Here is a 57,671-nt window from a genome sequence, read left to right on the forward strand (position 1 = left end):
CCAGGCTCCCCACCGACGAAGAGATGACCTTGCTCGGCGTCATCGACCCCAAGGGGTCGCGTAGCCGCGAGGTCAAGGGATGACCGGCCTTCGCACGCCGCTGACCGAACTGGTCGGCATCGAACACCCCGTCGTTCAGACCGGTATGGGCTGGGTTGCCGGGCCGCGCCTGGTCGCGGCCACCGCCAACGCGGGCGGCCTCGGCATCCTGGCGTCGGCGACGATGACCTATGCCGAGCTCGAAGCGGCAGTGGCGAAAACGAAGACGTTGACCGACAAGCCCTTCGGCGTCAACATCCGTGCAGATGCCACCGACGCTCGGCAACGCATCGATCTCCTGATTCGGGAGAACGTGCGTGTCGCATCCTTCGCGCTGGCACCCAAGGAAGAACTCATCGCGCTGCTCAAAAAGGCAGGCGTAGTAGTAATTCCATCGATCGGTGCAGCCAAGCACGCCAAGAAGGTTGCAGCCTGGGGCGCCGACGCAGTCATCGTCCAGGGCGGCGAGGGCGGCGGTCACACCGGACCGGTCGCGACGACGCTTCTGCTCCCGTCAGTGCTCGACGCCGTCGACATCCCCGTGGTGGCGGCAGGCGGCTTCTATGACGGCCGCGGCCTCGCTGCGGCATTGGCCTACGGCGCGGCGGGCGTTGCGATGGGTACCCGATTCCTGTTGACGCAGGAGAGCACGGTCCCTGATTCGGTCAAGCAGGAATACCTCAAACGGGGTCTGCAGGACACGACGGTCTCGCGACGCGTCGACGGCATGCCGCACCGGGTGCTCAACACCGAATTGGTGACGAGCCTCGAGCAGTCGAACCCCGCTCGTGGCCTGTTTGCCGCAGTCGGAAATGCTCGCAAGTTCAAGTCGATGACCGGTATGACGTGGTCGAATCTCGCCCGCGACGGAATTGCGATGCGCCGCAGCAGCGATCGCACGTGGCAGCAGATCATCATGGCTGCGAACACACCGATGCTGCTCAAAGCAGGGTTGGTCGACGGCGATACGCACGCTGGTGTGTTGGCTTCGGGTCAGGTTGTCGGAATGATCGAAGACCTGCCGACCTGTGCCGAGCTGATCTCCTCGATCGTCGAAGACGCAGTGCGTCGGATCGAGGACATCCAGAAGTTCACGACCGTCAGCTGATCGACCTTCTGTCACCGCCCTCCACCGATATCGCCCCCTGCCAGATCAGCCGAGAGCTAGGAAGCGGAAGCCTTTGCGGCAATCCGCGCCTGGACCTCGGGCCTGCGCAGGGGCGGGACGGTGGGGGGCGGTTGGCGTCTATCGGGCAGCGCGTCGAGCAGTCGGTGCGTGGTGGCAGTCACCTCCGCGACGGCCTGCTCGAACGCCTCCCGGGTGGCGTCGGACGTCTTCTGGACGCCACTGATCTTGCGAACGTACTGTCTTGCCGCAGCCTCGATCTCATCGTCCGTGGCGTGCGGTTCGAGCCCGCGCAGGGTCGTGATGTTTCGGCACATAGCCGCCACGATAGTCCTGGTCGTGCGATCCTTCTAGAGCCTGAGAAGTCCCTCGAGCGCACGTAGGCACAGTGCGCGCACATCTTCTTCGGAGATGGTCCGGCGGTCCATCCAGTCGAGGCATACAGCCCGCACGAACGACACCCATCCCCGTAGCGCCGTTCTGAGAACCTCGTCCTCTCGGATCTCTGGGGGAAGGGCGGCAAGGATGCGATCCTGCTGCACCCCGAGTTCGGCCGTCACCATCGCCTGAATCTCGGTGTCTCCGGACATCGCTCCTCGGTTGACCGCGCGGATTCCGTGTTCGTGGGCGAGCACGTAACCGATGTATGCATCGAGCCCCGCTGCAACCTGCTCGGTGATCGGGCGCGAGGTATCGGGGGCCGTCATCTCGAGAATCCGTGCCGACTCGACGCGAATGATCTCGGCGAAGAAGTCACGCTTCGAGGAAAAGTAGTGGTACATCAATCCGCGTGAGACGCCTGCGAGATCGGCGACCTCCTCGATCCACACGTCTTCGTACGGCCGCTCGGCGAACAGGCGGGACCCGATGTCGAGCAATTGTGCGCGTCGCAGATCAGGTGACAGGCGTTTACGTGGGCTGGACATCGTGTTCGCGATGTTACTAGGCAGCACTTCGAGACAAAGATGGACGTGGACTCCGCCGAATGCTCGGGGAGTCCACGTCCATTGTCGGGTCAGTGTGCGGCGTGCGCCGCAACATCCTTCGACGTCTTCTTGGGCCGGTGGGTGAAGACCAGCAGTGCCACGGTGAGGACGAGCCATCCGCCCAGGATGAACAGTCCCTTGTCGACGCCAGTACTACCGAAGTAAACGATGGAACGGGCCGCATCCATCGCCCCTGAGCCGATCCAGAAGTTGCTGACACCCGACCAGAATCCGGGGAGGAAGTCGACCGGGATAGCCGCACCTGCGCTGGGGAAGTTCAGGAAGATCATCAGGAGCATCACCACCATGATCGCGGCATGGCCGAATACCTTGTTGGCCAGAATGCTGACCAGTCCGACGGTGAAGGTATAGGTGAAGATCACCGCGAGCATCGCCAGGTTCTCCACGAACGAAGCTGCGTAGAACCCCACGAATATCGACGACACGAGGTACGACAACGCGATACCGATGACGGACATTGCAGTGAGAATTCCGAGCTTGGGTCGCATCTTCATGGCCGGGGCAACCTGCGCGAGGACGGTGATCGTCAGATAGCCGATGATCGTGGACACCACGAGCAGGTAGAACAACGCTTGGCCGGTGGGGTCATCGGGTGCGAGCGGCGCGTGATCGACGATGTTCGCCGGTTGTCCCTGGGCAGCGGCAAGTGGTTGGGTCAACCCCTCGACGGCTTGCACGAGCACCGGACCCTCGGCGGACGCGACGTGCACGGTCATAGGTGAACCCAGTTCGATGACGCCGGCAATCTCGCGGCCTTGCAGGCGTTCGATCGCTGCAGCGGTGTCTGTCGATGCCTGGAGGTCGAATTTGCCCTCGACTTTGCTCGCGAGTTGATCGACGAGTGCAGTGGTGGAGGACTCCGGACCGGTGACCACTATTTCCACATTCCGGGGTGTCGGATTGTGAAAGGCGCTCACATAGCAGAGCGCGAACATCACGGCGAAGAAGATCGGAAACACCATCGCTTCGACGACGGAGCGCCACGCGGTCCGACCGTCGGCAGGAGCGGACGCCGATGCTTGGGAATGCTCCAAAATATGAGCGGGTGCGATGGCTTCGGTGTCGGCCCCGAAGGCCTGATCCCAGTCGGGATGCCGGTGGTCACTGGAGTGTGGCATGCGCAACAGACCTTTCAGTTCAAGTGTCAACGATGATGACAAACAACAGTCAACAGTGTTGACAGTGGATTTGTCAACACTGTTGACTATGATTGGTGGCAAGTGGTTGATCAAACCGAACGAAGGATGCGAAGCATGCTGGTCGAGATCTCAGACGAGGGCGCCCGGTCGGGTACCGCTCACAACCGCCAAGCCGTACAGGCCGCCGCGGCGCAACTGTTCGCCGAACAAGGCTTCGCCGCCACCGGGGTCCGTGACATCGCCAGACACGCCGGCGTGGATCCAGCGCTGGTCATTCGATACTTCGGCTCCAAGGAAAAGCTCTTCGTTCGCACGATGACGATGTCCGACGCGTTCGTAGAGGTCATGCAAGGCCCACTCGATGAATTAGGCAGGGCGTTGGTCGATTTCGTGGTCCGAAGAACACGTCAGCGACAGGTGGGCACTTCGGCTGCCGTCTATGCAGCACTCGTTCGCGCATCGGATCGCCCAGTGGTCCGCGAACACCTGCAGGAAGCGATCGAGCAGATGATTATTGCGCCACTCGCTCCGCGGCTTTCCGGTGGCGACGCCGAGTTGCGTGCTCATCTGCTCGCAGCTCAGCTATCCGGACTTATGACCGCTCTGTACGTCGTCGAAAGCCCGTGGCTGCTCGCCGCATCTACCGATACCATCGTCGAAAGCTACGGCGACGCACTACAAACCGTCATCGATGGCGAGCCGCGCCACCGGGGGTAGACACGCAGGGGGAACCGATCGTGAAGGTCGACTTCAAGAAACAGATCCAGACGTACACCGCACCTCGAGGCAGATTCGAGGTCGTCACCGTGCCGGACATGACGTTCTTGATGATCGACGGCCACGGGGATCCCAACACCTCCGCCGCCTACCGGGATGCTCTGGCCACGATCTATCCCGTTGCATACAAATTGAAGTTCTTCAGCAAGAACGAGCTCGATCGCGACTACACCGTGATGCCACTCGAAGCGCTCTGGTGGTCCACCGATATGGATTCGTTCACTTCGGCTCGGGACAAGTCCCAATGGGACTGGACGGTGATGATCATGACTCCCGACTGGATCACCGATGAGCATTACGACGCAACGCGGCGCACGGTCGAACGAAACGGTGGCGCGCCTGCCCTCCACGCGCTTCGGCGCGAAACACTCAGCGAAGGGCTCGCTGTCCAGACCCTCCACATCGGCCCCTACGACGACGAGGGGCCCGTGCTCGACCGGATGCATTACGAGTTCATCCCATCGCAGTCGCTACGGATGGCAGGCAAGCACCACGAGGTCTACCTCAGCGACGTACGTCGCACCGCCCCGGACAAGCTGAAGACGATCCTGCGCCAGCCCGTCACCCAGGCCGACATTACTTCTCCGAGTGAGAAGTTGACACTGATTCAGTAGCGAGTAGGTTCACTGTTGTATTCGAGTTCAGTAGTGAATCGGGAGGGTCAGCATGGTCTCCGACGTCGACGTGGCGACGCACGCACTTCCGCACCCGAGTAAGCGCCTCCCGTTCCTCGGTGATGTCGTCGGAGTACACGCATCGACGCCCGTTCAGGATTCGATCGCCCTTGCCGGGGAGCTAGGCCCGATCTTCGAACGAGTGGTCATGGGGCGCCAATATGTGATGGTCTCCGGCGCCGACCTGGCCGGGGAGTTGTGCGACGAGCATCGGTTCGTCAAACACGTGTCCCCCGCTATCGTGGGCTTGCGCTCGATCGGAGGCGATGCTCTGTTCACTGCACATTCGGACGAGCCGAACTGGCAGAAGGCACACGATCTACTCCGCCCGGCCTTCACCCAGCCTGCAATGCGCAGCTACCACCACATCATGGTCGACGTCGCAGCCGATCTCACGGCGCACTGGCGCTCGCACACCAAGGTCGACGTGTCCGCCGACATGACCAAGCTGACCCTCGACACCATCGGCAGAACCGGATTCAGCTATGGGTTCGACTCGTTCAACCGCGACAAGCCGCACCCTTTCGTCGACGCGATGGTCGGGGTCCTCTCACACAATCAGCGACGCGAAATCGTGCCGATCCCATGGCTGGCCGACATCGTTTTTCGCAACGCTGACCGTAGGAACGAACGCGACAAGCACTACATCGCAACCCTTCTCGACGACATCGTGCGCACTCGCCGCGATGCGGGCACGTCGGGGCAAGGAGATCTTCTCGACATCATGCTCGATGCTGCGCGTGACGCCGACAATCCCAATGCACTGAGCGAGATCAACATTCGCCAGCAGATCGTGACGTTCCTGATCGCCGGCCACGAAACCACCTCGGGCGCGCTGTCTTTCGCTCTGTACTACCTCTCGCAGCACCCCGACATTCTCGAGGCCGCGCGCGCCGAAGTCGACGAGGTATGGGGTTCACAGACCCCGGAGTTCGAGCAGGTCCCCAAGCTCCGCCTGGTTCGACGCATCCTCGACGAGAGTTTGCGGCTCTGGCCGACTGCGCCTGCATTCGCCCGTGAAGCGCGCGAAGACACCTCGATCGGCGGCATCCATTCGATGAAGAAGGGCGATTGGGCGTTCGTTCTCATCCCTGGTCTGCACCGAGACCCGGTCTGGGGCGAAAACCCCGACGCCTTCGACCCCGATCGGTTCCTTTCCGCCAATGTTCGGTCACGGCCGGGGCACGTCTACAAGCCCTGGGGTACGGGTGAACGCGCATGCATCGGTCGGCAGTTCGCCATTCATGAGGCAGTGCTCGTTCTCGGAACCATACTGCAGCAGTTCGACATTCGGGCCGACCCCGACTACCGGTTGAAGATCGAGGAACGGCTGACGTTGATGCCGAAGAACTTCGAGCTGACGGTGTCAGTCCGGAAGTAGCGGAACCGAAGAACCGGAGTTGCGACCCAACAACACTCCCCTGGTCAAAGCGCCCTTACCGAATTTGGTGTGGACGCCGTCGAGCGCAACGTCGAGCGCAGAAGCGCTCGGCGCATTCTCGGGTCGATCGAACTGCAGCTCGAGTTGCTCGGTGCCCGTACGTTCGATATTGGACACCGTGATGCCCACCAAGGTGATCCCACGCTCGGCGATCAGAGATGCAGTTTCCTGAAGTAGCGACAGGGACGCGTCGAGAATGGCCTGGGTGTCGGCCGTTGCACGGCCCAGCGTGCGGGAACGCGTGATGCGGGTGAAGTCACCGAACCGTACGCTCAAAACCACTGTGCGACCGGTGCGTTCAGCGGCACGCATCCGCTGCGTCACTCGATCCACCAGGGCGATGAGGGAGACCTTCACCTCCGCCGACGACGTCGGGCCGCTCCCGAGTGCATGCTGCGCACCGATGGAACTGCGCCCCCGATACGTCTGAACCTGTCGGGGATCGCGATTGTTGGCGAGTGAATACAGATGATGCCCGGCGCCTTTACCGAGAATCGACACGATGGAGGCTTCGCTGTGGGCGGCGATGTCACCGATGGTCACGATGTCGAACGCATGGAGCTTGTCTGCGGTGACCTTACCGACGCCCCATAGCCGCTCGATCTTCAGCGGATGAAGGAACTCGAGCTCACTGCCGGGCGGAACCAACAGCAACCCGTCCGGCTTTCCGACCGCACTGGCCACTTTCGCCAGAAACTTGGTGCAGGCGATGCCGACAGTGATGGGCAGGCCGACCTGCTCCTTGACCTCACGCCGCAGCTTTTCGGCGATCTGGACCGGGGTGCCTCTGATCTTGCCCAACCCACCGACTTCGAGGAACGCCTCGTCGACGGAAATGCCCTCCACGAGCGGAGTGGTGTTACGAAAGATCTCGAATACGGCCCGGCTCGCCTCGGTGTACGCGTCCATACGAGGGGCAACGAAAATCGCGTGCGGACACAGTGCCCGGGCTCGAGCGCCGCTCATGGGGGTCCGCACCCCGAATGCTTTGGCCTCGTAACTGGCGGCGAGCACGACACCACCGCCGACCAACACCGGTTTGCCGCGAAGGCGTGGGTCGTCTCGCTGCTCTACCGACGCATAGAAAGAGTCCAGATCGGCGTGCATGATGCTGGCCTCAGCACTGCTCGCCGGGGCGTCGGGGGCGAACTCGGTCACGACCACAGGGTCGCACACAGGTCCGACATTCGCCCCGACGTCGGCGCTTACGCGAGAATCAGAGCCGTTCGATGATCGTGACGTTGGCGGTACCGCCGCCTTCACAGACGGTCTGCAGGCCGTAGCGGCCACCGGTACGTTCGAGTTCACACAGCATGGTGGCGAAGAGCTTTGCCCCCGTCGCGCCGAGTGGGTGCCCGAGAGCGATCGCACCACCGTTGATGTTGACCCGGGCCGGATCAGCGCCGGTCTCCTTCAGCCATGCCAGGACAACGGGAGCGAACGCCTCGTTGATTTCCACGACGTCGATGTCGTCGATCGACAGGCCTGCCTTCTCGAGTGCGTGCTTGGTGGCCGTGATCGGCGCACTCAGCATGAAGATCGGGTCGTCTCCGCGAGCACTGAGGTGATGGATCCGGGCGCGCGGGGTGAGTCCGTGTGCCTCGACTGCTGCTGCGGAGGCCACGAGAGTCGCGCTCGCTCCGTCACAGATCTGGCTGGCGAGGGCCGCGGTGAGCCGTCCACCCTCGACGAGGGTCTTGAGCGAAGCCATCTTCTCGAGAGTCGTCTCACGCGGGCATTCGTCGACCATGAAGTCGCCGACGCCGACGATCTCGCGATCGAATCGCCCTTCGGCTATAGCGTGCCGAGCGCGCTGATGGCTGGCCAGAGCGAACTGCTCCATGTCTTCACGCGTGACGTCCCACTTCTCGGCGATGAGCTCGGCGCCGCGGAACTGCGAGACTTCCTGCTTGCCGTAGCGGTGTTCCCACCCCTTCGACCCGCTGAACGGGGTCTCGAAGCCGTACTGCTGTCCCACGACCATCGCTGCCGCGATCGGGATCTGTGTCATGTTCTGTACGCCACCGGCGACAATCAGATCCGACGTCCCACTCATGACGGCCTGGGCGGCGAAGTGAATCGCCTGCTGGCTCGAACCGCACTGACGATCGACGGTGACCCCTGGTACTTCCTCCGGGAATCCGGCCGCCAACCACGCTGTGCGCGCGATGTTTCCGGCTTGCCCACCGATGGCGTCGACGCAGCCGAAAATGACATCGTCGATCTGGGACGGATCGATCGAGGACCGATCCATCAGGGAACGCAGGACGCTCGCACCGAGATCGGCGGGGTGCGTCTCGGCGAGGGAACCGCCGCGCTTACCGACCGGAGTTCGAACAGCGTCGATTATATAGGCCTCGGGCATGGGAAGACTCTCCTAGGTTGACGCCGTGCGGGATCGTGTGACGGACTTGGGAGTGCTCGACAATCCGTCGAGCACGATGGCGAGATATTGCTGCGCGACGGCTTCCGCGGTGAGCTTGCCACCCGGGCGATACCACCGGACTGCCACCCACACTGTGTCGCGCATGAATCGGTAGACGAGTTCGACGTCGACATCCGGCCGGAAGCTGCCATCTGCGATACCGCGCTCGACCACACCGTTCCAGAGTTCACGAAACTCACTATTACGCTCGGTGATGTACTCGAAGCGTTCGGTGCCGACGAGGTGCTTGGCCTCGTCCTGATAGATCGCGACGGCCGAATGCGAGCGGTCGATCGCGTCGAACGACGCCACTACGAGACCTTCCAGGGTTTCCCGCGGACCCAATCCCTCTGCCACAATTTTGTGGTAGCTGTCGAAGAGTTCGTCGAGGAACCCCCGCAGAATCTCGTCGACCATCGACTCCTTGGAGTCGAAGTGGTGATAGAGACTTCCGGAGAGGATCCCAGCTGCGTCGGCAATGTCACGGACCGTCGTTGCACGCATGCCACGTTCGGCAAAGAGCGTCGCGGCGAGCTCGAGCAGCTCTTCGCGTCGTCCTACGGCTTTGGGGGTTCGGGGCACGAGCACACCATACCAACCAAGCACTTGCTTTGCATACGTGCAGGGGTCAGGCCGTCAGGTGATGTACGAAGCACCATCGCCAGTTCTCCCCCGGCTCGGCGGATTCCATGACGGGGTGGCCTGTCTCCCGGAAGTGTGCGGTGGCGTGCTGGCGCGCCGAGGAGTCGCAACACCCGATGTGTCCACAATTCAGACAGGCACGCAGCGCGACCCATTCCGTCCCGTCGCGGACGCACTCATGACAAGTGCCGTCGGTGTGTGTTTGCTCTTCCGGGTATCGGTCGAGATCTTCGCATGAGACTCCGGGGTGGCCACGCAGTTCGTTCGACGCTCGAATATCTCGACGCGACTCACTCCCCGCGTCGATCATCGATTCCTCGACGTCGAGCATCCCCAGTACTTCGCCGACGACCTCGGAGGGCACCTTTCCGGAACTGCGGATCTCGAGAATTCGATCGCGTTCGGCCTTGATCATGGTCAATCGGACGCGGGCGTACAGCTCGCTGGGGGACTCCTGATCCGCGGTGGTCCCGAGTCGCTCCCATGCAGCGGAATTGCGTTGCTCCACGCGTTGACGCACGAGGGTGTCGATGTCGTGGGGGTCCTCGTATTCGAGCTTGTCGAGCTCGGCATATCCCGCTTTCGACGCTTGCTGCAGCAGGGTGGCGCGTGCCAAGGCGTCATCCATCGGATCAGGTGACGGGACCTTCAGCCGCCGGGCGAGCAGCGGAAGCGAAAGCCCTTGCAGGAACAGAGTCCCGGCGACGACCGTGAAAGCAATGAGAAGCAGGACTTCTCTGTCCTGGGTTCCCAACGGAATGATGAAGGCGGCGGCGAGTGTGACGACTCCGCGCATCCCGGCCCAGCCGATGAGCAGTGTGTAGCGCCACGACGGGACCGTGCCGGTCGTGAGATCGGCCCCCGGGCGTACCAGGGCGTAGCGGGAGACGAACACCCAGAAGATTCGGATCACGATCACACCTACGAGCGTGGCTGCGCACACCGAGACGATGGTCAGGAGCGAGAGCGAACTTTTGGCGACGTCGTGCACGATCCACGACGCCTGTAGGCCGATGAGCAGGAATACTGCATTCTCGAGAATGAAGGCGATGGTTCGCCAGTTGATGCGCTCCGCGATCCGGGATTGCGCCGACTGCAGGATCGGGGCTTCGTGTCCGAGCAACAGTCCGGCGACGACGACCGCCAGTACACCGGAGGCACTGATCTCCTCGGCCAAGAGATATGCAGCGAACGGGACGACGAACGAAATCGCGGTATCCAGCACGGGATTGGTCAGTCTGCGCCGTAAGTTGGCGACAACGTAGAACGTCACCAGGCCGACTGCAACGCCGCCGCCTGCCGCGATGACGAAGTCGAGTCCGATCCGGCCGGCATTCACCGAATTACTCAGCGCATAAATTGCCGTGCTCAGCGCGACGAGGGCCGTCGCGTCGTTGAGCAGCGATTCACCTTCGAGGATCGTGACTATCTGACGAGGTAGGCCGATTCGGCGTCCGATTGCAGAGGCCGCGACCGCATCCGGTGGTGCCACGACTGCACCGATCGCGAGCGATGCGGGCCAGGAGATCCCCGGCAGGATGGCGTGCACGATTGCGCCGACGCCGATTGCCGTGACGGCAACCAGCACGACCGACAGTAGAAGGATCGATCGGCGGTTGGCATTGATATCGACCAGAGAGGACTGGATCGCCGTCGCATAGAGCAGGGGCGGAAGCAGTCCGAGCAATACCACCTCGGGTTCGAGGTGGATCTCCGGCATTCCCGGCGCGTAGGACGCCGCGACCCCTACCACGATCAGCAGTAGGGGCGGCGGAACGCCCAGTCGCTCGGCCAGGCCCGCGACGGTGAGTACACCGACCGCGAGGGCCACGAGAAAGACAGCGATCTCCATAGCCAGTCATTGTCCCCGCATCCTCGCCGGACGGCGAAGTGAGGGACCCGTCTCAGGCCCGCTGGCTGGAGACGGACACCACCTCACCGGTCAGGTAGCTCGAGTAGTCGCTGGCCAGCATCGCGATGGTTGCTGCGATTTCCCACGGTTCCGCAGCGCGGCCGAAGGCCTCGTCCGCAGACAGTTGGTCGAGAAGATCCTCGGAGGTCACCTTGGCGAGGAACGCATGCTTTGCGATGCTCGGTGCGACGGCATTGATTCGCACTCCGAATTCGGCTGCTTCGACGGCGGAGCAGCGGGTCAGCGCCATGACGCCGGCTTTCGCGGCGGCGTAGTGCGCCTGTCCCTTCTGCGCGCGCCAGCCGAGGACGCTTGCATTGTTGACGATGACGCCACCGTGACCGGCAGTACGGAAGTACCGCAATGCCTCCCGGGTGCAGCGGAACGTGCCGTTCAGCGTGATGTCGAGGACTCGATCCCACTGCTCGTCGGTCATGTCCACGACGGGAACTTCGCCACCGAGACCTGCGTTGTTGACGAGGATGTCGATGCGGCCCATCCGCTCGGCGGCCGTGTCGATGAGGTTGCGTACCTGCTCGGTGCTCGATACATCGCACACCGCGGACTCGACTCGGGCGTCGGGGAACTGCTCAGCCAAGCTTTCGCGAGTGGCGTCGAGCCTGCGCTCGTGCCAGTCGGAGACGAGGACGTCCCCACCTTCGGCGAGTATCCGACGCGCCGTTGCCGAACCGATGCCGGTTCCGGCTGCGGCGGTCACGACGGCAACCCGGCCGACGAGTAGTCCGTGGCCGGATATCTCGGCCGGTGGGGTGGACAGTGGTCCGGTCATGGACGCGCCTCTCGGGGTAGGCCGAGCACTCGCTCGGAGATGATGTTGCGCTGCACTTCGTTCGATCCGCCGTAGATGGTGTCGGCGCGAGTGAAGAGGTACAGCCGTTGCAGGTTGGTCAGTTCTTCTTCGTAGGTCAGTGAATTCGCACCGAGCACGTCCATGGCGAGTTCACCGAGTCCTCGATGCCAATTGGCCCACAGGAGCTTCGAGACCGATGCCTCGCCGCCGCTCGTGCCGGCGTCGACGGTTGCCAGTGTGCGCAACGCGTGCGCTCGCATCACCGACAGTCCGATCCGCGCCCGTGCCAGCCGGTCGCTCAGAATCGGGTCCGCGGCCGAACCGTTGCGCTGGGCAATTTCCTCGATACCGTCGAGTTCGCGGGCGAATCCGACCTGCTGCCCGAGCGTGGATACCCCGCGCTCGAAGGTCAGCGTTCCCATGGCAATTCGCCACCCGTCTCCGGGTTCGCCGACTACGAGGTCCGCCTCGGTTCGAGCATCCTCGAAGAACACTTCGTTGAACTCGGACGTTCCGGTCAACTGGTTGATGGGTCGAACGGTTACACCGGGTTGATCCATCGGCACGAGGAGATACGACAGGCCGGCGTGCCGTTTGGATCCTGGTTCGGTCCGAGTGAGGACGAAACACCAGTCGGCGACGTGCGCCAGCGAAGTCCAGATCTTCTGGCCGTTGATTACCCAGCCTCGATCGTCGAGGCGTGCCGTCGTGGAGACATTCGCGAGGTCCGAGCCTGCACCGGGCTCCGAGTAGCCCTGGCACCAAAGTTCGGAGACCGTATTGATGCCGGGAAGAAAGCGCTTCTTCTGCTCCTCGGTGCCGAACGCGATGAGCGTCGGGCCCAGCAGTTCCTCGCCGACGTGGCTTACGCGCGCGGGCGCATCGGCCTTGGCGTACTCCTCGTGGAAGATCAACTGCTGATCGAGCGTCGCCGCCCGTCCGCCGTATTCCTCCGGCCAGCCGAGGCAAGTCCACCCGGAGGCGGCGAGGTGGCGATCCCACGCGAGCCGCTCTTCGAAGGCCTCATGCTCCCGCCCGGGTCCACCCAGCCCACGTAAGGCTGCGTACTCCCCGTTCAGATTCTCTGCCAACCATTGTCGAACCTCGGCGGCGAACTCCACATCGGACGCACCCGAGATACCTTGCCGAACCTGCCCCTGGCTTCCATCCACTTCAGTAGGATAACCTACCAAGCACTTGCTTGTTAACGAACCGCCCGAGGAGACCATGACTACGGAACCGAGCATCGGCCCGGACCCACTCCGACATGCGGCAGGCCCGACGCAGAGCAACACTCGTTACAAGTATTACGAGGCCCCCGGCAAGGCCTCCCGGATCGAACTAGGTAAGGAAATCCGATGAGCGAACCTGTGACATACGAAGTTGTCGACAAGATCGCAACGGTGACGTTGAACAGGCCCGAGTACCGCAATGCGCAGAACTCGGCAATGACCTACGCACTCGACGCCGCATTCACCCGCGCGACCGAGGATCCCGATGTCGCGGTGATCATTCTGGCGGGCAACGGCAAACACTTCAGCGCCGGACACGACATCGGTACCCCCGAACGCGACGTGGACGTCCACTTCGAGAACAAGGCCGTCATGTGGTGGGACCACATCGATCGGGTCGGTGGCGACCAACGTTTCGCTCGCGAGATGGAGGTCTATCTCGGGATGTGCCGCCGTTGGCGCGAAATCCCGAAGCCGATCATCGCTTCGGTACAGGGCGCCTGCATCGCCGGCGGACTGATGCTCGCTTGGGTATGCGATCTGATCGTGGCCTCCGACGATGCATTCTTCTCCGACCCCGTTGTGCGCATGGGCATCCCGGGAGTGGAGTACTTCGCGCATCCGTGGGTACTCGGCACCCGTGCCGCCAAGGAAATCCTCTACACCGGCGACCGCTTCTCTGCACAGCGCGCCTACGAGTGGGGCATGGTTTCGCGCGTCGTACCGCGAGATGATCTGGAGTCGGAGACCCGCGCTCTCGCCGGACGCATCTCGGCGATGCCGCAGTTCGGACTTGCGTTGACCAAGAAGGCCGTCAACCAGTGCGAGGACCAGATGGGAATGCGCGCAGGCATGGACTCGGTATTCGGTCTCCACCACTTTGCGCATGCACACAATGCCGAGGTCGACACCGACTCCCTCGGCGGCATGAACGCCAAGACGATGAAGGAGAAGGGCAAGTAAATGGATCTCGATCTCGATGACTCCACAATTGCGTTCCGCGACAGCGTGCGCGAGTTCCTCGCCGAAAACATCCCCTCGGAGCCGCTTGCCTCGATGGACACGGCAGAGGGCTTCGAGCAGCACCGGCAGTGGGAGAACACCCTCGCCGACGCCCGCCTCTCCGTCGTCTCATGGCCGAGCGCACTCGGTGGCCGTGACGCTTCGTTGCTGGAATGGGTAATTTTCGAGGAGGAGTACTACGCGGCCGGCGCACCGGGACGCGTCGCGCAGAACGGAATCTTCCTGCTCGCTCCAACGCTGTTCGAGTACGGAACCGACGAACAGCGCGAGCGTTTCCTTCCGCGCATGGGACGCGGCGACGACATTTGGGCACAGGCTTGGTCCGAGCCCGAGGCCGGCAGTGACCTTGCTGGTATCCGGTCGAGCGCCAAGCAGGTCGAGGGCGGCTGGGTCCTCAACGGTCAGAAGACCTGGAGTTCGCGCGCGAGCTTCGCAGACTGGGGCTTCGGTCTGTTCCGTAGCGATCCCGAAGCGCAGCGCCACCGCGGCCTGACGTACGTGATGTTCCCGCTGACCGCCGAAGGCGTCACGGTGCGTCCGATCCCGCAACTCGACGGTGAGGCCGGTTTCGCCGAGATCTTCTTCGAAGATGTCTTCGTTCCGGACGCCGACGTCATCGGGCAACCGAACGACGGATGGCGCGTTGCCATGAGCACCTCTAGCAACGAACGCGGACTCTCCCTGCGCAGCCCCGGAAGGTTCACTGCCGCAGCAGATCGCTTGATCGAGCACTGGAAAAAGAATTCCGATGCGGTGGCGAATTCGAACACGACCGATCGCGTCGTCGACGCATGGATCGGGGCGCGTGCCTACCGCCTGCACACTTTCGGCACGGTGACACGCCTGCAGGAAGGCGGAGCACTCGGTGCAGAGTCCTCGGTCAACAAGATCTTCTGGTCCGAACTGGACGTAGCACTGCACGAGACCGCACTCGACCTACTCGGCGACGACGGCGAGCTCGACGGCTCCTGGCAGGACGGCTACCTCTTCTCTCTCTCCGGCCCGATCTACGCGGGTACCAACGAGATTCAACGCAACATCGTTGCCGAGCGTCTGCTCGGCCTTCCTAAGGCGGACCGATGAGATTCGCACTGTCCACTGAACAACAAGACTTCGCATCCAGTCTGCGTGAACAGCTCGCCGGTTCGGCCGGGGCAGTTCGAGCCTGGAGCCGCGACGAACTCGAACCGGGCCGCAAGCTACTGCGCGGACTCGCCGACACCGGCGTCACCGGGTTGACCATCGAGGAGAACCACGGCGGTCTCGGCGCACATCCGGTCGACCTCGTCGTCGGATTCATCGAGATCGGACGCGCAGCAGCGCCCGGCCCTCTGATCGAATCCGTCGCGGTGGCGCCGACACTGCTCGCACCGTTCGGCGATCTCGCCGAGAAATGGCTTCCTGGGATTGCCGACGGATCTTCGCTTGCATCCGTGGCAAGTCCTCGCGCACTGGATGCAGACATCTGCGACCTCGTGCTGCGCGTGAACGGATCGCGAATCGAGCAGGTGCAGGCAGGGACTCGTCGCAATTCCGTCGACACTGCCCGCAGGCTGTTCGAGGTTACCGACGGCTCGACGTTGGTCGAGGACCCCGCCGTCGCACAGGCCTGGGATCGCGCGTTCGATCTGGCAGCGTTGGCCTGTTCGGCGCAGCTTCTCGGACTCGGCCGCCATCTGGTGGATACGACCACCGAGTACGCCAAGGGCCGTGTGCAGTTCGGCAAGCCCATCGGCTCCTTCCAGGCGATCAAGCACCAGTTGGCCGACGCACTCATCGGTCTGGAAATGGCGATGCCGCTCATCTATGGCGCCGCTATCTCCATCGCCGACGGCAGCGAGGACGCATCCCGTGACGTATCGGCCGCGAAGGTCGCCAGTTCCGAGGCTGCCTACCTCGCGTCGCGCGTCGCACTCCAGGTGCACGGCGCGATCGGCTACACCGCCGAGTACGACCTGTCGCTGTGGCTGACGAAGACACGTGCCCTGTACACCGCATGGGGAACCGTCGCTGCTCACCGCGCACGTATCGCACACGCTCTGGCCGCCGTATGAACGGGGTAGGAGTGTTCACCGAAGAGCAGAACGATCTGCGGGTCATGATCAGATCGCTGCTCGACAAGCGCTCGGACATGCGCGCCGCGATCGATACCGACCGCGGCTACCAGGAGTCGCTGTGGCAGCAATTGTGCGAGGTCGGCATTGCGTCACTGGCAATTCCGGAGGAGTTCGGCGGAGCCGGATTCGGGGCCATCGAATCGCACGTGGTGCTCGAGGAACTGGGTAGATCCCTGACGCCGTCGCCGATGCTCGGTTCGGTTGTACTCGCAGGCCAGGCACTACTCGTGTCCGGCGACCGCGAGGCCTGTGAGCGTTTGCTCCCCGGCATCGCGGAGGGCAGTTCCATTGCAGCGTTGTGCTGGGCCGGTTCGGTATGGAGTGACGACGACGTCCCGGTGACCGTCACCGACGGAACTCTCACCGGTGTGGCGGAGTACGTCCTCGACGGTCTGTACGCCGATGTCCTCGTCGTCGCTGCCTCGGACGACGGCACGGTATCGCTGTACGAGGTGGACCCGTCCGCCGCAGGCGTCACCCGTCGGAACACTCCGACGATGGACCCCACGCGTCGACTGAGCACCGTCGAGTTCGCCGGCGTCACCGGGCGCAAGATCGATACCGCGCCCGATACGCTCGCAAAAGTTCGCGATATCGCTTGTACCGCACTGTCTGCCGATCAAATTGGTGCTGCTGCGGCAAGCCTGGACATGACCGTGGAATACAGTCGCACCCGGGTACAGTTCGGTCGCCCGATCGGAAGTTTCCAGGCGCTAAAGCACCGTATGGCGGATATGTACGTTCTGCTCGAGAGCGCAAAATCGGTGTCGTACGCAGCCGCGCGGTCACTCGCCGAGCAGCTTCCGTCGGCCCACGACGATGCGGGTGTAGCGAAAGTGCACTGCTCCGAAGCACTCTCGCACATCGCCGCAGATTCGATACAAATTCACGGTGGCATCGCGATCACCTGGGAGCACGACGCACACCTGTACTTCAAACGGGCACACGGCTCTTCACAGCTGTTCGGGCGACCGAGCGAGTACGTGAGCCGATACGCTCCCGCGGCTGTGTAGTCGGACCCGTCGCCGGCCGAGCGAGCCGGCACGACGAGATATTCAGTGAACGAAAAATCGCCCCGGGTATGCCCGGGGCGATTTTTTGGTCGTGACTCGAATTACAACCAGGTGTCCGGAGACGACGCGGTAAGGAAAGCTTCGAGATCGTCCCGCCATGGTGCGGGAACGGTCTTGTCCGGTTCGATACCGGTGTACTGGCCGCGGTAGAAGAGCAACGGACGCTCACCGGTGATCTCGCCGAGTGAGTGGACCCGACCGATGGCGATGTAGTGGTCACCACCGTCGAGAACCCTCTCCACCGTGCAATCGATGTGCGCGAGCGAGCCTGCCAGAATGGGCGAGCCCAGTTCCGACGGGCTCCACTCGACACCGGCGAATTTGTCCGGCTCACGAGATCCGAAACGCGCACAGGTGTCCTGCTGCTCTTCACCCAGGACATTGACTGCAAATTTTCCGCTTCGTTCGATTGCAGCCCATGACCTGGAACCCTTTGTAGGGCAGAACAATACGAGTGGTGGATCGAGCGACAGCGCGGCGAACGACTGGCAGGCGAAGCCCACCGGGACGTCCTCGTCGACCGTAGTGATGATCGTGATTCCGGTGCAGAATTGCCCGAGAACAGTCCGGAACGTCCGGGGTTCGAAGTTCGCCACGTGTTCACTCACCTATCTGATTCCCACCGAGAAGTCGTGTCCCCACAGGCTCACGGCCGTACTTTCGCGGGCAACCCATTTCTCGTCTTCGACTTGTCTTCCTTCGCAACCGAATTCGATGTCGAAGCCGCCGGGAGTCTTCATGTAGAAGGACAGCATCAAGTCGTTGACGTGACGTCCCAGCGTTGCCGACATCGGAACCTTCTTACGCAATGCGCGGTCGAGTCCGAGTCCGACGTCGTCGGAGTTTTCGACCTCGATCATCAGATGCACGATTCCACTGGGGGTCGGCATCGGCAGGAACGCCAAGCTGTGGTGCCGAGGATTGCACCCGAAGAATCGCAACCATCCGGGATCTCCGTCGGCAGGCCGACCCATCATCTGCGGAGGCAGACGCATCGAATCGCGAAGCCGGAAGCCGAGGACATCGCGGTAGAACCGCAGTGACGCGTCATCGTCGTCGGTGGAGAGCACGACGTGACCCAGGCCCTGTTCGCCGGTGACGAACGTATGGCCGTACGGGCTGACCACGCGCCGATGTTCGAGAGCCGCCCCATGAAACGCCTCGAGGGTGTTGCCCGACGGGTCCTCGAACACGATCAACTCGTCTACTCGACGGTCCTGAATCTGCTCGGCAGTGCCCTCCTTGTAGGAAACACCGGCACTGTCCAGGGAACTTCTTATGCTCTGCAACTCGGCAGCATTCGCAGTTTCCCAACCGGATACGAGCAGTCGGTCCTTCTCACCCGGAACGATGACAAGCCGGGCCGGGAAGTCGTCCATACGTAGGTAGAGCGCGCCCGGAGTGACGCCTTTGCCCTCGACCATGCCGAGCACCTTGAGCCCGTACTCGCGCCACGCGTTCATGTCGGTGGCCTCGATACGCATGTATGCCAGAGATCGGATGCCCATCTCTCAGCTCCCCTCGGTAAGAAATGCAGCAGTCAAACGATTGAATTCCTCGGCCATTTCAACCTGAGCCCAGTGTCCACATCGACCGAACACATGCAACTGCGCACGCGGAATCGTCTTGAGTGCCACCAATGCGCCGTCGATCGGATTGACGCGGTCCTCGCGGCCCCAGATCAGCAGCACAGGCTGGCGTAACTTGTATGCCTCACGCCAGAGCATGCCCTTCTCGAAATCGGCGCCGGCGAACGACTTCCCCATGGCACGCATCGCGCCGATGGACTCCGGCGTCGATGCGGCGGCGTAGCGCTGTTCGAGTAGCTCTTCGGTGATCAGCGACTGGTCGAACACCATCACCTTGAGGAACGCCTCGAGCTTTTCCTTCGACGGCCCCGGCGGAGCACTGAAGTTGCCGAGATGCTTGACGCCCTCTGTCGGGTCTGGGGCAAACAGGTTGATGCTCAACCCTCCGGGTCCCATGAGCACCAACCTGCCTGCGCTGGAGGGGAAATCGAGCGCGAATCGCACCGCGGTGCCGCCCCCGAGAGAATTTCCGAGCAGGTGGGCTCTCGCGATTCCGAGATGATCCAGCAAATCCTTGAGCGCAGACGACGAGTGCACGAAGTACTGCGGATGGTCGATCGGCTTGTCGGACAACCCGAATCCAGGCTGGTCGACGCACAGGACGTGGAACTGTTCCGCGAGCACCGGAATGTTGGCCGCGAAGTTCGACCATCCCGACGCGCCCGGTCCACCGCCGTGCAGCAGCACGATCGTCGTATCGTTCCCGACGCCCGCCTCGTGGTAATGAAGTTTCATGTCCGGACGAATCTGCGCGAACTTCGACGTCGATTCGAAGGTGATCTCCTGCGTGGCCGCGGTCATACCATCGTGTCCTTGAGCGGGAGGCCGAACTCTCCTCCACCGAACATCTGGTACGCGCGTTCCGGATCGTTTGCAGCATGCACTCGGCCCGCGTGAGCGTCTCGCCAGAAGCGTTGCAGCGGAGCATCGTTCTGCAGCGCGGTCGCACCTGCACTCTCGAACAGAAGGTCGATCGAGGCGACGGATCGGCCAGTCGCACGCACCTGATCGCGGCGTGCTCGAAGCCGTAGCTCGATCGGCACTTCCTCGCCTGCCTTCAGCAGTGCGTACTCCTCGGCGACATTGCCCGACAACTGACGCCACGCGGCATCGATGTCACTGCTGGCCTCGGCGATACGCACCTTCGCGAAGGGATCGTCCTTACCGGTCTCACCGACAAATGCCTTGCGCACACGCTTACCCTGATGCTCGACGTGCGCAGCATAGGCACCTTCCGCCATTCCTACGATCGGGGCGGAAATGGTGGTCGGGTGAATCGTGCCCCACGGCATCTTGTACACCGGAGCGGTATTGCGCTCGAGCCCTTCAGCGGTGTGATCGTTCATCTTTCCGAAGCTCAGCACGCGGTGCGACGGAACGAACTGATCCTCGACCACCACGGTGTTGCTGCCGGTTCCACGCAGTCCGACGACATTCCAGACGTCGTCGATGCGGTAGTCCTCACGCGGGATGAGGAACGTCACGAAGTCGACGGGTCGACCATCCTTGATGACGGGCCCGCCGAGCATCGCCCATGTCGCGTGATCGCAGCCCGAAGACCACTGCCACGCACCGGATACCCGGTATCCGCCGTCCACGACGTTGCCCGCGCCCATCGGTGCGTACGAAGAGGAGATCCGAACATCGGTGTCCTGTCCCCACACATCTTCCTGCGCCTGTTGCGGGAACAGTGCAAGGTGCCAGTTGTGCACTCCGATGATGGAGGAGACCCAACCGGTGGATCCGCAGGCACTCGCGATCTTTTTCACTGCGGTATAGAACAACCCCGGGTCTGCTTCGTAGCCGCCCCATTGCGCCGGCTGCAGCAAACGGAAGAAGCCGGTCTCCTGGAGGGCTTTCACCGACTCGTCGGGTAGACGTCGCAGATCTTCGGTCTCCTGCGCGCGCTCGCGCAGGGTTGGCAGTAAGGCGTCGATTCGATCCAACACCTCGTGGCTGACGATCGGCTCCTGCGTCACGATTGACTCCTACCTTCTCAGTGGTTTCCTAGCAAGACTAGAACACGTTCTCTCATGTGTCGAGAACTCTTCCCCGCGCCTTCACTAGCCATTTCTACCGGAATTCTATAACGTGTTCTAGTAGTAACAGCTCGAGTAGACCGTGAGGGGTTCACATGGCAAAGATCCGAGAGATCGACGTCGGCAATACACCGACCCGCTACGCACGTGGTTGGCATTGCCTCGGCCTCACCACAACGTTCACCGACGGCAAACCGCACTCCGTCGAGGCTTTCGGCACCAAACTTGTCGTCTTCGCTGATTCGGCCGGGAAAATCGTCGTCCTCGACGGTTACTGCCGTCATATGGGCGGTGACCTGACCCAGGGAACCGTGAAAGGTGACGAGATCGCCTGCCCGTTTCACGACTGGCGATGGGGCGCGAGCGGCAAATGCACCCAGATTCCGTATGCGAGGCGTGTCCCACCGCTGGCGCGTACGAGAACCTGGACGACGCTGGATCAGAACGGCCAGCTGTTCGTTTGGAACGATGCCGAAGGTAATCCGCCTCCCGAGGAAGTCACGATCCCACGGATCGAGGGTGCCTACAGCGACGACTGGACCGACTGGACCTGGAACTCGATGGTCATCGAGGGTGCCAACTGCCGCGAGATCGTCGACAACGTCGTGGACATGGCGCACTTCTTCTACATTCACTACGCCTTCCCGACGTACTTCAAGAATGTGTTCGAGGGCCACATCGCCTCGCAGTACCTCAACACCAAGGGCCGTCCGGACATCGGAATGGCCTCGCAGTACGGCGGCGACACTCTGCTGAAGTCCGAAGCCGCCTACTACGGCCCCTCGTACATGATCAATCCGCTGATGAACAGTTACGGCGGGTTCGAGGTCGAGAGTGTACTGATCAACTGCCACTACCCGATCGATCAAAATTCGTTCGTGTTGCAGTGGGGCATCACCGTCAAGAAGCCAGCAGGCATGAATGACAAGACCTCGATCAAACTTGCGGAGAAGTTCACCGAGGGAATCAGCGCCGGATTCTTACAGGACGTCGAGATCTGGAAGAACAAGACCAAGATCGACAACCCGTTGCTCTGTGAGGAGGACGGCCCTGTCTATCAGTTGCGCCGATGGTACGACCAGTTCTACGTCGACGTCGCCGATGTCGACGACAAGATGACCGGCCGGTTCGAGTTCGAGGTCGATACCTCCAAGGCGAACGAAGCCTGGCAGGTGGAGGTCGACGAGAATCTCGCTCGCCAGAAGGCCGACAAGACCGAGAACGCCGAAGTGTCATGAGCCTGAGCTGGGCCAAGGCACCGGACTTCGCGCAGGATCCGGCGCGAATCGAGGAGATTCACGCGCAGACCGTGCGCGACAAGGAAAATTATCTCGATTCGTCTCTCGCACCGGTGGAATGTCGAGCATGTGGAACTAGCGTCCTGGTTCGCAAGAACAGTTCCAAGCAGACCTCGGTGCAGTGGACCACCAGACCTGCCGATACTTGCCCGGTGTTTCGTGATGCAGGGAACTCGGCAACGCAGGACTCGTGCCCCCGCATGCAGGACAGCATCGACCATGCAGTGATGGAAGGGATTCTGTCGGTCCCCTCCGACTAGGCAGTTCCGCCGTGTAGGGGCTCAGCGACGCTGGGCCCCTACACCTCTCTCACAACACTTCGAGCTCACATCGCTTGGAAGTCGATCCCGCGGTCATCGCTTGCCGAAACCAGCGCGTGTGCTCCTGCCCGACGGCCCGAGAAGACACAGTCCGCGAGTGAGAGTCCGCTGACGTACGAATTGGAACACAGTCCGACAGCAGTGCGGCCGGCAGCGAACAGTCCCGGAATGACTACTCCGTGCGTATCTTTCACGCCTCCGGTGTGCTCATCGACGATGAGTCCACCGAGGGTGATCATCGGGCACGGATTCATCATCTTCGCGATCGTCGAGCCACCAGGAATGCCCGCGTCGAAGAGTGTGAACGGCGCCGCGAGGACGGGTCGTCGGAAGTCGTCGTGCTTGCCCATCGGATCTGCGGTTCCCGAAGCGATGGCCTCGTTGTGTCGGTCCACTGTCTCCCGTAGTCCCGTGGGGTCGAGTCCAGCAGCGCGCGCCGCTTCTTCGATCGTATTTCCACGCCGGGCCGTGCGCATCAACCCGGCATTCTGGACTCGTTGGAACCACATCGCCTGCTTCGGAAGATGCGCCTTGGCGTCTCGCACCAGATCCGCATCGGCGAGTAACCAGCCGCGACCGCCGCCCTTTTCGACGATGGCGTGACCGAGAGCTGCGCCGTATCGAGATTCGTCGACCATCCGCTCACCAGCCCGATCTACGAGTAGTGAGCCGAGGAACGGTACGGCGGGAACGATGAACCGCCAGGCCGAGATGTTGGCCAGCTTTGCTGTCCCAGCGTCGATGTCGGTAGCCAAGCCGATACCACTACCGTCGTCGCCGGCCGTTCCCAATGCAATTCCACCGGTGTATTTCGGTGCGTGCGTCTTCATCATCGTGCGGTTCGCGGCGAATCCACCTGCGCTGAGGATGACCCCTCCACGCGCTTGGATGCGGACGAGACGGCCGTACTTTTTCTCGATCCGGTCGAGTCTGCGCTCGAGCAGGTACCGAAGCTGCGGGGCGTAGATGCCCGGCTTCGCGGAGAGTAGGCCGATCCTTTTGTGAGCCAGCCGGATTCGAGCGGGGGCATCCTTCAGCGTCCGACACTCGATGCCTACGACTCGGCCATCTTCGACGACGAGCGAGACCGCGCGAGTTTGCGGTATCAACTGCACACCCGCTTTCTGCGCAGACTTCGCCATCGGACCGTACAACATCTTCCCCGAGGTGCCCTTACCCTTGGCTCGATGTCCACGCGGTGCAGGCGTAGCCACCTCTCGGAACTCCCCCGCAGCCTCACTGCCCGAGTAGTACAGGTAGTGACGATTGGTGGGATACGAAGTCTTGTAAGGGCATAGCGACGCTTCGAACGGCACGCCGTGATGGGAAAGCCACTCGATCATCTCCGGGCTCTGATCGCAGAACTTTCGCAGGGTGGCCGGGCTGACGGCGTCGCCGACCTCCTTGGTCAGATACGCGAACATCTGCTCGGGACTGTCCTCGACTCCGGCTTGCCCCTGAATGGACGTACCACCGCCGGCGTAAACGACTCCCCCCGAAATCGTGCTGGCACCGCCCCCGGCGTACCGATCGAGTGCGATGACGGAACTGCCCGCGGCGACGGCCTCGAGCGCAGCCGCTGCCCCTGCCACACCGAACCCGACGACTACGACGTCGGCGCGTAGATCCCAGCTCACTTGAAACCTCCTGAACACAAACTGCAACGTGTTTTTGTTCTCGAATCGATTTTCGTCAATTCTTCCTGGCAGAAAGCATGGACTGACACCCACATCATTCTATAACGTGTTCTACATGAACAAGCAGGAATACGACATCGTCGTGGTCGGTAGCGGCGCGGGCGGAATGACGGCTGCGCTCACCGCAGCGCATCGGGGACTCAGCGTCGTCGTCATCGAGAAGGCAGCAAAGTTCGGCGGATCCACCGCCCGGTCGGGTGGCGGCGTGTGGGTCCCGAACAACGAAGTACTCGAACGCGACGGCGTCGACGACACCCCGGAGGCCGCGCGCGACTACCTGCACGCGATCATCGGGGACGTCGTGTCCAAGGAACGCATCGACACCTATCTCGAACGCGGGCCCGAGATGCTGAGCTTCGTGTTGAAGAACTCACCGCTGAAAATGCAGTGGGTCCCGGGATACTCGGACTACTACCCGGAGGCGCCGGGCGGACGGGTAGGCGGGCGATCGGTGGAACCGACCCCGTTCGACTCGACCTGTCTGGGTTCCGAGGTGAACAATCTCGAACCCGACTACGGCAAGGCACCGCTCAACGTGGTGATCACTCAGGCGGACTACCGGGCGATCAACCTTCTGCGACGCCACCCGAGCGGACTGGCTCGCGTGATGCGCGTCGGGATGCGCTGGATGGGGGCCAAGCTCACCGGCAAGCATCTACTCGGCCGCGGCCAAGCGCTGTCCGCCGGATTGCGCGCCGGCCTCCTCGACGCCAACGTGCCGGTGCTCCTCGAGACTCCCATGACGGATTTCCACGTCGAGGACGGCCGTGTGGTGGGTGTCGTCGTGGCCGGTTCCGGCTCGGTCATCAGGGCCAAGCTGGGCGTCGTGCTGGCGTCGGGCGGTTTCGAGCACAACGCGGAGATGCGTAAGAAGTACCAGCGTCAGCCGATCGGGACCGAATGGACGGTCGGCGCTACGGCAAACACCGGCGACGGCATCACGGCAGGCCAAAAGCTCGGCGCAGCAGTAGATCTCATGGACGACGCCTGGTGGGGGCCGTCAATTCCGTTGACCGGCGGCCCGTGGTTCTGTATCGCCGAGCGCACGCTGCCCGGCGGCATCATGGTCAACACCGCAGGAAAGCGGTTCCTCAACGAGGCGGCACCTTACGTCGAGGCCGTGCACATGATGTACGGCGGCGAGTACGGCATCGGTGAGGGTCCCGGCGACAACATCCCGACGTGGATGATCATCGACCAGCGCTACCGCGATCGCTACATCTTCGCTGGGCTGACCCCGAAGAAGCGGTTCCCCTCTCGTTGGTTGGAGTCCGGTGTGGTGGTCAAAGCCGACACCGTCGCCGAGCTGGCCGAGAAGACGGGTATGCCCGTCGACCAGCTCACCGCAACCGTGGAGCGTTTCAACGGATTTGCACGCAGTGGAGTCGACGAGGACTTCCGTCGTGGCGACAGCGGTTATGACAAGTACTACGGAGACAAGACCAACAAGCCGAACCCGAGTCTCGGCGTGATCGACAAGCCGCCCTACTACGCCGTGAAGATGGTGCCTGGCGATCTGGGCACCAAGGGCGGGCTCGTTACCGACGCCGACGCCCGAGTACTGCGCGAGGACGGAAGCGTCATCGACGGCTTGTATGCAATCGGAAACGCCAGCGCACCGGTGATGGGCCACACCTACGCGGGTCCTGGCGCAACCATCGGACCCGCGATGACGTTCGGCTACCTGGCCGTTCTCGACATGGCACGCAGGGCGTCGCAGTGAGCATCGATCCCGACCTCGCAATCGGTGCCGAGCTACCGGCGGAGGAGTTTTCATGGACTGCGAACGACGTGCAGACCTTCCACCTGGCGATCGGGGCCGGTGGGTCCCCCACCGACCCTCGCGAACTCCGCTACTTGGACGACGCGAAACCGAAGGTACTCCCGACCTTCGCGACAGTGGCAGCCACCTTCCACGAGGTCGAAGCACCCCGAGTGCAGTTCCCCGGTGTCGACATCGACCTCGCCAAGGTGGTGCACGGTAGCCAGGGCGTGACCGTCTCCGGTCCCATCCCTGCTGCCGGACAGGCCCGGACGATCACTCGCATCACCGATATCTGGGACAAGGGCAGCGCAGCGGTCATCGTGCAGGAGAAGATCACAACCTCGCTCGACGGCACCGAACTGTGGCGGGCGCGTTCGTCGATCTTCGCCCGCGGTGAAGGTGGCTTCGGTGGTGAGAGAGGACCGTCCAACAAGACCGTCCTACCCGAACGGGCACCGGACGCCGAAACTTCGATCGCGATTCTGCCGCAGCAGGCACTGATGTACCGCATGTGCGGCGATCGCAATCCACTGCACTCCGATCCCGAGTTCGCAGCTGCTGCAGGGTTTCCCAACCCGATTCTGCACGGCCTGTGCACATACTCGATGGTGTGCAAGGCCGTCACCGACACGGTCCTCGACGGCGATACGGACGCAATCGACAGTTTCGACGCCAGGTTCGCAGGCGTCGTTTACCCTGGCGAGACCTTGGCCTGCCGTATCTGGCTCGAAGGCGGTAGATATTTGATCAGCGTCACCGTTCCCGCACGAGAGAACGCTCCGGCCCTCGCCGATGTCGTATTGACAACCCGCTAGCACCCTTGTTCGTAGCTTCGAGACGACGGAGTACCCAGCACAATGTCCGATTTGAATCGCCGACAGTTCATCGCCGCAGGCGCTGGTGCACTCGCAGTGGCATCCGTGATGCGCGCCGCGCCTGCAGGAGCCGTGCCCTTCGGTAGCTCTGAGAGCACCATCCCTGCGCCACCGAATTTTCCGCCTGGAATTCCGCTCTACCAGCAGCGCTATCAGAACTGGTCGAAGGAGATCATTCTCGACGCCATCTGGACGTGCTCACCGGTCACGCCGGATGATGTAGTCCGACTGGCCAATTGGGCCCATGCAAACTCCTATCGCATCAGGCCGCGTGGCGCGATGCATGGGTGGACGCCGTTGACGATCGTCAACGGTGAGAACCTCGACCGGGTCGTACTGGTCGACACCATGGTTCATCTGAACGGGATTGCGGTCGACCCCGCAGATTCGGATCGTCCCGCAACTGTGACCGCCGGCGCCGGCGCGACCCTGGAAGCGATCCTGCAACAACTCGAAAACAACGGTCTCGGCTGGGTCAGCGTGCCTGCACCGGGAGTACTGACCATCGCAGGGTCGCTGGCCGTCGATGCGCACGGTGCTGCGATCCCGGCTGCCGGTGAAGTTCCGGTACCCGGAACCACGTACGGCTCCTTGAGCAATCTGGTGACCGCACTGACTGCCGTCGTCTGGGACGGAAATGCCTACGCTCTGCGCTCCTTCGATCGATCCGACCCGGAGATCACCCCACTACTGACGCATCTGGGTCGCGCTTTCCTGACCTCGGTCACGCTGATGGCGGGCGCCAATCCACGTATGCGCTGCCAGAGTTACACCGACATCGATTGGCGTGAGTTGTTCGGCGCAGCAGGGGCAAAGGGACGTACCTTCGAAAGCTTCCTGCAACAGACAGGCCGCGTCGAGGCCATCTGGTATCCGTTCACCGAAAAGCCGTGGCTCAAGGTGTGGTCGATCTGCCCCGAAAAGCCTCTGACGGCACGCGAGGTGACCGGACCGTACAACTACATCTTCTCCGACAACCTGCCCGAAGTGGTTTCCGACCTGATCGGCCAATTGACGGCTGGAAACACCTTCATCGCACCGGCTTTCGGTCAGGTCTTCTATGGGACGACGGTGGCAGGGTTGGCGGCAACTGCGTCGAACGACCTGTGGGGTTGGTCGAAGGACGTCCAGTTCTACATCAAGCCGAGCACTCTCCTGCTGACCGAGGGCGGCGGTGCGGTCATCACGAGCCGCGACAACGTCGCGCGAGTGATCCACGATTTCACCGTCTGGTTCGAACAACGGGTGTCGCACTACCAGTCGATCGGCCAGTTTCCGATCAACGGTCCAGTGGAGATCCGTTGCTGTGGCATGGACGCAGAGTCGGATCTCCTCGTCGATTCTGCTGGGCCGCCGACGATCTCGGCGATGCGGCCGCGACCCGATCATCCCGAGTGGGATACGGCGATATGGCTCAACGTGCTCGGCGTCCCCGGCACACCGGGCATGTTCGCCTTCTATCGTGAGATGGAACAGTGGATGCGCTCGCATTACACCGGCGGCTGGGCCACATTCCGTCCCGAGTGGTCCAAGGGTTGGGCGTTCAGCACCGAGCTTCCGTACAAGGATGCGGACGTTATCGAGAACATCCTGCCCGATACCTATCGTGAGGGGGTGCCCGTCAGCGAGAACTGGGACACCGCTCGGGCCACGTACAACGATCTCGATCCACACCGGATCTACTCGAATTCCTTCATCGATCAACTGCTTCCCTGAGTCGAACATCTCACTATCCCGGCTTCCCGCATTCTGCGTTCGAAGTGATTCGAGTTGCGAAGTGTGGGAAGTTGGGCAGTGATGAGAAACCGACGACATGACGCAGCGAAGGGATGCACCGGGTGAAATGGCGGTTGTATCCGATATTGGCAACGGCGGCATGCATCGGCTACACCTTCACCCCACCCGGCGACCTGGCCAATGCCTTGTACATCGGTATCGGCCTGTCTGCAGTGATCGCCGTACTGGTCGGCATTCGAGTGAACCGTCCAGTCGCCCGCGCAGCCTGGTGGGTGGTCGCACTTGCTACCACGATGTGGTTGGCAGGGGACGTCGCGTTCTTCTGGATCGACCACGTCGATGGCTACCTCCCTGTCCCCTCGGTGGCCGATGCCATTTACCTACTCGGCTACCCACTGTTCGTGTTCGGACTCTTTCTCCTGGTACATCAGGGCTGGCGCCGAGGCGAATTCGGACACGTCGCCAACAGTGTGATCGTCATGATCGCGTTCGGCCTCATCCTGTGGGTGTTCGTCATCCCGGTCGACGGCGTGAACGTATCGACTGTGTCGGGTATGGCTGCAATCGCTTATCCAGCGATGGACGTCCTCATGCTTGGGCTCTTGGTTCATTTCCTCGGCACAGTTCAATGGCAGAACACCTCCTTTCGACTTCTGGCCGCATCGGCGGCGGTAACACTGGTTACCGACACCACCATGCGCGTCGGTTCGGCCGAGGTGCCGACCATGGCCCCCAATATCACCGTCGCCGGGTACGTCTTCTGCTACGTCCTACTCGGAACAGCTGCCGTTCACCCGTCGATGAGGTACCTGACAGTTCCCCGTGCACAGCGCGGCTCACCAAGCACTCTCGAAGCTTCGTTCAGCACGCCCACCACGATCGTTCTCACACTGGCGGTGCTGACGCCGGGCGCAATCATGGCAACCTTCCTCGCCCGTGGGACGCCCGTCGCCGAGTGGGGATGGGGCATCCTGCTGTGCGCTTCGGTGCTTGTCACCCTGGCACTGGTCAGAGTCACCGAACTGCTCCGACTGCTGCGTAGACAAACGGCCACCCTAAGACTGGCCGCACAGACCGACCATCTGACCGGGACCCTCAATCGTCGAGGATTGGAAGAGTGGATCGACACCAACGACGGTCCACTCGCGCTGTTGTTACTCGATGTGGATCGTTTCAAGGAAGTCAACGACACCTTCGGGCACTCGATCGGTGACGACGTTCTTCGCGCTGTCGCCGACCGACTGGCCGACACCGTCCACGCCGGTGGAGTACTCGGCCGACTCGGAGCAGACGAGTTCGCGGTTGTGCTCTCCGTGGAAGACACACAGTTGGAGGCTGTGGCCGCAGCACACGGGATGCATGCATCTCTGTCCTGCCCTATCAGGGTTGGAGGTGCGACTCTTCTCGTGGAGGCCAGCATCGGTATCGCGCTCAGTGACCGAATCCCCCCAAGAAACGGTGCCGCGTCGAGCATCGAACAGTCTCGCTGCGACGACCTGGTCCATCGATCCAATCTGGCGATGCAATCGGCCAAAATACTCCAACCGCGCATTGCAAGCTACGACCCGTCGATGGCCCGCGACAGCAGCCGCCAATTGCATCTGCTCAGTGAGCTCACCACTGCGATCGACGCCCGCGAACTCGAGCTGTACTACCAACTTCAAGTAAATCTCGACTCGATGGAGGCGACCGGGGTCGAGGCGCTTCTCCGATGGAACCACCCTGTCGAAGGCATCATCGAACCCGATCAGTTCCTCCCGATGGCCGAGCACACCGGACTGATCAGACCGCTGGCCAACTTCGTGCTGAGTGAGGCATTGGCCCACCGCAAGGAATGGAGCGAAGCAGGGGTGGAGCTCAACGTCTCGGTCAACATCTCCACACGCAATCTTCTCGACAGCACTCTCGTCGAGCAGGTTCGACGCTCGCTCGCCGCCGCCGGCGCCGCGCCCGAGAAATTGACCATCGAGATCACGGAAACCTCGTCGATGGCTGATCCGCCCGTCGCCATCGAGTCGCTGTTGGGCCTGCGCAAGCTCGGAGTCACCCTTGCGATCGACGACTACGGCACCGGGTACAGCGCACTCGCCTACCTGCAGCGTCTTCCCGTGCAGCAATTGAAGATCGACAAGACCTTCGTCAGCGACATGGCACACCATCAGGCTCACGGCATCATCGTCAGATCCACGATCGATCTGGCCCGAACCCTCGGCCTGACCATCACGGCCGAGGGCGTGGAAGACGCCGCCACCCTGCTCGAATTACGTAAGCTCTCTTGTACAACCGCTCAGGGATACTTTGTGGGACGCCCAGTTCCTGCACATCGAATTCCGGATTCGGTCGCGGAGTCGAACGCCAAACTGAAGGAATACACGAAGACATATGAACGATGACGACAACCCGATGTCGGTGTACACGGCCATCGCAATGCGGCGCGACGTGCGTGCAGAGTTCGACGGCAACTCGGTCGACGACGAGGTACTGCAGCGAATCCTGAGCGCCGCACACAAGGCGCCGAGCGTCGGCAACACTCAACCGTGGGACTTCGTCGTCATCAAGAACCCCGACACGCTCGCCACCTTCGCCGCACACGTGGCGCAGAAGCGTCGGGCGTTCGCAGACTCGCTGCCACCCGACCGCCAAGCTACGTTCGATCCCATTCGAATCGAAGGAATCGAAACGAGCGGCACCGGCGTCGTGGTCACCTACGACCCGACCCGAGGAGGCCAACATATTCTCGGACGCGCGAGCGTCGAGGACACCGGCTTGTTCTCAGCCGTCCTTGCCATCCAGAACCTGTGGCTGGCTGCGATCTCCGAACGTATCGGAGTCGGATGGGTGTCCTTCTACGAAGAGGACTACCTGAAGGAGTTGCTGGGAATCCCGGACCCGATCCGGCCGATCGCCTGGTTGTGTGTCGGCCCGGTCACCGAGTTCGCCGAGACTCCCGACCTGGAACGATTCGGATGGCGCCATCGACGCCCACTCGTCGAGGCAGTGCACTACGAGAAGTTCGGCGGCGCGTGAAACAGCTTCTCGTTGCTGTTGCCGTACTCGCACTGGTGACGGGGTGTGCCGCGCAGGACAGCGACAAACCTGCAACGACGACGCCCGCCGCAGAGCCTGCCGAAGCGCCCTCGGCACAGACGCCGGTGGGAGTGGTGACGCCACTCGCGGGCGCGCCGGAGGGAATCGTCGTCACCACTTCGGGTATCGCCGCCGTCGGCGTTCGAGAGCCCGACGGCATTCGGCTGGTCGACGCGACCACCGGCGTCGAACGTTCGTTCGTACCGACAACCGGCGCACCCAGACACCTGTCCCTCGCCGGGCCGGATGGACCGGTCCTCGCACCGCTCGAAGCAAGCGACGAGCTACTCGTCGTCGATCCCGAGAACGGCAATGTCCTCACCACTGTGCAGGGAGTCGGAAGACAACCGCACGATGCCGTCACAACCTCCGACGGGACCACCGTCGTCACCAACGAGATGGGCGGCGGCGTCGTGTTCGTTCGCGACGGTACGGTGACGGCCTCGCTACCGGCAGGACCGGTTCAACCCGGTGGCCTTGCCGCCGTCGGCGAGTACGCTGCGGTCGCCGACGTCCAGGGCAACGGCGTGTGGATCTACAGTGGCCCCGATCAGGAGCTAGTCGCACAAGCACCACTCGGAACCAAATTGACCCACGCCACCGCACTCGGTCGAGACCTTGCCGCGTTCGCCGACACCGACGGTGGCGCAGTATTCATCGAACGAGTCGACCCGCAGGTCAGCGAAGTATCTCGCATCGAAGCACCCGGCAATCCCTACGGACTCGCGTACGACCCGCAGCGAAAGTTGCTGCTGATCACGCTGACCGAATCGAACATCCTGCGCGTCGTCGACGTCGCAGACCCGGCGGCTCCGCGTCCGATCGTCGACCTTCCAACCGTTCGGCAAGCCAATTCGGTTGCAGTCGATACGCGTTCGGGCGACGTGCTGGTGACGGGAAGCAATCCCGGTGACGAATCCAGCCTGCAGATCATCCCCGCCGACGCTCTCACACCCTGAAAATCACCAACCCCAGCTACCGGGGATCCCTTTGAACGGACCCACCACCTCACTCGTGATCCAGCCCTCGTAGAAGCCGCCCTCCTGAGGGGTGACGCGTTCGCCGTCGACCTCGCATTCCAACCGCGAAGGCGAGAACGCCAGATGCCCGGTGATCGGCAGAAACGACGCCGTCGGCTCCTCGTAACTCCACGCGGCGCCGTCGCTCACCGAGTTGGCACCGTGGACGGTCCAGTACGTCGCTGCACCTTTCCACTCACAATGCGTCGAGCGGGCTGCGGAGGGCGAGAGCGCCTCGGCAGCAACATCATCACGCGGGATATACCAGGTCGGTGGGTGCGAAGTCTCGAGCACTCGCCACGCATCACGCGTCTCGGCGATCAGCGTCCCACCGAAGCGCACCGTGATCAATCGATTCGAATGCTCCAACCGAGGTGGTCTCGGATAATCCCACACTGATTCTTGCCCTGGGCCGGGAACCTGCGGTGTCACCTTGCTCATCCCTCGATAGTGCCACTGCACCGCCGTGAGGTCACTTCTGTGCTGCAGAGCCGTACGGGATCAGCCGTTCGGGATCGAGAGCATCTCGGTCACGGGGCATCGACCGGATAGAGGTCCTCGATGCGATCCCCGTCGAGGATCCACCTGTCGACACTGTCCAAAGGCTCAGCGCTGCTCACATCTTCGATGCCGTCCAATAACTCGACGCGCTGCGGTTCCGCACTGCGCTGTGGTTCGGCACTGCGCTGTGGTTCGGCACTGCGCTGTGGTTCCGCACTGCGCTGTGGTTCGGCTATCGGGTCGGTATTTTCCGGAGTTGCGTGGGCGACGGGAACCAGTGGAGACTGCGGCGAGTCCGGACCGATCGATTCGACGTCTCGTGCCGCGGTTACTTCGGGTTGCACGGTCACTTCGGGTTGTACAGGCGCTTCGGTTTGTACGGTTTTTACGGTTTTTTCGGTTTGTACGGCGGCGACCGGTCCGGGTTGTGTCGACGGGATTCGCACGAGTATGCCCAGCCCGTGGGTGGCAGCGAGCAGGCTGACCGGTGCAACGGTGGCGATTGCAGCGGACAGCGCGGGATGCAGGGTTCCAGTGTTGGAAGTGAAGGCGTGCAGTGCATTTGCGCCGATACTGACCAACGCTGCGATGACGAGCACCCACCAGAAGAAGCGCCTGCCGCTACGCTGATCTGCGAATTGAGCAAGTGCGATGACAGAAATAGTCGCCTGCAGGATTGTGCCGTCGACGATGACCGGCCACAACCACGACAGATTTCGTGGGACTCCGGCCATGGTCGCCAAATCCCACAGTGCGGCGAAACTCAATACGAACGACGCGATGCCGATGACAGTGGTGATGACGACGGCGCTGACGAGTGTCGCACGCAGGACCTTGTTCATGAGTGCACATGATGCAGTACGCCTCCGACATAGTCGGAGCGATGCTGTGGGCGCGGTTGTTCGGAAGGCACAGCAGGAAGACGAAGACGGAGATGTGTCAGGAGGCGCGAGGAGATCGCCCGGTCGACGCTGCTTCTTTCAGTCGCCCTGGCGACGGTCGAGTTCGGCGATGATGCGAGCGGCGATCTCCTGCGGCGGTGGACCGACGTCGAAGAGAAGTGCGTTCTCGTCCGGTCCGATCGGCTCGAGAGTCGATAGCTGGGAGTCGAGGAGCCCACTCGGCATGAAGTGGTCCGTCCGAACGTTCAACCGGTCGCCGAGTTGCGTCTTGGTTCCGACGAGATGAACGAAGAGGACCTGCCCTTCGGATCCGTGCGTGAGCACGTCCCGGTAGCTCCGTTTCAGTGCAGAGCAGGTGACGATTCCAGGTTCGCCTCGGCGAGTATGCGATTTGATCCAGTCTGCGATCGTGTCCAGCCACGGCAGCCGGTCCTCGTCGGTCAGCGGGACTCCGGACGCCATCTTCGCGACATTCGACGCCGGATGCAGGTCGTCGCCTTCCTGGAAGTCCCAGGAGAGTGCTCGTGCAAGGACGCCGGCCACGGTGGACTTGCCCGACCCCGACACACCCATGATCACCAGAACCGGACGTGCGCCGCCGATGTAGTTCGTCAAAACAGATCACCACCCTCGCCACACGCATTGTGGGTTCGAGGGTGGCGATCTGTCACGCCGTCACGATCCATGCAGTCGAGTTTTCCACGACAGCGGTACCCGACTACTTGCGCATCGACTCCACGAACCGTTACTGAGTTCGGGAGAGGATGAGCCCCGAGGTGGGCACACCGGTGCCTGCAGTGACGAGTACGTTCTCCACATCCGGAACCGGGTTGACCGAAGTCCCGCGAATCTGCCTGACGCCCTCGGCAATTCCGTTCATCCCGTGGATGTACGCCTCACCGAGCTGACCACCGTGAGTGTTCAGGGGCAACCGTCCGCCGAGTTCGATGGCACCGTCGGCGATGAAGTCACGTGCCTCGCCGCGCCCACAGAACCCGAGTTCTTCGAGCTGCATCAATACGAACGGCGTGAAGTGGTCGTACAACACCGCCGTCTGCATGTCCTTCGGGGTGAGACCGGACTGCGCCCACAATTGATCTCCGACCAGACCCATCTCCGGCAGACCTGTCATCGCGTCGCGGTAGTAGCTGGTCATGATGTATTGGTCCGGGCCACTTCCCTGCGCTGCCGCGGTGATGACGGCGGCCGGATTGGGCAGATCCTTCGCCCGCTCCGGCGAAGTCACGACGATCGCAATTCCGCCATCGGACTCCTGGCAGCAATCGAGAAGGTGCAGCGGTTCGGCGATCCAGCGTGAATTCTGGTGGTCCTCCAACGTGATCGGCTTGCCGTAGAAGAACGCAGCCGGATTGTTCGCCGCATGTTTACGGTCGGCGACGGCAACTCGGCCGAAGTCCTCGCTCGTCGCGCCGTAGACATGCATGTACCGACGCGCGACCATCGCCACGAACGAGGCGGGTGTACCGAGCCCCTGCGGATACGCCCATCCAGCGTCGACGCCCGAGGACGTCGGCGCGGCAGCGAGATGTGGAGCAACCTGTCCGAACCGCGAGCCGGAGCGCTCGTTGAATGCCCGATACGCGACGACGACATCAGCGACTCCGGTGGCAACTGCCATCGCGGCCTGCTGAACCGTGGCACACGCTGCGCCACCGCCGTAGTGAATTCGACTGAAGAACTTCAGGTTCGGGATTCCGACGGCCCGTGCAACAGCGATCTCGGTGTTGGTGTCCATCGTGAACGACGTCAGGCCGTCGACGTCGGCGGGCGTCAGACCCGCATCCGTCAGCGCGGCCTGTACTGCCTCGGCGGCCAGTCGAAGTTCGCTTCGCCCTGAGTCCTTGGAGAAATCCGTGGCGCCGATTCCGACGATCGCCGCCTTGCCCGACAAACCGCTCATGCCGGCTTCCCCCCTGTCAGCTCTGACGATGCCAGTTTCACCTTCGCCACGATGTGATCACCGAGAGAGTCGGAGCCGGTCACCTCGACCGTCACTTCACCGTCGGTGACGGCAGATACCTTCCCGCGCAGCGTCAAAGTGTCGTAGGCGTACCAGGGAACCCCCAGCCGCAGACCGATCGAACGGAAGACCGCAGTCGGGCCCGCCCAGTCGGTCACGAAACGCTGCACCAGGCCGGTGTCGGTAAGGATATTGACGAAGATGTCTTTGGAACCGCGCTCGATCGCCTTGTCGCGGTCATGGTGGACATCTTGAAAGTCTCTGGTGGCCAACGCCGTCGAGACTACGAATGTCGGATCGGCGAAAATCTCGAGTTCGGGCAGTTCGTCACCTACCTGCGCTGTAATCATCGGATCGCCTTCCATGCGGGGAGTGTGAAGTTCTCGTCGATGCGAAGGAATTCGACCTCGACAGGCAATCCGACCTCGACCTCGGACGGTTCGATTCCGCGTAGCTCGCCGAGTACGCGGACTCCCTCGTCGAGTTCGACGAGAGCAACCACGAAAGGCAGTGTCCGCCCGGGCACTTTGGGTGCGTGGTGGACGACGAAGCTGAACACCGTGCCCTTACCGCTCGCGACCACGTAGTCGATCGGTGCGGCCTTGTCCTGCCAGATCGCCGGAATCGGGGGATGCCGCAGCGAGCCGTCCTCGACCCGCTGAATCCTCAGTTCGCCTACTCGTGCTCCCTCCCAGAAGAACTCGGTCTCCTGGGATACGACCGGACGAATCGCCTCCGACACGTCGTCGGCGGCCGGCTTGGCTTCCGGTGCGAACTTGAGTACCCGGAAGACCATCTCGGCGACGGCCTCATCACCCACGTACCAGATGTTGCGTGTGGTGACGAACCAGCCGAGACCGAGACCGGTCTTCTTCGGACCGACGACATTGTCGAGTTTCGTTGTGACCGTGACTTCTTCACCGAGCTCGAGATAACGGTGATAGGTCTGATCACAATTGGTCGCCACGACGGAGGTGAATCCGGCGTCGTCGAGTATGCCCATCATCAGCCCGAGCGGGTCGTCGGACGAGCGCGTGTAATGCAATCCGCCCATCGTCCACACCTGTGCCATTGCAGGAGGCGCGACGACGCCCTGGTGACCGGCCGCGCGAGCAGCGCCGGCATCGACGTAGATGGGGTTCGCGTCGCCGATCGCTTCGACCCAGTTGTTGATCATCGGTTGATTGATCGGGTCCCGCCCCGCGCGAGGCGCGCATTCCCCCGCTGCCGCAATACGATCCGCTGCTTCGCTGATCGATTCGCTCATCGCACGACCCTGGGCAGTCCGAGACCGGATGTTGCGATCAGTTCCCGCATCACTTCGTTCACTCCTCCACCGAACGTGATGACCACATTGCGCTTGACCTGCTTGTCCAGCCAGGCCATGAGCTTGGCAGTGTCGGGATCGAGAGGGTTTCCGTGTCGACCGATCAGCTCCTCGGCAAGCCGCCCGACGCGTTGAATCCGTTCGGTGGCAAAAACTTTGGTAGCCGAGGCATCGGCGACGTCGACCGCATCCGCAGTGGACGAAGCGATCTGCCAATTCAGCAGCTCGTTGATCCGGAACGTGGCATGGATCTCGCCGAGAGCGCGTCGCACGTCGGGCTCGTCGAGCACTCCGTGCTTCTGCGCCCACCCGCGCAAGTGGACGTACAGTCCGTCGATTTTACCGGCAGGTCCGAGCATGACGCGCTCGTGGTTGAGCTGGGTGGTGATCAGACGCCAGCCGGCGTTCTCCTCCCCCACCAGCATGTCGACGGGAACTCGCACATCGTTGTAGTACGTCGCGTTGACGTGGTGTGCACCGTCGAGAGTGATGATCGGCGTCCACGAGTATCCGGGGTCGGTGGTGTCGACGATGAGCATGGAGATTCCGCGGTGACGCGAATCCGCCGGCCCCGTGCGCACAGCGAGCCAGACGTAGTCCGCATCGTGCCCGCCCGTGGTGAAAATCTTCTGTCCGTTGACGATGTACTCGTCGCCGTCGCGCACAGCTGTGGTGCGCAGCGAGGCGAGGTCGGTTCCCGCCTCGGGCTCGGTGTAACCGATCGCGAAATGGACCTCACCGGCGAGGATCGACTTGAGGAACTTGTCCTTCTGGACCTCGGTTCCGTACTTCTGCAGTGTCGGACCGACAGTCTGCAAGGTCACGGCAGGGAGCGGAATGTCAGCGCGCGCAGCCTCGTTCACGAAGATCGACTGCTCGACGTCACCGAACCCGTGTCCGCCGAACTCCTTCGGCCAACCGACTCCGAGCCACCCGTCGGTGCCCATCCGTTCGATGATCGCGCGGTACGTCTTGCCGTGCCGCTCGGTCATCATGATCTCGGCGTCCTCGTCACTGACGAGATCGGCGAAATACGTTCGCAGGGTTTGCTGCAGCTTCTGCTGCTCTTCGGTCAATTCGACGAAGGGTGACTCGCCGGTTGCCTCGGAGGAGACCGCGACCGATTCGAGTACGTCCTCGCGCTGAATCGAGGCGCCCACCAGATCGAGCCGGTAGGAGGCACCACCGACGAGCCGCGCAAGATCCTTTGCAGCCGAATAGTATCGGTGCATCGGATACGTGACGTCCACTCCGATGCCGCCGTGCAGATGATGACAGGCCTGCATGGCGGCAGGCAGCTCGGCGGCGATCCAATACGCGAGTACATCGGCATCGCCCGGCCGGCTCGGCTTCTCCTGCGAGGCCTGCCACACCGCCGACACAGCAGCGACATGAATGGTCCGAGCCGTCACATATACATCGGCGATCTCGCCTGCAACGGCTTGAAACGTTGCCAGCGGCTTGCCGAACTGATGACGGCTTGCCAAGTGCGACGCGGTGAGCGCCGCTGCTCCCGCAGCCAGTCCGTCAGCGACTGCTCCGATGGCCGCGATCGCGATCCGATAGAGCTCGGCAATGTTCTCGGTAACGAATTGTCCCGGTGCCGAATCGAATTCGATCGCATACTCGGGATCGCCACTCGAAGACGGGGTCGGCACGAGCCGAACACCCTCCGCAGAGGGGTCGACCAATACGACACCTTCGGACGTCGGCACCAGGATGCGGTACGCCTGCTCGGCATACGGGACCGCGATCTTGGTCCCGCTCACACGCATGAGATCGCCGTCGGGAACGGCTTTCGTCTTCGGTTCCGCGGGGAACGGCGCCCCGGGTTCCATGAGCGCCGCCGTCAGAATGCGGCCCGAGCCGACGGTGTCACGGATCAGAGCCGGTTCCGCGAGTCGCGTGAGCGGGATGATGCCGAACCCGAGGGTCGCAAGTGCCGGTCCGACTGCCGCGGCCTTACCGAGCTCGGTCAGAACCGTCGCCGCTTCCGGCAATCCGAGTCCGTCGCCGCCGAGATCCTCGGGCAGCACCATCTGGAACAGCCCTGCCTCGGACAGCGCCGTCCACAATGCTTCGGGCTCGGAGTCGCGAGCGAGCAATCCGGAGATCATCTCCGCGACCGTCGATTGATCGGAGTTTCTGGTGAAGTCCACGCCTTGATCCTGCCTACGGAAGATGAACCGAAGAGTTCTTCGGTAGAACCTGTTCTATTTTTAACACCATCGGTACGGATATACCAGCAGTCAGCGAGGCAGACCGAGAATCCTCTCGGCAGCGACGGTCAGCAGGATCTGTGAGGTGCCGCCCGCAATCGACAAGCAGCGAGTCAGCAACATCTCTTTTGCCAAGGGTCCCTCGATGACCCCGGCCTGCCCCGAGACCTCCAACGCGAATTCCGCGAGGTCCTGCCGATGACGCACGCCGACGAGCTTGCGAACGGAGGATTCTGCCCCGGGATCCTGCCCACCGAGTCGCCGAAGCGTCGATCGGAACTCGAGCAGTGAACCCACCAGTCCGTTCGCGACGAGCCCGCCCAGCGCATCCGAGACACCGGGATCGGTGCTGGACGACGTCGCCTCGACAACGTCCTCGAGCGCGGAACCGAGCGTCGAGCCGCTGCTCATCGCAACCCGCTCGTTGGCCAGGGTGGTCCTGGCAAGCTTCCAGCCGCCGTTCAGATCTCCGACGAGGCAATCGTCCGGGACGAAGACATCGTCGAGGAACACCTCGTTGAACACTGCGTCACCGGTGATTTCCCGCAGCGGCTCGATACGAATACCAGGCGAGGTCATATCGAGAACGAAGTAGCTGATTCCCTTGTGCTTCGGGACGTCACGGTCGGTGCGGGCAAGGCAGATTCCCCAATCGGCCTGCTGAGCGAGCGAAGTCCAAATCTTGTGGCCCTTGAGCTTCCAGCCTCCATCGACCTTCGTCGCCGTGGTCCGCAATGCCGCCAGATCAGAGCCGGCCTCCGGCTCGCTGAACAGTTGGCACCAGCGAATGTCCCCATGCAGTGTCGGGCCCGCGAAACGCTCGATCTGCTCGGCGGTTCCGTGTTCGAGAATCGTCGGAACAGCCCACCAGCCGATGACCAGATCAGGAATCTCGAGACCGGCCGCAGCCATCTCCTCCGCGTAGAGAAGTTGCTCCGCTGCACTTGCGTCCCGGCCGTGAGGTTGCGGCCAATGCGCGGCAGCAAGCCCCGACTCTGCCAGTGTGCGACGAGGATCCTCCGCGTCTGCCACCGCGCGTACCTCCGCGCGAACATCCTCACGTCGATTCTCGGCCTCGCCGAGGTCGACGCTCAGGTGGCGTCGCACGCCGGCGCGGGTCAGGTCCGTCACGCGCATCCGCCAACGAGACGTACCGCCGAGCAACTGCCGGATGGACAGGGCGCGCCGCAGATAGAAATGCGCGTCATGCTCCCACGTGAATCCGATACCGCCGAGGATCTGGATCGCGTCCTTGGCGTTGTTCACTGCGGCATCGAGAGCGATCGCGGCAGCCACAGCGGCAGCCAGTGGGTGTTCCTCTGCCGCGGAGTCCACTGCCACCGCAGCGTCCCATGCGGCGGCGCGCGTCTTCTCCACCCGGCACAGCATTTCGGCGCACAGATGCTTGATCGCCTGGAAGCTGCCGATCGGTGCACCGAACTGCTCGCGCATCTTGGCGTGCTCGACAGCGGTACGCAGCGCCCACCCGGCGACGCCTGCGGCATCCGCAGCAGCGAGCGTGGCCGCCAGATCGAGAACGTACGACGTCGAGACGTCGGACAGGACCGAATCCGGATCGACCGCGACATCCTGGAGAGTCAGCCGGGCTACCGGGACACTGCGATCGACGCCGAGCAACGACTCGATCTTCAGACCCGGCGTATCGATTCCGAGCATGCACCAGACCGTCTCGCCGTCGACCGTTGCAGGCAACAGCACGCCGACGCCATCTGCCGCACCGAAGGCAATATCCGCAGTGCCGTCGAGGAGCAATGTGTCGCCGTCGCGGCGGGCTGCGACCGGCGCGTCGGACAGCACTACGGCGCAGGGAAGTGCGCCTTCGCAGAGATCGGCACCCCACCGCGCCGCCGCAGGTCCCGCGCTCCGGCCGACCACGAGAGCGGCCAGTGCCGTCGACAGCACGGGGCCGCCGACGAGGGCCGTCGACGTTTCCTCGAGCATCGCCGCGAGGTCCGCGACCGTGCCGCCGACGCCGCCCACCGACTCGGGAACGGCAACGGAGAACACGCCCAGTTCAGCGAGCCCGCGCCAGTGCGAGCGCCAACCCGACTGCTCGTCGGCGCGTAGCGTCCGCATGGGATCGGTAGTGGCAGCCCACGACCGAATCGACTGTTGGACGTCGCGCTGATCGTCGGTGGTGGCAATTGTCACAATGCTGTTCCCTACTCTTCATGATGACTTTTTTGTCTAGAACGTGTTCTAATACGGTAGCTGGTTCAGAGTCAAGGTGCGAAGGACAACGTCGATGACCACATCTTCTCGGTCGCGTTCGGCGACCAATGCCGACAAGAACAGAGGAACGGCCGTGAATGAAACCAACACGGCTACACCACTACGTTCGGTCGGCGTCCTCACCGACGACGACCTGAGTTCCAATGCGCAGCGCGAACGCCGCAAGCGAATTCTCGATTCGACCTTGGCTCTCGCCTCCAAAGGCGGTTACGAAGCCGTTCAGATGCGCGCCGTCGCCGAGCGTGCCGACGTCGCGGTCGGAACGCTGTACCGATACTTTCCCTCCAAAGTGCACCTGCTGGTTTCAGCCCTCTCCCGTGAATTCGAAAAGATCGACTCCCGTCGCAAACTCCCGCCCGGCCAAACGCCGCAGGAGAGGATGCACCTGATTCTGGGGCAGATCACACGCGCGATGCAACGTGATCCTTTACTCACTGAAGCAATGACTCGCGCTTTCATGTTCGCGGACGCGTCCGCTGCCGCCGAGGTGGACCAGGTCGGCCGATTGATGGACCGACTGTTCGCCAAAGCGATGAGCGACGGCGAGCCAACGGAACTGCAGCTCAGCATCGCTCGCGTCATCAGTGACGTCTGGCTGTCCAATCTCGTCGCGTGGTTGACCCGTCGTTCGTCGGCCACCGACGTCGCCGCTCGACTCGAACTGACCGTCGATTTGCTACTTGGTGACTCCAAGCCCCTCTACTGAGCGTGGGCGTCCGAGTGAGCCGGATCGGCTCGCATCGCCTAGATTCGTTCCGTGATTGCTTTGGATCTACCGGTTGAACTTCGCCGCGCCCTCATGGCCGTGGCCCGGACGCCTCGCCTGCTCGTCGCCTCCGACTACGACGGGACGATGGCGCCCATCGTCTCCGATCCGTCGAAGGCATTTCCACATGCGGAGTCCGTCACCGCTATGCGCGGATTGGCGAGTCTCGCCGCGACGAAGGCCGCCGTAATCTCCGGTCGCGCCCTCCGCGATCTGGCCACACTGTCCAGGCTCCCTGCCGAGGTTCAACTCGTCGGTAGCCACGGCAGCGAATTCGACGTCGGATTCATCAATGCAATCGACGACCAGGCCAAGCGACTTCTGCAGGATATCGCCGAGGAGATGACCTCGATCGCCGCCCGATTCCCCGGTGTGACCGTCGAGACCAAGCCCGCGAGTGCTGCACTACATGTCCGAAATGCAGACTCGGCCGACGCGGAAGCTGCTCTCGTTGCGGTGCGCGACGGCGTGGCGCTGCGCGAAGGTGTGCAGGTGACCGAAGGCAAGTCCGTCATCGAACTCGCTGTCATCGTCACCGACAAGGGTGACGCCCTCGACATCCTCCGGCATCAGGAGGGTGCGACGGCTGCGGTGTTCTTCGGCGACGATGTCACCGACGAGAAGGCCTTCACCCGCCTGCACGGCCCCGACGTCGGCGTCAAGATAGGCCCAGGCGACAGTCTCGCCGAGTACCACATCGACAGCACCGAGCAGGTCTCGCTCGCACTGGCATTCCTACTCGAAGAGCGTCGCCGGTGGCTCTCCGGCGCCGATGCTCCTCGCATCGAGCGGCTCACGATGCTCGCCAGCCCCAATGCCGTCGCGCTGGTGACTCCCGATGCGAACCTGACATGGCTCTGCCATCCCGAACCGGACTCGGCAGCGATTTTCGCGCACCTCCTCGGCGGCAACGAGGCCGGGCACTTCAGCATCGGTCCAAAGCGCACTGCCTTGCCGCTGAGCCAGCAATACGTCGATGGCACCATGACCGTCCAGACCAAATGGTCGAGCCTGCAGGTCACCGACTACCTCCCGCACGACGTCGCAATCGGGCAGACCTCGCTCACCCGCGTCGTCACCGGCAAGGCCACCGCGATCGTGACGTTCGCACCCCGACCCGAATTCGGCAAAGTATGGGTTCAGCTCGAACCCGAAGAGGACGGACTTCGGATCTCCGGCACAGCGGAGCCGATGGTCCTGCGCAGTCCCGGCGTAAAATGGAACGTCGTCTCCGATGGCGCGCAACAGACCGCGCACGCCGAGATCGACCCGATCGGTGGACCTGTCGTTCTCGAATTACGTTTGGGCTGCGAGGATCTCGGCCCGTCTGCGCTACCGGAACCGGAGCGCCGGGCACAGGCCGAGGCCTACTGGAAGGACTGGGTCGATGCCCTGAACCTGCCGCCACTCAAACCGGATTTGATGAAACGATCCGCCCTGACGCTCCGTGGACTCGTTCACGCCGACTCCGGCTCGATCATGGCAGCCGCAACCACGTCGCTACCCGAAGAGATCGGCGGCGTGCGCAACTGGGACTACCGCTACTGCTGGCTGCGCGACGCGGCACTCACCGCTTCCGCGCTGGTCAACCTCGGCTCGACGTCCGAAGCCGAGGGATACCTCGGATGGATCCACGAGGTCCTGGAGTCCGTGCCTGGCCCCGAACGACTACATCCGCTGTACACGATCCGTGGTCTCGGTCTGCCGTCCGAGGCCGTCATCGACGAGCTTCCCGGATACGCAGGCTCGCGCCCGGTCCGCGTCGGAAACGCAGCCAACCAGCAAGTACAGCTCGACGTGTTCGGGCCGATCGTCGACCTCGTCTCTTCCCTCGCGCATGCCCGCCAGTCTCAGGGCCTGGCCGGGAAAGAGGCCTTGTCCGACGACGATTGGAGTCTGGTCCGCTCGATGGTCGAAGCCGTCGAGCGCCGATGGGACGAACCCGACCACGGCATCTGGGAGATCCGCGGGACACCCCGCCACCACGTGTACTCCAAGGTCATGGGCTGGATGACCATCGATCGGGCGCTTACCCTCGCCGCCTCGTTCGGTCGGGAAGCCGAACCGAGCTGGGCCGGTCTGCGCGAGCAGATCCATGCCGAGGTCATCGACAAGGGTTGGAACGAAGAAGTCCGGTCCTTCACCGCAGCCTACGAAGGCACCGACCTCGACGCAGCGACCCTGCACATCGGTCTCTCCGGGCTGATCGATCCGACCGACTCACGGTTCGCGGCGACCGTGACGGCAACCGAAGCCGAACTGCGTAGCGGGTCGACCGTGTACCGCTACCACCACGACGACGGATTGCCCGGCGGCGAGGGTGGATTCCATCTGTGCGCGGCGTGGCTGGTCGAGGCATACCTACTCATCGGGCAGCGATCCGAAGCCGAGGCCCTGTTCGCCCAACTCGTCAGCGCGGCCGGTCCGACCGGCCTGCTCAGTGAGGAATACGACCCCGTCGCCGAACGCTCACTGGGCAACCATCCCCAGGCCTACAGCCACCTCGGTCTGCTCAGGTGTGCGAGTTTGCTCAGCGCCTGAGTGGGCTCGTAGTCGCTTTGCCCGCAATCGCTATGCCCACAATCGCTTGAATGGTCCACTCATACGATCTGTCAGCATGAGTGGACCATTCAAGCGGTCTAGCCGGGGTCAAGCGGCCGGGGTCTAGGCGGGCGGCGGAGCCGCCGTACGACCCTTGACCAGTTCGGTCGGCAAGAACTCGGCTGCCATGATGCCCGACTGCGAGGTGGAGAGCAGGAGCGCACCTGCGCGTCGCCCCTTCTCCTCGGCATCCTGACGAACGGTGGTGACGTTCTCGCGGATTGCGTCGTCCACGCCGTCGAAACCGGTAATGGTGAGCTGACCCGGAACGTCGATGCCGGCGACCTTGGCGAAATTGAGTGCGCCGAGAGCGAGAACATCGGTGGTGCAGAGCAGTGCGGTGGCCTCACGGTTGGCTTGTAGCGCCTGAGCTGCAGCGGAGTGGCCGGAGCGGGTGGTGTGTTCGAACCGTTCGACGACGGTGAGCGATTCCGGATCGAGGCCGCTGTCCTTCATAGCGTCCTTCACCCCTGCGATCCGCTCCCGTTGGACATGGAAGTGGCTGCCGGCGAGCCGGGCGGGCGGTACGACGCCGTCGCGACGGTCGCGTCCGAGTCTCATGCAGAGAACGGCGATGTGGCGGTGTCCAAGAGCAATGATCTGCTCGGCGATCATTTTCATCGCGGCTCGATCGTCGATGCCGACGAGTGCGGCCTCCGGCACCCCTCGTGGTTGGTCGCAGATGACAATCGGTAGGTGCCGCTCGCGGACGGCCATCAGGTAAGGGTCGTCGTCGGCGACGGAATAGACGACGAAGCCGTCGACCCCTGCTTGTTGCACGACGGCGGCGGCCGCAGTCTCATCTCGATCGGGCCCTGCTGGAATCAGCAGCAGGCCTTGACCTGCGGCTTCGCAGGATTCGGCGAGCCCGGCCAAGAACGCCATGGCGGCGGGGTCCCGGAAGGAGTAGCTGAGTGCCTCGGTAAGTACGAGGCCGACCGCGCCCGCCTTACGAGTGCGAAGCGAGCGAGCGAGCGGGTCCGGACCTGCGTATCCGCGCCGTTTGGCTGCCATGAGAACGCGCTCGCGAAGTTCGGGTGAGAGCTGGTCGGGCCGGTTGTAGGCGTTCGACACTGTGGTGCGCGACACCTTCAGGTCGGCAGCGATGGAGGCCAAAGTGGCGGGGCGGCGCGGCTCGCTCGACCTGGACATACGGGGACGTTAGCCGGAAAAGGTCGCTGCAGTGAAATTCGGCGCCCGGGTACCCGATTCGATCGAGAACCGCCTAATCGCTAGAGTACAACGGTAACCATTTCCAACTAGGCGAATATCTCGCTTCCGCAAGCTTCGACTCAAGGGGTCCCCAGTGCGACAACTCGCCCGCTCGACTACCGCTCTCGTAGGACTCACCTGCGCCGCCGCACTGGCCATGACCGCATGCAGTTCGGAGACGAGCACATCCAATTCTTCGGCGCCTGCCACCGCAATCGACGGCCCGATCACCATCGTGGCCTCGACCAACGTGTGGGGCAGCGTCGCGCAATCCGTCGCGGGAGACCTCGCGTCGGTGGAATCGATCATTGCCGACCCGTCGGCAGATCCGCACTCCTACGAGGCCAGCGCCGGCGATGCCGCGAAGGTGGCCGAGGCGTCACTCGTCGTATACAACGGTGGCGGATACGACGAGTTCATCGATGACATCCTCGGCTCGGAGGGGAAGAACGTGCCGTCGGTCAACGCGTACGACCTCGTCGATTCAGGCCATGCACACGACGGCGAAGAAGCGGCCACGAACGGCTCCACCGACTCCACCGACGGTCACGACCACAGCCATGGCGACGCCAACGAGCACGTCTGGTTCGACGCGGAGGTTGCCGCATCCACCGCGGAGTCGATCGCCGACAAGCTCGGCCAGCTCGACCCCGACAACGCCGCCCAGTACACCGCGAACGCCGAAACGTTCCACGATCAGGTCCATCGCATCACCGACGTGACGAACAAGATCGCCGTCGAGCATGCCAATGCACCTGTCGCACAGACGGAACCGATCGCGCACTACCTGATCGAAGAGTCCGGCCTCGACGATCGGACACCCGAGGACTTCAAGAACGCCCTCGAATCGGGCAACGATCCGTCGCCGGCGTCCATCGCGGCTACTCGCGATCTCTTGACGTCGAAGTCCGTTCGGGTCCTCGTCTACAACATTCAGACGCAGGACGCTGTCACCCAGGACATCCGCTCCACCGCCGAGGCCGCCGGAATCCCCGTCGTCGAGGTGACCGAGACGCTGCCCGAGGGCAAGACATACATCGAGTGGCAGACGCAGGCGGCTGAGGATCTCGAAGCTGCGCTGGCGTCGGCGTCCTGAGCATGACGACCCTGACAACCGGGAGTGGAACCCGCGGAACGACTGTCGGGTCAGGGCTGGAAAGCTGTAGTTCATGCCTGCTGTAGAACTGCGCGATGCCGGACTGGCGTTCGGGGAGCGCACGTTGTGGCGGAACCTCGATCTCGCGGTGGAGAGCGGTGAGTTCGTAGCTGTCCTCGGACCGAACGGTTCGGGTAAGACTTCGCTGCTGAAGGTGCTGCTCGGCCAGAACCATTTGACGACGGGGACTGCGGCAATTGCGGGAGAGCCTGTCCGCAAAGGTCAGTCCGGTGTCGGTTACATCCCCCAGCAGCGCAGCATCGACGACGGCCTGCCGCTGCGTGGGCGTGATCTCGTCGGTCTCGGCTGGGACGGTCATCGTTGGGGGCTCGGTCTTCGCGGAATGCGTGAGCGCACGCGTGTCGTGCAGCATGCGATCGACCAGGTCGACGCCAATGCTTTCGCTGGTGCGCCGGTCGGGACGATGTCGGGAGGCGAGCAGCAGCGTTTACGCATCGCCCAGGCGCTGGTCGGCAACCCGACGGTGTTGCTGTGCGACGAACCTCTGCTCAGCCTCGATTTGGCGAATCAAGGTCTCGTGTCCGGTCTCATCGATCGGCGACGGCGGGAGCACGACACGGCGGTGCTGTTCGTGACGCACGAGATCAATCCGATTCTGCCGCTGGTGGACCGCATCGTCTACATCGTCGACGGCAAGTTCCGTATCGGCGCACCTGCTGATGTCATGACGACCGAAGTGCTCTCGGAGTTGTACGGAACCGAGGTGGAAGTTCTGAAGGTGCGCGGACGGCTCGTCGTCGTCGGCACCGGAGATTCCATCGACGCTCTCGGCTCTGCGGGTGCGCACCATCCACCGACCGAGGATCTCTGAATGAACGAGAAAGTGGTCGACGCCCTCTCCAAAATTTTCGACTTCAGCACGACGGCGAACTTGTTGAGCTACGACTTCGTGCAGCAGGCACTCCTCGCGGCGGCCATTCTCGGTCTCCTCTCCGGTGCCCTCGGGCCGCTGATCGTCAGTAGGCAGTGGGCGTTCGCGGTGCACGGTTCGAGTGAATTGTCGTTGACCGGCGCGTCGGCAGCTTTGCTCGTCGGTATCACTGTCGGGCTCGGAGCAATCATCGGCTCGGTCGTCGCCGCGGTGATGTTCGCCCTGCTCGGCTCCAAGGCTCGGGATCGCGACTCGGTGATCGGTGTCATCATGTCGTTCGGGCTGGGATTGTCGGTGTTGTTCATCTGGCTGTATCCGGGTCGAACCGGCACGAGCTTCTCGCTCCTGATCGGTCAGATCGTCGGCGTGGGGCAGAGCGGGATTCAGCTTCTGCTCGTGTGCGCAGTGTTGGTCCTCATCGTGCTCGCGGTCGTCTACCGTCCCCTGTTGTTCGCCAGTACCGACCCGGAAGTTGCGCTGGCGCGCGGCGTCCCGGTCCGTGGGCTCTCCGTCGTGTTCGCAGTTCTGGTCGGAGTCGCGTGTGCGCTCGGCGTTCAGATCGTCGGTGCGCTGCTCGTGTTGTCGTTGCTCATCACGCCCGCGGCCGCTGCTGCGCGTGTGACTGCGAGCCCGCTCAAGGCGACGCTGTTGTCCATTCTGTTCGCCGAGATCGCAGCTGTGGGTGGCATTATGCTCTCGCTCGCACCCGGTGTTCCCGTCTCGACATTTGTCACGACCATCTCGTTCGTCATCTACCTCATCTGCCGCGTGGTGGGGTCTCGCCGGAAGGCCGACTCCGGTCGCGTCGTTCTCGCCTAGACTCGAAGCCGATGACATCCATCGATATCAACTCAGACCTCGGCGAGAGCTTCGGAACGTGGAAGCTCGGTAACGACGATGCAATGCTGGCGGTGGTGACCAGCGCCAATATTGCCTGCGGATTCCATGCAGGTGACCCACAGACGATTCTGGCGACCTGCCGAGCCGCTGCAGGCAAGACCGTCCGTATCGGTGCTCAGGTCGGCTACCACGACCTCGCCGGTTTCGGGCGAAGATTCATCGACATCGAAGCTGCTGATCTGACTGCCGACGTGCTGTATCAGATGGGGGCCCTCGACGGACTCAGTCAGGCAGCAGGTTCGGCCATCGCCTACGTGAAACCGCACGGCGCGCTCTACAACGCCGTAGTGACGAATCGGGACCAGGCGAAGGCTGTCGTCGACGCCGTCCGAATCTACGATTCGACGCTCCCCGTCCTCGGTCTGGCAGGGTCGGTGTTCCTCGAGGAAGCCGAGGCGGCCGGTTTGCGGACCGTGGCGGAGGCCTTCGCCGACCGTGCTTACACACCCGCGGGTGAGTTGGTGTCCCGACGTGAGGCCGGCGCCATCCTGTCCGATCCTGTCATGGTCGCAACGCGCATACTCCAGCTCGTCAGGGAAGGAACAGTCGAGTCGATCGACGGCACCACCGTCGCCGTCTCCGCGGAATCGGTGTGTGTACACGGAGACACACCGGGCGCGGTCGACATGGCTGTCGCAGTCCGGAAGATACTGTCCGACAACGGTATCGCGATCTCACCCTTTGTCTGATGATCGTCCGGGATGCAGGTGAACATGCCGTACTGATCGAGTACGGCGACCTGCGCGAGACGATGTCCTTCTTCCGTTCACTGCACGCGACGGCCCCCGTCGACGTCGAGGATCTGGTCCCGGCCGCCTGGACAGTTCTGGTGCGATTCCGGGGCGAGCGAGAACGGATCGTGACGTGGATTCGCTCGGTCGAACCAGTAACCGAGGACAGTGAAGCGAAGGCCGACGCGGTGACGATTGCAGTCAGCTACGACGGTCCGGATCTCGACGATGTTGCCAGACACACCGGTCTGTCGACGCCGGAAGTCGTGGCAGCGCACACGGGTCGGATCTGGACCGTCGCATTCGGCGGGTTCGCACCTGGGTTCGGCTATCTCGTCGGCCCCGACGACCGCCTGCATGTTCCTCGCCGCTCCGAACCTCGCACTTCGGTCCCTGCAGGCTCGGTCGGACTTGCCGGCGAGTTCTCGGGTATCTACCCACGCAGTTCCCCAGGTGGATGGCAGCTGATCGGGACCACCGATGCGGTCCTGTGGGACGAGAGCGGCTCACCACCCGCGCGGCTACAACCCGGCACGAAGGTCAGGTTCCAGCAGTCGTGAAAGCCGTCGAGATACTGCGTCCAGGGCCACTGTGCACCGTGCAGGATCGAGGCCGTCCCGGTCACGCGTCGATCGGCGTCGGAAGATCCGGCGCTGCAGACCTCCGCTCGCACGACGCCGCCAACAGGTTGGTGGGCAACACCGTCGACGCTGCAACGCTCGAGGCAACGATGGGCGGCGTGCTGATTCGCGTGCAGGGATCGGTCGCCGTAGCGGTCACCGGCGCTTCGGGCAGTATCACCGTCAACGGCATCGCGGGGGCGATGTACAACACGCTGCATCTGTCCGACGGGGACGAATTGTCAGTGGCGACACCAACTTCGGGACTCCGCAGCTATATCGCTGCGCGCGGTGGATTCGACGTCGCCACGGTTCTCGGGAGCAGGTCCACCGACACGATGTCGGGGCTCGGTCCGGCACCACTGACGGAAGGTGACGTCCTCGCGATCGGTGATGCGCAGTCACGTTGGCCTGCAACGGAATTGGCACCACCCCCGGACCGAACCGGGCACATCGAAGTGTCGGTGAACCTCGGTCCGCGCCAGGACTGGTTCACCTCCGAGGCACTCCATGTCCTGGCGAGCCAGGTATGGACGGCAACCATCGATTCGAATCGCGTCGGGGTCAAGCTCGACGGTCGGACGCCGCTGGAACGAGCGCGGACCGACGAGCTACTCAGCGAGGGCATGGTTCCCGGCGCCCTTCAGGTTCCACCGAACGGCAAGCCCGTCCTCTTCCTCGCCGATCACCCGGTGACGGGCGGGTATCCCGTCATCGCCGTCGTTCGAGACACCGATCTGCCATCGATCGGCCAACTGCGGCCCGGGGACTCGATACGGTTCCGAGTGCACTAGCCCCGACGGGGCGTCCCGTCCTACCGGCGACGCTGACGCGCGATATCGGCTAACACGACGCCCGCTGCCACCGAAGCGTTCAGCGATTCGACCGGACCTGCCATCGGGATGGACAGAATCGAATCACAGGTTTCGCGAACCAGACGCGAGAGACCCTTGCCTTCGGATCCGACAACGACAGCCAGTGGGCCGGTGCCGTCGAATTCGTCGAGCGTGGTGTCGCCCTCGGCGTCGAGACCGATGATGGTGACGCCCTTGGACTGCCAATCCTTCAACGTCCGGGTCAGGTTGGTGGCGCGGGCAACCTGGAGTCGCGCCGCGGCACCTGCGCTGGTGCGCCAGGCGACGGCCGAGACACTGGCGCTACGACGCTGCGGGATGACGACCCCGTGTCCACCGAACGCCGCCACCGAGCGCACGACAGCGCCGAGGTTACGAGGGTCGGTGATGTTGTCGAGAGCGACCAGAAGTGCCGGCTCCTGGTGCGAGCGAGCCGTGCTGATCAAGTCGTCCGGGTGGGCGTATCGATACGGCGGAACCTGCAGAGCGAGACCCTGGTGCAGACCGTTCGCGCTCAGCTTGTCGAGATCCGAACGCGGAACCTCGAGAATGGAGATACCGGCGTCGGCCGCACGCTGGACGCTTTCTTTCAGCCGCTCATCACTGTCGGTGCCAACGGCAACCCACAGGGCTGTCGCCGGGACTCCCGCGCGAAGGCACTCCACGACGGGGTTACGGCCCAGAACGACCTCGGGCCCGTCGTCGTTCTTCCGAGTCGGGACACGAGTGCCACGACCACGGCTGTCGCCTCGTGACTGGGCGGACTTCTCCGCCATCTTGGCGCGACGCGCAGCTGGATGCTTGGTGCGCTCCTCAGCGGGCGGAGTCGCGCCGCGACCTTCGAGGCCTCTGCGCCGATTCCCGCCGGAGCCCGCGACCTGCCCCTTCTTGGTACCGGTCTTGCGTATCGCGCCGCGCCTACTTGAATTGCCTGCCATCACTGCCCTGCTTCGTCGTTACTGCGTGTTGCCCCGACGGACCATTCCGGCCCGTTGGGAGTATCTGTCACGTCTATGCCTGCCTTGGCGAGGCGATCTCGAATCGCGTCCGCGGCCGGCCAGTCCTTGTCCACCTTGGCTTGTGCTCGACGCTGCAACTCTGCGTCGACCAGCACTCCCAAGGCTCCTTCGAGGGCGTCGGTGTCGCCGGAGCCGCCAGCCCAGTGCGGATCCAGCGGATCCACACCCAGAATCGACAGCATCGCACGCACCTGCCCGGCATGCTCGACGGCGGATTCGAGGTCTCCGCCTTCGAGCGCGCTGTTGCCCGCCCGCACCGTCGCGTGGAGCTCGGCGAGCGCCTTGGGAACTCCCAGGTCGTCGTCCAGCGCGGCGGCGAAGCCGTCGGTCCAGGTGCCGAGTGGTACCTCTCCCGCTCGCTCGACCGTCCGTTTGACGAATCCTTCGATTCCTCGATAGGTCACCGCTGCCGTCTGCAACGCGTTGTCCGAGTATTCGAGCATCGAACGGTAGTGCGCACCACCGAGGTAGTAGCGCAATTCCTGCGGTCGCACGTGCTGTAGAACATTGGGGACCGATAGAACGTTGCCGAGCGATTTCGACATCTTCTCGCCGCCCATCGTGACCCAGCCGTTGTGCAACCAGTATCGGCTGAATCCGTCACCGGCTGCCTGGCTCTGCGCGCGCTCGTTCTCGTGGTGCGGGAACACCAGATCGAGACCACCGCAGTGAATATCGAAGTCGGGCCCTAGGTAGGTCTCGGCCATGGCCGAGCACTCGAGGTGCCATCCGGGCCGTCCACGACCCCATGGTGTCGGCCACGACGGCTCGCCGGGCTTCGCTGCTTTCCACAGTGTGAAGTCCCGGGGATCACGCTTACCCTCGGCGGCGCTCTCGCCTTGATGTACGTCGTCGAGTTTGTGCCCGGACAGTGCCCCATAACTCGGGAAGCTCATCACGTCGAAGTACACGTCGCCGGCGGAGGCGTATGCATGCCCGGATGCGATCAATCTGTCGATCAACTCCACCATCTGGGTGATGTGTCCGGTTGCTCGCGGCTCGACCGACGGCGGTAGCACCCCGAGTTGGTCGTAGGCCCAGGCGAAGGATCGCTCGAACGTCGCGGCCCACTCCCACCACGGCCGTCCAGCCTCGCGCGCCTTGTTCAGAATCTTGTCGTCGATGTCGGTGACGTTGCGGACGAAAGCGACGTCGACCTCGTGGGCGAGGAGCCACCTGCGAAGGACGTCGAATGCGACACCGCTACGAACGTGGCCGATATGAGGCTCACCTTGGACCGTCGCCCCACACAGGTACACCGACGCATGGCCAGGGACCAAGGGGATGAATTCCCGCAAGGCCCTCGTCTCGGTGTCGTAAAGGTGAAGGGTCACGACTCGCCATGCTACCGGGGGTTTTACTCACTCATGACAAGTGCCGTCGCAACGGCGGCAATTCCTTCGCCTCGTCCCGTCAATCCCAATCCGTCGGTGGTGGTCGCAGACACCGAAACGGGTGCTCCGAGAATCGCCGACAACGTCTCCTGCGCCTCCACGCGTCGCGGCCCGATCTTCGGTCGATTTCCGATGATCTGGACTGCGGCGTTACCGATACCGAAACCGTGTTCGGCAAGAAGGCGGCGCACCTCGGTCAGCATTGCTGCACCGCTGACGCCGTCCCACTCGGGTCGCCCGGTCCCGAAAACCGAGCCGAGATCACCGAGACCTGCTGCGGACAGCAGCGCATCGCACAGTGCGTGGGCGGCGACGTCACCGTCCGAGTGGCCTTCGAGCCCGTCACCGTCCTCGAACAGCAGGCCCGCGAGCCAACACGGCCGCCCGACCTGGATCGGGTGCACGTCTGTTCCGATGCCGACTCTCATGCAGTCTCCTGTGCGGTGATCGCCTCTGCGAGCAAAAGGTCGTGTGGAGTGGTGATCTTGAATGCGAGTGATTCACCGGTGATCGTGTGCACCGTCTCACCGAGACGCTCCACCAGGCCTGCGTCGTCGGTCGCGGAGTCCGTGGATTCGGCGTAGGCGCGGATCAACAGATCGGCACGAAATCCCTGTGGGGTCTGAATTGCTCGGAGTGAGCTCCGATCGGGGGTCCCGACCACGGCGCCCATGAGATCGACCGACTTGACGGTGTCGGTTACCGGAACTGCGGGTACGACGGCACCGCGTCCAGCGCGCACCTCGGCGACCACCCGTGCAACCAGGGTAGGCGGAGTGAGCGCGCGCGCGGCATCGTGAACCAGCACGATGGCTGCGTCTCCCGCGACCGCGAGACCGCAACGCACCGAATCGGTGCGTTCATGAGCCCCTTCGACCACCGTGACGGTAGGTCCGAGGAGCTCACGCGTGTGCTCGACCAGATCAGCCGGCACGATCACAACAATTCGGTCGACGGCGCCTGACGCTGTCAGACCGTCGACCGAATGTTGCAGAAGGGTTCTCCCCTTCAAAGTCACATATGCCTTCGGCATTCCTTGTTGAAGCCGAAGGCCCTGGCCCGCCGCCGGTACGAGCGCGACGACCGGGCCAGCATGCACGCTGGTCACACCTAGGAGGCTGCGGCCAGAACTTCGTCGAGAATGATGTCGGCCTTGGCCTCATCCGTTCCCTCGGCGAGCGCAAGCTCTCCGACCAGAATCTGACGCGCCTTGGCCAGCATGCGCTTCTCGCCTGCAGACAGGCCGCGATCCTGCTCACGACGCCAGAGATCACGAACAACCTCGGCAACCTTGTTGACGTCACCGGAAGCAAGCTTCTCGAGATTCGCCTTGTAGCGTCGAGACCAGTTGGTGGGCTCTTCCGTGTGCGGTGCCCGAAGCACCTGGAAGACCTTGTCCAGACCTTCTTGACCTACGACGTCACGGACACCGACATACTCGGCATTGTCCGCAGGAACTCGAACAGTGAGATCACCTTGCGCAACTTTGAGAACCAGGTACTCTCTCGGTTCACCCTTGATGGTGCGGGTTTCTATCGCTTCGATTAACGCCGCTCCGTGATGGGGGTAAACGACGGTCTCTCCGACCTTGAAAATCATGTGTCCCGTGCCCCTTTCGATTTTGCCAGTTTACCACGCGCTCAGATCAACGGTGCAGGTCAGGGGCACAACGCAGACTTTCCAGGGGTTGACAGCCGCCGGTTAACGTGTATCCGCGGCCCCGCAGGCGGGTACCCCGGCACCCTCTTTCAAGGTGGTCCACGTAACAGCAATCGCCGGTCAACACGCCGGTCGGAGCCCGATACCGCACGTTCCGGACGCCCCAGAGGTCTACCCTCGAAAGCTGACTACTACTCTGCCTAGTGGACCTGGAGCTACCGGCCCAGGCTCGGCAAAGGCACTGGCCCGGAACCGCATCGGCACCCCCGACACACCGGCACAACTGGAGGACGACCCGTGACTGCGTTCAACGCTGCGACCACGCACCGAAAGACCCGCCTGTGGGCAACCGCTCTCGCGGCAGGCGCAGCACTGACTCTGACTGCCTGCGGCTCCGGCCAAATTTCTCAGACCGCCCAGCAGGTCTCGGCTGTCAACGGAAACTTTGCCGATGTCGGCGACATCTCACTGCGCAATGTGCATGTGGTGTACCCGCAGAGCGAGGAGTACTCGATCGAGCCGGGTGGCAAGGTCGAACTCGGCTTCATCGCCGTAAACAACAGCACCACGACCCCCGATCGCCTCACGCGGATCTCCACGACAGCGGCGTCCTCGGTGACGGTCGGCAAGGAGACTGGCGGAACCGAGATTGCGCCGTTGACCGCCCTCGGTGCCGGAGCCCCCGCGGGCACCGAGCTCGATGACGAGCTGATCCCCTTGCAGATGATCGTCGTCGAACTCAACAGCATCGGCGAGGAAGTTCGCCCAGGCCTCACGGTCCCTGTCACGTTCACATTCGAGGAGGCCGGTGACGTCGAGGTTCTCGTCCCCGTCGACGCAGGCCAGGTTCTCCCGCGCAATGTCTCGACCAAGTCGCCCATCGAAGCAGAGGCGCACGGCGCCGAGAACAGCGTCGTTGAGACTCAGGTCGAGGAAGGCGCCGACGGTAACAACTGACGTTCCTGTCGGTACCGTCGTTTAGCGTTTTCCACGTGGCCAAACTGAAGACGAACTACCGATGTTCGGCCTGCAGACACACCGTGGCCAAATGGGTAGGCCGATGCCCGGACTGCGGTAGCTGGGGATCGATGGACGAGGCGCCCGTGCTCACCCCGGTTGCAAGCAGACCGGGCGCTTCCGGTCTGGGCGCCGGCAACACCCGGTCGGCGACCACCGCAATGATTCCGACGTCGCCCGCCACTGCCCTCACCCAGGTCAGCAGCAGTACTGCACAGGCGAACTCGACCGGTATCCCGGAGTTCGACCGCGTACTCGGTGGTGGGCTCGTCCCCGGTTCCGTAGTACTCCTCGCCGGTGAGCCCGGGGTGGGCAAGTCGACGCTGCTCCTCGAGGTGGTGCACCGCTGGGCCCGTACCGGCGAAGACCGGCGTGCGCTCTACGTCACGGGCGAAGAATCCGCCGGTCAAGTTCGATTGCGAGCAGACCGGACGGGCGCGGTCCACGAACGCGTCTTCCTCGCCGCAGAATCCGATCTTGCGACGGTGTTCGGCCACGTGGAGCAGGTCGCACCGAGTCTGCTGATCGTCGATTCGGTCCAGACGATGCTTGCCGCGGACGTCGACGGAGTCATCGGCGGTGTCACCCAGGTCCGCGCGATCACCAGTGCGCTCACGTCCCTGGCGAAGACGACCGGCATAGCGGTCCTCCTGATCGGTCACGTCACCAAGGACGGTGCCGTCGCGGGTCCCCGTTCACTCGAGCACCTGGTCGACGTAGTTCTCCACTTCGAAGGCGACAAGCACTCCACTCTCCGCATGATCCGCGGGGTCAAGAATCGCTTCGGTGCTTCCGACGAAGTG

General features: G+C 63.0%; 56 protein-coding genes and 1 pseudogene (2 of these 57 only partly in view). 28 read left to right on the top strand and 29 right to left on the bottom strand.

What is annotated here, in order from left to right:
- Together H2510_RS17515 and H2510_RS17520 are read left to right on the top strand one after the other, a co-directional pair.
- Nucleotides 1-83, top strand: partial view of a CoA-transferase subunit beta gene (locus H2510_RS17515; RefSeq protein ID WP_186629586.1) — the end only. The gene continues 664 nt to the left of window position 1, outside the view; 83 of the gene's 747 nt are visible here — the last part of the coding sequence; its start codon lies off the left edge, out of view; it ends in the stop codon at nt 81-83.
- Entirely contained in the window at nt 80-1,147 is a 1,068-nt protein-coding gene (locus H2510_RS17520; RefSeq protein ID WP_084345453.1) for a nitronate monooxygenase family protein, read from the top strand. Before H2510_RS17515 ends, H2510_RS17520 begins: the two co-directional genes overlap by 4 nt.
- A gap of 56 nt (nt 1,148-1,203) precedes the next feature.
- Here H2510_RS17520 and H2510_RS17525 read toward each other — a convergent pair whose 3' ends face one another.
- From H2510_RS17525 to H2510_RS17535, 3 genes are all read right to left on the bottom strand, one after another.
- A complete protein-coding gene (locus H2510_RS17525) occupies nt 1,204-1,482 on the bottom strand; it encodes a DUF2277 domain-containing protein (RefSeq protein WP_136170959.1) in 279 nt (92 codons plus the stop codon).
- Between the two features lie 33 nt (nt 1,483-1,515).
- Nucleotides 1,516-2,091 (bottom strand): TetR/AcrR family transcriptional regulator, encoded by a 576-nt coding sequence (locus H2510_RS17530; RefSeq protein ID WP_186629587.1) that lies wholly within the window; start codon nt 2,089-2,091, stop codon nt 1,516-1,518.
- 89 nt (nt 2,092-2,180) lie between these two features.
- Nucleotides 2,181-3,290: an ABC transporter permease gene (locus H2510_RS17535; protein ID WP_222438868.1), complete on the bottom strand. Its 1,110-nt coding sequence runs from the start codon at nt 3,288-3,290 to the stop codon at nt 2,181-2,183.
- Nucleotides 3,291-3,425: 135 nt separating this feature from the next.
- Here H2510_RS17535 and H2510_RS17540 point away from each other — a divergent pair, with 135 nt between their 5' ends.
- The 3 genes from H2510_RS17540 to H2510_RS17550 are packed head-to-tail and all read left to right on the top strand — an operon-like array spanning nt 3,426 to nt 6,143.
- Nucleotides 3,426-4,028: a TetR family transcriptional regulator gene (locus H2510_RS17540; RefSeq protein WP_186629588.1), complete on the top strand. Its 603-nt coding sequence runs from the start codon at nt 3,426-3,428 to the stop codon at nt 4,026-4,028.
- 20 nt (nt 4,029-4,048) lie between these two features.
- Entirely contained in the window at nt 4,049-4,702 is a 654-nt protein-coding gene (locus tag H2510_RS17545) for a GyrI-like domain-containing protein (protein ID WP_186629589.1), read from the top strand.
- Nucleotides 4,703-4,754: 52 nt separating this feature from the next.
- The gene (locus tag H2510_RS17550; protein ID WP_186629590.1) at nt 4,755-6,143 is read left to right on the top strand and encodes a cytochrome P450; all 1,389 of its coding nucleotides are present in this window, start codon (nt 4,755-4,757) and stop codon (nt 6,141-6,143) included.
- On the opposite strand, the gene dinB is transcribed toward H2510_RS17550, so the two are convergent.
- The 6 genes from dinB to H2510_RS17580 form a co-directional block, all read right to left on the bottom strand.
- Entirely contained in the window at nt 6,129-7,310 is a 1,182-nt protein-coding gene (gene dinB, locus H2510_RS17555; RefSeq protein ID WP_222438889.1) for a DNA polymerase IV, read from the bottom strand. The genes H2510_RS17550 and dinB overlap by 15 nt on opposite strands.
- 109 nt (nt 7,311-7,419) lie before the next feature.
- Nucleotides 7,420-8,568 carry an acetyl-CoA C-acetyltransferase gene (locus tag H2510_RS17560; protein WP_186629592.1) on the bottom strand — a complete coding sequence of 383 codons (1,149 nt, stop codon included), beginning with the start codon at nt 8,566-8,568 and terminating at the stop codon, nt 7,420-7,422.
- A 12-nt stretch (nt 8,569-8,580) separates the two neighbouring features.
- Nucleotides 8,581-9,210 carry a TetR/AcrR family transcriptional regulator gene (locus H2510_RS17565; RefSeq protein ID WP_283472824.1) on the bottom strand — a complete coding sequence of 210 codons (630 nt, stop codon included), beginning with the start codon at nt 9,208-9,210 and terminating at the stop codon, nt 8,581-8,583.
- A gap of 46 nt (nt 9,211-9,256) precedes the next feature.
- Nucleotides 9,257-11,122 carry a Na+/H+ antiporter gene (locus tag H2510_RS17570; RefSeq protein WP_186629593.1) on the bottom strand — a complete coding sequence of 622 codons (1,866 nt, stop codon included), beginning with the start codon at nt 11,120-11,122 and terminating at the stop codon, nt 9,257-9,259.
- A 52-nt stretch (nt 11,123-11,174) separates the two neighbouring features.
- Nucleotides 11,175-11,972, bottom strand: a complete 798-nt coding sequence (locus tag H2510_RS17575; protein ID WP_186629594.1) for an SDR family oxidoreductase — start codon at nt 11,970-11,972, stop codon at nt 11,175-11,177.
- The gene (locus H2510_RS17580) at nt 11,969-13,165 is read right to left on the bottom strand and encodes an acyl-CoA dehydrogenase family protein (RefSeq protein WP_315901412.1); all 1,197 of its coding nucleotides are present in this window, start codon (nt 13,163-13,165) and stop codon (nt 11,969-11,971) included. Before H2510_RS17580 ends, H2510_RS17575 begins: the two co-directional genes overlap by 4 nt.
- 55 nt (nt 13,166-13,220) lie before the next feature.
- Between H2510_RS17580 and H2510_RS20900 the strand changes: the two genes are divergently transcribed.
- Genes H2510_RS20900 through H2510_RS17600 form a run of 5 tightly spaced genes read left to right on the top strand, consistent with a single transcriptional unit; the run spans nt 13,221 to nt 17,378 of the window.
- A complete protein-coding gene (locus H2510_RS20900; protein ID WP_261393007.1) occupies nt 13,221-13,355 on the top strand; it encodes a hypothetical protein in 135 nt (44 codons plus the stop codon).
- Nucleotides 13,352-14,188 (top strand): enoyl-CoA hydratase, encoded by an 837-nt coding sequence (locus tag H2510_RS17585; protein ID WP_084345462.1) that lies wholly within the window; start codon nt 13,352-13,354, stop codon nt 14,186-14,188. Before H2510_RS20900 ends, H2510_RS17585 begins: the two co-directional genes overlap by 4 nt.
- Complete coding sequence (locus H2510_RS17590; protein ID WP_186629595.1) at nt 14,189-15,331, top strand: acyl-CoA dehydrogenase family protein; 1,143 nt, start codon at nt 14,189-14,191, stop codon at nt 15,329-15,331.
- Nucleotides 15,328-16,302, top strand: a complete 975-nt coding sequence (locus H2510_RS17595) for an acyl-CoA dehydrogenase family protein (protein ID WP_186629596.1) — start codon at nt 15,328-15,330, stop codon at nt 16,300-16,302. The genes H2510_RS17590 and H2510_RS17595 overlap by 4 nt, the downstream gene beginning before the upstream one ends.
- Nucleotides 16,299-17,378 carry an acyl-CoA dehydrogenase family protein gene (locus tag H2510_RS17600; protein WP_186629597.1) on the top strand — a complete coding sequence of 360 codons (1,080 nt, stop codon included), beginning with the start codon at nt 16,299-16,301 and terminating at the stop codon, nt 17,376-17,378. Before H2510_RS17595 ends, H2510_RS17600 begins: the two co-directional genes overlap by 4 nt.
- Nucleotides 17,379-17,479: 101 nt before the next feature.
- Here the strand turns inward: H2510_RS17600 and hsaB are convergent, their stop codons facing one another.
- From hsaB to hsaA, 4 genes are read right to left on the bottom strand one after another with little or no spacing between them, the layout of a single operon-like run.
- Nucleotides 17,480-18,046 (bottom strand): 3-hydroxy-9,10-secoandrosta-1,3,5(10)-triene-9,17-dione monooxygenase reductase subunit, encoded by a 567-nt coding sequence (gene hsaB / locus H2510_RS17605; protein WP_088944212.1) that lies wholly within the window; start codon nt 18,044-18,046, stop codon nt 17,480-17,482.
- Nucleotides 18,047-18,946: an iron-dependent extradiol dioxygenase HsaC gene (gene hsaC / locus H2510_RS17610; RefSeq protein WP_186629598.1), complete on the bottom strand. Its 900-nt coding sequence runs from the start codon at nt 18,944-18,946 to the stop codon at nt 18,047-18,049.
- 3 nt (nt 18,947-18,949) lie between these two features.
- A complete protein-coding gene (hsaD, locus tag H2510_RS17615; RefSeq protein WP_088944214.1) occupies nt 18,950-19,828 on the bottom strand; it encodes a 4,5:9,10-diseco-3-hydroxy-5,9,17-trioxoandrosta-1(10),2-diene-4-oate hydrolase in 879 nt (292 codons plus the stop codon).
- Entirely contained in the window at nt 19,825-21,006 is a 1,182-nt protein-coding gene (gene hsaA, locus H2510_RS17620; RefSeq protein ID WP_254900591.1) for a 3-hydroxy-9,10-secoandrosta-1,3,5(10)-triene-9,17-dione monooxygenase oxygenase subunit, read from the bottom strand. The genes hsaD and hsaA overlap by 4 nt, the downstream gene beginning before the upstream one ends.
- 155 nt (nt 21,007-21,161) lie before the next feature.
- Between hsaA and H2510_RS17625 the strand changes: the two genes are divergently transcribed.
- The gene (locus H2510_RS17625; protein WP_186629599.1) at nt 21,162-22,304 is read left to right on the top strand and encodes a Rieske 2Fe-2S domain-containing protein; all 1,143 of its coding nucleotides are present in this window, start codon (nt 21,162-21,164) and stop codon (nt 22,302-22,304) included.
- Entirely contained in the window at nt 22,301-22,624 is a 324-nt protein-coding gene (locus H2510_RS17630; protein WP_186629600.1) for a hypothetical protein, read from the top strand. The genes H2510_RS17625 and H2510_RS17630 overlap by 4 nt, the downstream gene beginning before the upstream one ends.
- A 65-nt stretch (nt 22,625-22,689) precedes the next feature.
- Here H2510_RS17630 and H2510_RS17635 read toward each other — a convergent pair whose 3' ends face one another.
- On the bottom strand, nt 22,690-24,321 hold the full coding sequence (locus tag H2510_RS17635; RefSeq protein WP_186629601.1) for an FAD-binding protein: 1,632 nt from the start codon (nt 24,319-24,321) through the stop codon (nt 22,690-22,692).
- A gap of 115 nt (nt 24,322-24,436) precedes the next feature.
- Between H2510_RS17635 and kstD the strand changes: the two genes are divergently transcribed.
- From kstD to H2510_RS17665, 6 genes are all read left to right on the top strand, one after another.
- Complete coding sequence (kstD, locus tag H2510_RS17640; RefSeq protein WP_186629602.1) at nt 24,437-26,104, top strand: 3-oxosteroid 1-dehydrogenase; 1,668 nt, start codon at nt 24,437-24,439, stop codon at nt 26,102-26,104.
- Nucleotides 26,101-26,961 (top strand): MaoC/PaaZ C-terminal domain-containing protein, encoded by an 861-nt coding sequence (locus H2510_RS17645; protein WP_186629603.1) that lies wholly within the window; start codon nt 26,101-26,103, stop codon nt 26,959-26,961. The genes kstD and H2510_RS17645 overlap by 4 nt, the downstream gene beginning before the upstream one ends.
- A 42-nt stretch (nt 26,962-27,003) precedes the next feature.
- Nucleotides 27,004-28,737 carry a cholesterol oxidase substrate-binding domain-containing protein gene (locus H2510_RS17650; RefSeq protein ID WP_186629604.1) on the top strand — a complete coding sequence of 578 codons (1,734 nt, stop codon included), beginning with the start codon at nt 27,004-27,006 and terminating at the stop codon, nt 28,735-28,737.
- A 122-nt stretch (nt 28,738-28,859) separates the two neighbouring features.
- Nucleotides 28,860-31,151 (top strand): bifunctional diguanylate cyclase/phosphodiesterase, encoded by a 2,292-nt coding sequence (locus H2510_RS21110; RefSeq protein WP_222438870.1) that lies wholly within the window; start codon nt 28,860-28,862, stop codon nt 31,149-31,151.
- On the top strand, nt 31,141-31,785 hold the full coding sequence (bluB, locus tag H2510_RS17660) for a 5,6-dimethylbenzimidazole synthase (RefSeq protein WP_186629606.1): 645 nt from the start codon (nt 31,141-31,143) through the stop codon (nt 31,783-31,785). Before H2510_RS21110 ends, bluB begins: the two co-directional genes overlap by 11 nt.
- The gene (locus H2510_RS17665) at nt 31,782-32,804 is read left to right on the top strand and encodes a hypothetical protein (protein WP_186629607.1); all 1,023 of its coding nucleotides are present in this window, start codon (nt 31,782-31,784) and stop codon (nt 32,802-32,804) included. Before bluB ends, H2510_RS17665 begins: the two co-directional genes overlap by 4 nt.
- Nucleotides 32,805-32,807: 3 nt before the next feature.
- Here the strand turns inward: H2510_RS17665 and H2510_RS17670 are convergent, their stop codons facing one another.
- From H2510_RS17670 to H2510_RS17705, 9 genes and pseudogenes are all read right to left on the bottom strand, one after another.
- A complete protein-coding gene (locus H2510_RS17670) occupies nt 32,808-33,305 on the bottom strand; it encodes a DUF427 domain-containing protein (RefSeq protein WP_186629608.1) in 498 nt (165 codons plus the stop codon).
- An 89-nt stretch (nt 33,306-33,394) separates the two neighbouring features.
- Entirely contained in the window at nt 33,395-34,207 is an 813-nt protein-coding gene (locus tag H2510_RS17675; protein WP_186629609.1) for a DUF2637 domain-containing protein, read from the bottom strand.
- A 138-nt stretch (nt 34,208-34,345) separates the two neighbouring features.
- Nucleotides 34,346-34,840, bottom strand: coding sequence for a gluconokinase (locus H2510_RS17680; RefSeq protein ID WP_186629718.1), 495 nt, complete (start codon nt 34,838-34,840; stop codon nt 34,346-34,348).
- A 172-nt stretch (nt 34,841-35,012) separates the two neighbouring features.
- Nucleotides 35,013-36,188 (bottom strand): lipid-transfer protein, encoded by a 1,176-nt coding sequence (locus H2510_RS17685; protein WP_186629610.1) that lies wholly within the window; start codon nt 36,186-36,188, stop codon nt 35,013-35,015.
- The gene (locus H2510_RS17690) at nt 36,185-36,613 is read right to left on the bottom strand and encodes a MaoC family dehydratase (RefSeq protein ID WP_261393008.1); all 429 of its coding nucleotides are present in this window, start codon (nt 36,611-36,613) and stop codon (nt 36,185-36,187) included. Before H2510_RS17690 ends, H2510_RS17685 begins: the two co-directional genes overlap by 4 nt.
- On the bottom strand, nt 36,595-37,515 hold the full coding sequence (locus H2510_RS17695) for a bifunctional MaoC family dehydratase N-terminal/OB-fold nucleic acid binding domain-containing protein (RefSeq protein WP_186629611.1): 921 nt from the start codon (nt 37,513-37,515) through the stop codon (nt 36,595-36,597). Before H2510_RS17695 ends, H2510_RS17690 begins: the two co-directional genes overlap by 19 nt.
- The gene (locus H2510_RS20910) at nt 37,512-38,651 is read right to left on the bottom strand and encodes an acyl-CoA dehydrogenase family protein (RefSeq protein ID WP_261393020.1); all 1,140 of its coding nucleotides are present in this window, start codon (nt 38,649-38,651) and stop codon (nt 37,512-37,514) included. Before H2510_RS20910 ends, H2510_RS17695 begins: the two co-directional genes overlap by 4 nt.
- Before the next feature lie 117 nt (nt 38,652-38,768).
- A pseudogene (locus H2510_RS20915) lies at nt 38,769-39,692 on the bottom strand (acyl-CoA dehydrogenase family protein); the annotation flags it as partial.
- A gap of 132 nt (nt 39,693-39,824) precedes the next feature.
- Nucleotides 39,825-41,966, bottom strand: coding sequence for an acyl-CoA dehydrogenase (locus tag H2510_RS17705; protein ID WP_186629613.1), 2,142 nt, complete (start codon nt 41,964-41,966; stop codon nt 39,825-39,827).
- A 94-nt stretch (nt 41,967-42,060) separates the two neighbouring features.
- On the opposite strand from H2510_RS17705, the gene kstR reads away from it, so the two are divergent.
- Nucleotides 42,061-42,753 (top strand): cholesterol catabolism transcriptional regulator KstR, encoded by a 693-nt coding sequence (gene kstR / locus H2510_RS17710; RefSeq protein WP_186629614.1) that lies wholly within the window; start codon nt 42,061-42,063, stop codon nt 42,751-42,753.
- A gap of 51 nt (nt 42,754-42,804) precedes the next feature.
- Nucleotides 42,805-45,354: a trehalose-phosphatase gene (otsB, locus tag H2510_RS17715; RefSeq protein WP_186629615.1), complete on the top strand. Its 2,550-nt coding sequence runs from the start codon at nt 42,805-42,807 to the stop codon at nt 45,352-45,354.
- A 123-nt stretch (nt 45,355-45,477) separates the two neighbouring features.
- Here otsB and H2510_RS17720 read toward each other — a convergent pair whose 3' ends face one another.
- Entirely contained in the window at nt 45,478-46,566 is a 1,089-nt protein-coding gene (locus H2510_RS17720; RefSeq protein WP_186629616.1) for a LacI family DNA-binding transcriptional regulator, read from the bottom strand.
- Nucleotides 46,567-46,783: 217 nt separating this feature from the next.
- On the opposite strand from H2510_RS17720, the gene H2510_RS17725 reads away from it, so the two are divergent.
- The 6 genes from H2510_RS17725 to H2510_RS17750 all read left to right on the top strand — a co-directional run bounded on the left by H2510_RS17725 (nt 46,784) and on the right by H2510_RS17750 (nt 51,719).
- Nucleotides 46,784-47,722: a metal ABC transporter solute-binding protein, Zn/Mn family gene (locus H2510_RS17725; protein ID WP_186629720.1), complete on the top strand. Its 939-nt coding sequence runs from the start codon at nt 46,784-46,786 to the stop codon at nt 47,720-47,722.
- A gap of 73 nt (nt 47,723-47,795) precedes the next feature.
- The gene (locus tag H2510_RS17730; protein ID WP_186629617.1) at nt 47,796-48,614 is read left to right on the top strand and encodes a metal ABC transporter ATP-binding protein; all 819 of its coding nucleotides are present in this window, start codon (nt 47,796-47,798) and stop codon (nt 48,612-48,614) included.
- Nucleotides 48,615-49,493: a metal ABC transporter permease gene (locus H2510_RS17735; RefSeq protein WP_186629618.1), complete on the top strand. Its 879-nt coding sequence runs from the start codon at nt 48,615-48,617 to the stop codon at nt 49,491-49,493.
- Between the two features lie 11 nt (nt 49,494-49,504).
- Nucleotides 49,505-50,263 carry a LamB/YcsF family protein gene (locus tag H2510_RS17740; RefSeq protein WP_186629619.1) on the top strand — a complete coding sequence of 253 codons (759 nt, stop codon included), beginning with the start codon at nt 49,505-49,507 and terminating at the stop codon, nt 50,261-50,263.
- Entirely contained in the window at nt 50,263-50,865 is a 603-nt protein-coding gene (locus H2510_RS17745; RefSeq protein ID WP_186629620.1) for an allophanate hydrolase subunit 1, read from the top strand. The genes H2510_RS17740 and H2510_RS17745 overlap by 1 nt, the downstream gene beginning before the upstream one ends.
- A complete protein-coding gene (locus H2510_RS17750; protein WP_186629621.1) occupies nt 50,862-51,719 on the top strand; it encodes a biotin-dependent carboxyltransferase family protein in 858 nt (285 codons plus the stop codon). The genes H2510_RS17745 and H2510_RS17750 overlap by 4 nt, the downstream gene beginning before the upstream one ends.
- A 20-nt stretch (nt 51,720-51,739) precedes the next feature.
- Here H2510_RS17750 and rlmB read toward each other — a convergent pair whose 3' ends face one another.
- From rlmB to H2510_RS17775, 5 genes are read right to left on the bottom strand one after another with little or no spacing between them, the layout of a single operon-like run.
- A complete protein-coding gene (gene rlmB, locus H2510_RS17755) occupies nt 51,740-52,717 on the bottom strand; it encodes a 23S rRNA (guanosine(2251)-2'-O)-methyltransferase RlmB (RefSeq protein WP_186629622.1) in 978 nt (325 codons plus the stop codon).
- Nucleotides 52,717-54,132 (bottom strand): cysteine--tRNA ligase, encoded by a 1,416-nt coding sequence (gene cysS, locus H2510_RS17760; RefSeq protein ID WP_186629623.1) that lies wholly within the window; start codon nt 54,130-54,132, stop codon nt 52,717-52,719. The genes rlmB and cysS overlap by 1 nt, the downstream gene beginning before the upstream one ends.
- A 23-nt stretch (nt 54,133-54,155) precedes the next feature.
- Nucleotides 54,156-54,620, bottom strand: coding sequence for a 2-C-methyl-D-erythritol 2,4-cyclodiphosphate synthase (gene ispF, locus H2510_RS17765; RefSeq protein WP_186629624.1), 465 nt, complete (start codon nt 54,618-54,620; stop codon nt 54,156-54,158).
- Nucleotides 54,617-55,291, bottom strand: coding sequence for a 2-C-methyl-D-erythritol 4-phosphate cytidylyltransferase (gene ispD / locus H2510_RS17770; protein WP_397517384.1), 675 nt, complete (start codon nt 55,289-55,291; stop codon nt 54,617-54,619). Before ispD ends, ispF begins: the two co-directional genes overlap by 4 nt.
- An 11-nt stretch (nt 55,292-55,302) precedes the next feature.
- Nucleotides 55,303-55,791, bottom strand: coding sequence for a CarD family transcriptional regulator (locus tag H2510_RS17775; RefSeq protein WP_084345496.1), 489 nt, complete (start codon nt 55,789-55,791; stop codon nt 55,303-55,305).
- 357 nt (nt 55,792-56,148) lie between these two features.
- Here H2510_RS17775 and H2510_RS17780 point away from each other — a divergent pair, with 357 nt between their 5' ends.
- Both H2510_RS17780 and radA read left to right on the top strand, forming a co-directional pair.
- Entirely contained in the window at nt 56,149-56,808 is a 660-nt protein-coding gene (locus H2510_RS17780; RefSeq protein WP_186629626.1) for a copper chaperone PCu(A)C, read from the top strand.
- Between the two features lie 35 nt (nt 56,809-56,843).
- Nucleotides 56,844-57,671, top strand: the 5' portion of a protein-coding gene (gene radA / locus H2510_RS17785) for a DNA repair protein RadA (protein ID WP_186629627.1). Its footprint extends 582 nt past the window's final position; only the first 828 of its 1,410 coding nucleotides appear in the window; its start codon is at nt 56,844-56,846; the stop codon falls past the right edge of the window.

The organism is Rhodococcus sp. BP22, assembly GCF_014281965.1.
Lineage (GTDB): Bacteria > Actinomycetota > Actinomycetes > Mycobacteriales > Mycobacteriaceae > Rhodococcoides.

Bases quoted from the DNA above. Each gene is read 5' to 3' on its own strand.
- H2510_RS17520 (WP_084345453.1), top strand. From the start codon at position 80: ATGACCGGCCTTCGCACGCCGCTGACCGAACTGGTCGGCATCGAACAC.
- H2510_RS17525 (WP_136170959.1), bottom strand. From the start codon at position 1,482: ATGTGCCGAAACATCACGACCCTGCGCGGGCTCGAACCGCACGCCACG.
- H2510_RS17530 (WP_186629587.1), bottom strand. From the start codon at position 2,091: ATGTCCAGCCCACGTAAACGCCTGTCACCTGATCTGCGACGCGCACAA.
- H2510_RS17535 (WP_222438868.1), bottom strand. From the start codon at position 3,290: ATGCCACACTCCAGTGACCACCGGCATCCCGACTGGGATCAGGCCTTC.
- H2510_RS17540 (WP_186629588.1), top strand. From the start codon at position 3,426: ATGCTGGTCGAGATCTCAGACGAGGGCGCCCGGTCGGGTACCGCTCAC.
- H2510_RS17550 (WP_186629590.1), top strand. From the start codon at position 4,755: ATGGTCTCCGACGTCGACGTGGCGACGCACGCACTTCCGCACCCGAGT.
- dinB (WP_222438889.1), bottom strand. From the start codon at position 7,310: ATGCACGCCGATCTGGACTCTTTCTATGCGTCGGTAGAGCAGCGAGAC.
- H2510_RS17560 (WP_186629592.1), bottom strand. From the start codon at position 8,568: ATGCCCGAGGCCTATATAATCGACGCTGTTCGAACTCCGGTCGGTAAG.
- H2510_RS17570 (WP_186629593.1), bottom strand. From the start codon at position 11,122: ATGGAGATCGCTGTCTTTCTCGTGGCCCTCGCGGTCGGTGTACTCACC.
- H2510_RS17575 (WP_186629594.1), bottom strand. From the start codon at position 11,972: ATGACCGGACCACTGTCCACCCCACCGGCCGAGATATCCGGCCACGGA.
- H2510_RS20900 (WP_261393007.1), top strand. From the start codon at position 13,221: ATGACTACGGAACCGAGCATCGGCCCGGACCCACTCCGACATGCGGCA.
- H2510_RS17585 (WP_084345462.1), top strand. From the start codon at position 13,352: ATGAGCGAACCTGTGACATACGAAGTTGTCGACAAGATCGCAACGGTG.
- H2510_RS17590 (WP_186629595.1), top strand. From the start codon at position 14,189: ATGGATCTCGATCTCGATGACTCCACAATTGCGTTCCGCGACAGCGTG.
- H2510_RS17595 (WP_186629596.1), top strand. From the start codon at position 15,328: ATGAGATTCGCACTGTCCACTGAACAACAAGACTTCGCATCCAGTCTG.
- H2510_RS17600 (WP_186629597.1), top strand. From the start codon at position 16,299: ATGAACGGGGTAGGAGTGTTCACCGAAGAGCAGAACGATCTGCGGGTC.
- hsaC (WP_186629598.1), bottom strand. From the start codon at position 18,946: ATGGGCATCCGATCTCTGGCATACATGCGTATCGAGGCCACCGACATG.
- hsaD (WP_088944214.1), bottom strand. From the start codon at position 19,828: ATGACCGCGGCCACGCAGGAGATCACCTTCGAATCGACGTCGAAGTTC.
- H2510_RS17625 (WP_186629599.1), top strand. From the start codon at position 21,162: ATGGCAAAGATCCGAGAGATCGACGTCGGCAATACACCGACCCGCTAC.
- H2510_RS17630 (WP_186629600.1), top strand. From the start codon at position 22,301: ATGAGCCTGAGCTGGGCCAAGGCACCGGACTTCGCGCAGGATCCGGCG.
- kstD (WP_186629602.1), top strand. From the start codon at position 24,437: ATGAACAAGCAGGAATACGACATCGTCGTGGTCGGTAGCGGCGCGGGC.
- H2510_RS17650 (WP_186629604.1), top strand. From the start codon at position 27,004: ATGTCCGATTTGAATCGCCGACAGTTCATCGCCGCAGGCGCTGGTGCA.
- bluB (WP_186629606.1), top strand. From the start codon at position 31,141: ATGAACGATGACGACAACCCGATGTCGGTGTACACGGCCATCGCAATG.
- H2510_RS17670 (WP_186629608.1), bottom strand. From the start codon at position 33,305: ATGAGCAAGGTGACACCGCAGGTTCCCGGCCCAGGGCAAGAATCAGTG.
- H2510_RS17675 (WP_186629609.1), bottom strand. From the start codon at position 34,207: ATGAACAAGGTCCTGCGTGCGACACTCGTCAGCGCCGTCGTCATCACC.
- H2510_RS17680 (WP_186629718.1), bottom strand. From the start codon at position 34,840: ATGGGTGTGTCGGGGTCGGGCAAGTCCACCGTGGCCGGCGTCCTTGCA.
- H2510_RS17685 (WP_186629610.1), bottom strand. From the start codon at position 36,188: ATGAGCGGTTTGTCGGGCAAGGCGGCGATCGTCGGAATCGGCGCCACG.
- H2510_RS17690 (WP_261393008.1), bottom strand. From the start codon at position 36,613: ATGGAAGGCGATCCGATGATTACAGCGCAGGTAGGTGACGAACTGCCC.
- H2510_RS17695 (WP_186629611.1), bottom strand. From the start codon at position 37,515: ATGAGCGAATCGATCAGCGAAGCAGCGGATCGTATTGCGGCAGCGGGG.
- kstR (WP_186629614.1), top strand. From the start codon at position 42,061: ATGACCACATCTTCTCGGTCGCGTTCGGCGACCAATGCCGACAAGAAC.
- H2510_RS17720 (WP_186629616.1), bottom strand. From the start codon at position 46,566: ATGTCCAGGTCGAGCGAGCCGCGCCGCCCCGCCACTTTGGCCTCCATC.
- H2510_RS17725 (WP_186629720.1), top strand. From the start codon at position 46,784: ATGACCGCATGCAGTTCGGAGACGAGCACATCCAATTCTTCGGCGCCT.
- H2510_RS17730 (WP_186629617.1), top strand. From the start codon at position 47,796: ATGCCTGCTGTAGAACTGCGCGATGCCGGACTGGCGTTCGGGGAGCGC.
- H2510_RS17735 (WP_186629618.1), top strand. From the start codon at position 48,615: ATGAACGAGAAAGTGGTCGACGCCCTCTCCAAAATTTTCGACTTCAGC.
- H2510_RS17740 (WP_186629619.1), top strand. From the start codon at position 49,505: ATGACATCCATCGATATCAACTCAGACCTCGGCGAGAGCTTCGGAACG.
- H2510_RS17745 (WP_186629620.1), top strand. From the start codon at position 50,263: ATGATCGTCCGGGATGCAGGTGAACATGCCGTACTGATCGAGTACGGC.
- rlmB (WP_186629622.1), bottom strand. From the start codon at position 52,717: ATGGCAGGCAATTCAAGTAGGCGCGGCGCGATACGCAAGACCGGTACC.
- ispF (WP_186629624.1), bottom strand. From the start codon at position 54,620: ATGAGAGTCGGCATCGGAACAGACGTGCACCCGATCCAGGTCGGGCGG.
- H2510_RS17775 (WP_084345496.1), bottom strand. From the start codon at position 55,791: ATGATTTTCAAGGTCGGAGAGACCGTCGTTTACCCCCATCACGGAGCG.